This window comes from Aquamicrobium aerolatum DSM 21857, assembly GCF_900113935.1.
GTDB lineage: Bacteria > Pseudomonadota > Alphaproteobacteria > Rhizobiales > Rhizobiaceae > Aerobium > Aerobium aerolatum.
Map to the genome: position 1 here is coordinate 1 of NZ_FORF01000021.1, position 42,034 is coordinate 42,034.

General features: G+C 59.2%; 33 protein-coding genes and 2 tRNA genes. 18 read left to right on the top strand and 17 right to left on the bottom strand.

Annotation, left to right across the window (positions count from 1 at the left end; genetic code table 11):
- The coding region (locus BMZ42_RS15095; RefSeq protein WP_175556744.1) for an ATP-binding protein at window positions 1-193 on the top strand (193 nt) is incomplete at its 5' end.
- Between the two features lie 423 nt (window positions 194-616).
- Here BMZ42_RS15095 and BMZ42_RS15100 read toward each other — a convergent pair.
- The 7 genes from BMZ42_RS15100 to BMZ42_RS15130 all read right to left on the bottom strand — a co-directional run bounded on the left by BMZ42_RS15100 (window position 617) and on the right by BMZ42_RS15130 (window position 11,209).
- On the bottom strand, window positions 617-1,813 hold the full coding sequence (locus tag BMZ42_RS15100) for a nucleotidyltransferase domain-containing protein (protein WP_091524092.1): 1,197 nt from the start codon (window positions 1,811-1,813) through the stop codon (window positions 617-619).
- Window positions 1,814-2,023: 210 nt separating this feature from the next.
- Window positions 2,024-5,824 (bottom strand): vitamin B12-dependent ribonucleotide reductase, encoded by a 3,801-nt coding sequence (locus BMZ42_RS15105; RefSeq protein WP_091524094.1) that lies wholly within the window; start codon window positions 5,822-5,824, stop codon window positions 2,024-2,026.
- A gap of 597 nt (window positions 5,825-6,421) precedes the next feature.
- Window positions 6,422-7,975 (bottom strand): inorganic phosphate transporter, encoded by a 1,554-nt coding sequence (locus BMZ42_RS15110; protein WP_091524097.1) that lies wholly within the window; start codon window positions 7,973-7,975, stop codon window positions 6,422-6,424.
- An 81-nt stretch (window positions 7,976-8,056) separates the two neighbouring features.
- Window positions 8,057-8,551 (bottom strand): NUDIX hydrolase, encoded by a 495-nt coding sequence (locus BMZ42_RS15115; RefSeq protein ID WP_244523283.1) that lies wholly within the window; start codon window positions 8,549-8,551, stop codon window positions 8,057-8,059.
- A 179-nt stretch (window positions 8,552-8,730) separates the two neighbouring features.
- The gene (gpt, locus tag BMZ42_RS15120) at window positions 8,731-9,228 is read right to left on the bottom strand and encodes a xanthine phosphoribosyltransferase (protein WP_091524098.1); all 498 of its coding nucleotides are present in this window, start codon (window positions 9,226-9,228) and stop codon (window positions 8,731-8,733) included.
- Window positions 9,229-9,371: 143 nt separating this feature from the next.
- The gene (locus BMZ42_RS15125) at window positions 9,372-10,211 is read right to left on the bottom strand and encodes a universal stress protein (protein ID WP_091524101.1); all 840 of its coding nucleotides are present in this window, start codon (window positions 10,209-10,211) and stop codon (window positions 9,372-9,374) included.
- A gap of 254 nt (window positions 10,212-10,465) precedes the next feature.
- Entirely contained in the window at window positions 10,466-11,209 is a 744-nt protein-coding gene (locus BMZ42_RS15130; RefSeq protein WP_091524103.1) for a competence/damage-inducible protein A, read from the bottom strand.
- Window positions 11,210-11,329: 120 nt separating this feature from the next.
- Between BMZ42_RS15130 and BMZ42_RS15135 the strand changes: the two genes are divergently transcribed.
- The 3 genes from BMZ42_RS15135 to ade all read left to right on the top strand — a co-directional run bounded on the left by BMZ42_RS15135 (window position 11,330) and on the right by ade (window position 14,589).
- Window positions 11,330-12,313, top strand: a complete 984-nt coding sequence (locus BMZ42_RS15135; RefSeq protein WP_091524105.1) for an alpha/beta fold hydrolase — start codon at window positions 11,330-11,332, stop codon at window positions 12,311-12,313.
- Window positions 12,314-12,347: 34 nt separating this feature from the next.
- A tRNA-Leu gene (locus BMZ42_RS15140) sits at window positions 12,348-12,431 on the top strand.
- 307 nt (window positions 12,432-12,738) lie between these two features.
- A complete protein-coding gene (gene ade / locus BMZ42_RS15145) occupies window positions 12,739-14,589 on the top strand; it encodes an adenine deaminase (protein WP_091524161.1) in 1,851 nt (616 codons plus the stop codon).
- Here ade and BMZ42_RS15150 read toward each other — a convergent pair.
- The 4 genes from BMZ42_RS15150 to BMZ42_RS15165 all read right to left on the bottom strand — a co-directional run bounded on the left by BMZ42_RS15150 (window position 14,574) and on the right by BMZ42_RS15165 (window position 18,797).
- The gene (locus BMZ42_RS15150) at window positions 14,574-15,623 is read right to left on the bottom strand and encodes a histidine kinase dimerization/phosphoacceptor domain -containing protein (protein ID WP_091524108.1); all 1,050 of its coding nucleotides are present in this window, start codon (window positions 15,621-15,623) and stop codon (window positions 14,574-14,576) included. The genes ade and BMZ42_RS15150 overlap by 16 nt on opposite strands.
- A 1-nt stretch (window position 15,624) precedes the next feature.
- On the bottom strand, window positions 15,625-16,068 hold the full coding sequence (locus BMZ42_RS15155) for a response regulator (protein ID WP_175556745.1): 444 nt from the start codon (window positions 16,066-16,068) through the stop codon (window positions 15,625-15,627).
- Window positions 16,055-17,503 (bottom strand): sensor histidine kinase, encoded by a 1,449-nt coding sequence (locus BMZ42_RS15160; protein WP_244523284.1) that lies wholly within the window; start codon window positions 17,501-17,503, stop codon window positions 16,055-16,057. Before BMZ42_RS15160 ends, BMZ42_RS15155 begins: the two co-directional genes overlap by 14 nt.
- Before the next feature lie 136 nt (window positions 17,504-17,639).
- Window positions 17,640-18,797 carry an alpha/beta hydrolase gene (locus BMZ42_RS15165; RefSeq protein ID WP_244523285.1) on the bottom strand — a complete coding sequence of 386 codons (1,158 nt, stop codon included), beginning with the start codon at window positions 18,795-18,797 and terminating at the stop codon, window positions 17,640-17,642.
- A 125-nt stretch (window positions 18,798-18,922) separates the two neighbouring features.
- On the opposite strand from BMZ42_RS15165, the gene ilvA reads away from it, so the two are divergent.
- The 4 genes from ilvA to BMZ42_RS15185 all read left to right on the top strand — a co-directional run bounded on the left by ilvA (window position 18,923) and on the right by BMZ42_RS15185 (window position 23,722).
- A complete protein-coding gene (gene ilvA / locus BMZ42_RS15170) occupies window positions 18,923-20,179 on the top strand; it encodes a threonine ammonia-lyase IlvA (protein WP_091524118.1) in 1,257 nt (418 codons plus the stop codon).
- A 14-nt stretch (window positions 20,180-20,193) separates the two neighbouring features.
- Entirely contained in the window at window positions 20,194-20,718 is a 525-nt protein-coding gene (locus BMZ42_RS15175; protein WP_280139876.1) for a DUF1697 domain-containing protein, read from the top strand.
- Window positions 20,719-21,039: 321 nt separating this feature from the next.
- Window positions 21,040-22,416, top strand: a complete 1,377-nt coding sequence (locus tag BMZ42_RS15180) for a DEAD/DEAH box helicase (RefSeq protein ID WP_091524123.1) — start codon at window positions 21,040-21,042, stop codon at window positions 22,414-22,416.
- 103 nt (window positions 22,417-22,519) lie between these two features.
- Window positions 22,520-23,722 carry an MFS transporter gene (locus BMZ42_RS15185; protein ID WP_091524126.1) on the top strand — a complete coding sequence of 401 codons (1,203 nt, stop codon included), beginning with the start codon at window positions 22,520-22,522 and terminating at the stop codon, window positions 23,720-23,722.
- Between the two features lie 22 nt (window positions 23,723-23,744).
- Here BMZ42_RS15185 and BMZ42_RS15190 read toward each other — a convergent pair whose 3' ends face one another.
- Complete coding sequence (locus tag BMZ42_RS15190) at window positions 23,745-24,746, bottom strand: alpha/beta hydrolase (protein WP_244523287.1); 1,002 nt, start codon at window positions 24,744-24,746, stop codon at window positions 23,745-23,747.
- Between the two features lie 156 nt (window positions 24,747-24,902).
- On the opposite strand from BMZ42_RS15190, the gene BMZ42_RS15195 reads away from it, so the two are divergent.
- The 6 genes from BMZ42_RS15195 (at window position 24,903) to BMZ42_RS15220 (ending at window position 30,941) form a co-directional block, all read left to right on the top strand.
- Entirely contained in the window at window positions 24,903-25,934 is a 1,032-nt protein-coding gene (locus tag BMZ42_RS15195; RefSeq protein WP_091524166.1) for a cysteine synthase A, read from the top strand.
- Window positions 25,934-26,677 carry an alanyl-tRNA editing protein gene (locus BMZ42_RS15200; protein ID WP_091524129.1) on the top strand — a complete coding sequence of 248 codons (744 nt, stop codon included), beginning with the start codon at window positions 25,934-25,936 and terminating at the stop codon, window positions 26,675-26,677. Before BMZ42_RS15195 ends, BMZ42_RS15200 begins: the two co-directional genes overlap by 1 nt.
- A gap of 14 nt (window positions 26,678-26,691) precedes the next feature.
- Complete coding sequence (gene sseA / locus BMZ42_RS15205) at window positions 26,692-27,540, top strand: 3-mercaptopyruvate sulfurtransferase (protein ID WP_091524131.1); 849 nt, start codon at window positions 26,692-26,694, stop codon at window positions 27,538-27,540.
- 1 nt (window position 27,541) lies between these two features.
- Window positions 27,542-28,081, top strand: coding sequence for a GNAT family N-acetyltransferase (locus BMZ42_RS15210; protein ID WP_091524133.1), 540 nt, complete (start codon window positions 27,542-27,544; stop codon window positions 28,079-28,081).
- A gap of 118 nt (window positions 28,082-28,199) precedes the next feature.
- Window positions 28,200-28,766, top strand: coding sequence for an OmpA family protein (locus BMZ42_RS15215; protein ID WP_091524135.1), 567 nt, complete (start codon window positions 28,200-28,202; stop codon window positions 28,764-28,766).
- A gap of 198 nt (window positions 28,767-28,964) precedes the next feature.
- Complete coding sequence (locus BMZ42_RS15220) at window positions 28,965-30,941, top strand: bifunctional 2',3'-cyclic-nucleotide 2'-phosphodiesterase/3'-nucleotidase (RefSeq protein WP_091524137.1); 1,977 nt, start codon at window positions 28,965-28,967, stop codon at window positions 30,939-30,941.
- 42 nt (window positions 30,942-30,983) lie between these two features.
- On the opposite strand, the gene BMZ42_RS15225 is transcribed toward BMZ42_RS15220, so the two are convergent.
- Window positions 30,984-32,234 (bottom strand): SAM-dependent methyltransferase, encoded by a 1,251-nt coding sequence (locus BMZ42_RS15225; protein WP_091524139.1) that lies wholly within the window; start codon window positions 32,232-32,234, stop codon window positions 30,984-30,986.
- A 160-nt stretch (window positions 32,235-32,394) separates the two neighbouring features.
- Window positions 32,395-33,846 carry an NAD-dependent succinate-semialdehyde dehydrogenase gene (locus BMZ42_RS15230; RefSeq protein WP_091524141.1) on the bottom strand — a complete coding sequence of 484 codons (1,452 nt, stop codon included), beginning with the start codon at window positions 33,844-33,846 and terminating at the stop codon, window positions 32,395-32,397.
- Window positions 33,847-34,039: 193 nt separating this feature from the next.
- Here BMZ42_RS15230 and BMZ42_RS15235 point away from each other — a divergent pair, with 193 nt between their 5' ends.
- Window positions 34,040-36,523, top strand: coding sequence for a heavy metal translocating P-type ATPase (locus tag BMZ42_RS15235; RefSeq protein WP_091524142.1), 2,484 nt, complete (start codon window positions 34,040-34,042; stop codon window positions 36,521-36,523).
- A 38-nt stretch (window positions 36,524-36,561) separates the two neighbouring features.
- Here BMZ42_RS15235 and BMZ42_RS15240 read toward each other — a convergent pair whose 3' ends face one another.
- Window positions 36,562-38,187: an acyl-CoA dehydrogenase family protein gene (locus BMZ42_RS15240; RefSeq protein WP_091524144.1), complete on the bottom strand. Its 1,626-nt coding sequence runs from the start codon at window positions 38,185-38,187 to the stop codon at window positions 36,562-36,564.
- Between the two features lie 228 nt (window positions 38,188-38,415).
- On the opposite strand from BMZ42_RS15240, the gene BMZ42_RS15245 reads away from it, so the two are divergent.
- Window positions 38,416-38,751, top strand: a complete 336-nt coding sequence (locus BMZ42_RS15245) for a YbaN family protein (RefSeq protein ID WP_244523288.1) — start codon at window positions 38,416-38,418, stop codon at window positions 38,749-38,751.
- Here the strand turns inward: BMZ42_RS15245 and BMZ42_RS15250 are convergent.
- A complete protein-coding gene (locus BMZ42_RS15250; RefSeq protein WP_091524148.1) occupies window positions 38,748-39,188 on the bottom strand; it encodes a pseudoazurin in 441 nt (146 codons plus the stop codon). The genes BMZ42_RS15245 and BMZ42_RS15250 overlap by 4 nt on opposite strands.
- Window positions 39,189-39,431: 243 nt before the next feature.
- Between BMZ42_RS15250 and BMZ42_RS15260 the strand changes: the two genes are divergently transcribed.
- Both BMZ42_RS15260 and BMZ42_RS15265 read left to right on the top strand, forming a co-directional pair.
- Window positions 39,432-39,508, top strand: a tRNA-Met gene (locus tag BMZ42_RS15260).
- Between the two features lie 91 nt (window positions 39,509-39,599).
- Window positions 39,600-41,456 (top strand): site-specific integrase, encoded by a 1,857-nt coding sequence (locus tag BMZ42_RS15265; RefSeq protein ID WP_175556746.1) that lies wholly within the window; start codon window positions 39,600-39,602, stop codon window positions 41,454-41,456.
- 45 nt (window positions 41,457-41,501) lie between these two features.
- Here the strand turns inward: BMZ42_RS15265 and BMZ42_RS15270 are convergent, their stop codons facing one another.
- Window positions 41,502-41,837 carry a hypothetical protein gene (locus tag BMZ42_RS15270; protein WP_091524155.1) on the bottom strand — a complete coding sequence of 112 codons (336 nt, stop codon included), beginning with the start codon at window positions 41,835-41,837 and terminating at the stop codon, window positions 41,502-41,504.
- Window positions 41,838-42,034 lie beyond the last annotated feature (197 nt).

Sequence of the window (42,034 nt, forward strand, 5' to 3'; positions counted from 1 at the left end):
CTTCCACCTCGTCTCGAAGCTTTACGAGCGCACCAGCGTCATCATCACCACCAATCTCGCTTTCGCAGAATGGCCGAGCGTCTTCGGCGACGCCAAGATGACGACCGCACTGCTGGACAGGCTCACGCACCACTGCGAAATCGTCGAGACCGGAAACGAATCCTGGCGCTTCAAAAGCCGCTCTCAAAGCTAAAGCCGAAAAGCCAATCAGCCGCGCCCGATCAGGCTGTGCAACCCCGACCAGCTTCGCCTGATCGGGCGCTAACCGGCGTGCCCTTCACAAGCTCTAACCGGGGTCCCTTTTACACGAAAAGGCGGGGTCCCGTTTCCACGGTCATTGACATCAGCCTCTACATGCGGCCATGTCAGGTAGGGTGGTCGGTCAACCAAACGCACATGCGGAGGTTGAAACGGGAAGGCTGCCGATACCATTACGTCCACGCGTCTGACGCAGTCGGAGAACTCCAACGGAACGCGCCAGCCGGCCACAGGGCGATAGCGGACCCCCATCAGGTCAGCTTTGGTGAGCGATTCAACCGCGGACGAACTGGCGCGAAGCCAGTCGTCAACTTCGCGGACAGCGGCGGAGTGCTGCTCTGCGAGAACCATGATAGCCTCAGGCGTTTCGTCCGCCACCTTCAAGCCTCACAGCCGAACTCCGAGCGGATGCCTCGCTTCTTACGAGGCCTGCGGTAAGAACCGCCGGGGCAGCCAACCCTAGGCTGCGGACCTTTGCCTTGTCCGCGAGCGAGCGACCCACGCCGCGTGCGACTGCGTCGGAAATCTGCTGCCTCTCCGCAAGACGAGCCGCCTGCAAGAAGTCGGCACGAGCCTGTCCGAGCCATTCGTAGAAGGCCGCTCGACGCTCTGGGTGCTTGGGCCACTTGTCGGCGAAGTTCTCCAGAGGATCGGTTGGGTTGCGGATGAAGTCCTGGCCGTTGACCCTCTCGATGAAACGGTCCATCCCGGTCAGGATGGACAGGAGCGCCCTTCCGATCGTCAGGTCGCCTTGGTAGGCGTGAGCGGCCAAGGTGGTCAGTATCACCGAGATCGGGCGTTCCTCGCGGCGGTGTTCGAACATGTGGTCACGGTGCCGCTTCAGGATCATGATCGCTGACTGGAGGGGGGTTCGGATGCGGTAGGTGGGCATGCTCTCCACTTGGGCCCGCACACCGTCGACAACCCTCCGCTTCTCGACATCCACGACCTTGGACCGGAACCACTCCGAGTAGCCTTTGGGATTTGAGCGGGGCCACTCGTCACTGATGACTTCGTAGGCCGTATGATCCTTGTCGGTTATAGCAATGGCGGTTGATGCCCAGGTGGTGTCGAGCCCGTGCCGGCTGAGCAGCATTCTCTGTTCCGCCCCATTGGGGATCGCCGGGACGATGTCCATGTGGAACTGCGCGCCATCAGCATATTCGAGAATCCAGCACCGTCGACCTTCCTCCACGGGCTTCGTCATCCCGTGTTCTCGTGCGTAGGCCTTCACCTCGATTCCGAGGCGCTGCTTCAGGTCGAACTGGCTGAGCGATGCTTTCTGGAGGAGACGGAACTCGCACACGGAATCGACATCGTATTCCTCGGCGTCATTCAGAGGTTTGATGGCTGTGCCGAGGCGGAAAGAGCCTTGGACATACACTTGCGGATCGTACCGGAGGACGGTCGACTTTTCCCGATGGAGCCACTCGCCGAATGACAGATAGCTCCTGTCCGCTTGCTCGTATCTGCTTGGCGGGATTTCGAGCTCTTCTGCGAGGGCCTGGAGGTAGCGCTCAGCTTCATGGGTGATGACTGGAATTGCCAAGTTCATGTCAGGCTCCCTTGCCCACCGCCAACAACCCGGCGGTCCCGTTTTGTTCCTGGATCGATTTCCCGGGCGCTTGGGAGCGCCCGGGACTTTGTTGTGGAGGCTCATCGGACCCTTTCAGGCCGGGTGAGCAGACTTCGTGTGTCGAATGAGCAATCAACCTTGACGTTGAGCGAGATTCAGTGACGCGTCAGGTCAACAACGTTGCGTCGATCAGCTGCAGCCGCTTGTCGAGCCGCAGGTGTCGCACTTCTCGCAGGTGCCGTTGCGGACCATCGTGAAGTTCTGGCATTCCGAGCACGAGTTGCCGGTGTAGCCCTGCATCAGTGACTGCTGGCGACGCTCGGCTGCGAGCGCCTTGGCGTCAGCGGCCTCTTTTGCTGCAGCTTCGGTAAAGAGCGCATTGGCGGGCTGCTCATCTTCCTCGGCGATGTCCTTCAGGAACTCCTTCGCACGCTCCTCATAGTCGCGCTTGAAGGCGGTGGCGGGTTCCTGGAGCTCTGACGACAGCGGCTTCAGCGCGGTGACCGTTGCTCCCGTCGAGATAGAACGAACGTTAGACGTCGACGCTGCGGTCGGCGCGGTGCGGGTTGCCGCCGGGGTGTTGCCGGCAAAGCCCTTCGGCTCGTTGCTGGCCGAATCCACCACCTTGAGCGGGGATGCTCCACGCGTCAGGCCCTTGGAGAAGGGGATCGCCTTGCCTTCGTGGATGCCCTTGCCGAGTGCGGTGTTCGAGAAGTCCGACGTATCGACATGCGCCAGATCGGTGCGGCCGACATAGGACACCGCCAGTTCACGGAACACGTAGTCGAGGATCGACGTGGCGTTCTTGATCGCGTCATTGCCGATGACCATGCCGGCAGGCTCGAACTTGGTGAAGGTGAAGGCCTCCACAAACTCTTCCAGCGGCACGCCATATTGTAGGCCAAGCGAGATCGCGATGGCGAAGTTGTTCATCATTGCGCGGAAGGCAGCGCCTTCCTTGTGCATGTCGATGAAGATTTCGCCGAGGCGGCCATCGTCGAACTCACCGGTGCGCAGATAAACCTTGTGACCACCGATGACGGCCTTCTGGGTGTACCCCTTGCGGCGGTTCGGCAGACGCTCGCGGTCCCGCACAACCTTCTCGACGATGCGCTCCACGATCTTTTCGCTGACGCTGAGGGCTTTGACCGCTGCAGGCGCCGCGGCGAGTTCCTCGAGAACGTCGTCCACCTCGTCTTCGTCATCGGAAATCAGCGAGGCGTTGAGCGGCTGGCTGAGCTTGGAGCCGTCGCGATAAAGCGCGTTGGCTTTCAGCGCCAGCTTCCACGACAGCATGTAGGCGTCCTTGCAGTCCTCCACGGTCGCATCGTTGGGCATGTTGATCGTCTTGGAGATCGCGCCCGAGATGAACGGCTGGGCCGCAGCCATCATGCGGATGTGGCTTTCGACGGAGAGGTAGCGCTTGCCGATCTTGCCGCACGGATTGGCGCAATCGAAGACGGGCAGATGCTCGTCCTTGAGGAATGGTGTGCCTTCGAGCGTCATCGCGCCGCAGACGTGGATGTTCGCGGCCTCGATGTCCTTCTTCGAGAAGCCGAGGGCGGGTAGGATCTCGAACGAGAAGTCGTTGAGCTGCTCGTCGGTAAAGCCGAAGTTTTCCTTCAGCCAGTCGGCGCCAAGCGTCCACTGGTTGAACACGAACTTGATGTCGAAGGCCGAGCCCATCGCAGCGTTGAGTGCTTCGATCTTCTCGTCGGTGAAGCCCTTGGCCTTGAGCGAACCAGGGTTGACGCCTGGGGCCTGGTTGAGATTGCCGTGGCCAACAGCGTAGGCCTCGATCTCGGCAATCTGGCTTTCCGAATAGCCGAGCGTGCGCAGCGCTTCGGGAACGGCGCGGTTGATGATCTTGAAGTAGCCGCCGCCGGCAAGCTTCTTGAACTTCACCAGCGCGAAGTCTGGCTCGATGCCGGTGGTGTCGCAATCCATGACGAGGCCGATGGTGCCGGTCGGCGCGATAACGGTGGCCTGCGCATTGCGGTAGCCATATTCGGCGCCGAGATCGAGCGCCTTGTCCCAAGCTGCGCGAGCATGCTCGACCAGTTCCTTCTGGGCGACGTGCTCCTCGTTGAGCGGGACCGGGGCGACGGACAGCTTTTCGTAGCCGTCAGTCTCGCCATAGGCCGCACGACGATGATTGCGCATGACGCGCAGCATATGCAGTGCGTTTGCCGGGTACTCCGGGAACGCGCCAAGTTCGGATGCCATCTCTGCCGAAGTCGAATAGGCAACGCCGGTCATGATTGCGGTGAGAGCCGCACAGATGCCGCGGCCTTCGTCGGAGTCGTAGGGAATGCCGGAGGTCATCAGCAGGCCGCCAATATTGGCGAAGCCGAGGCCGAGGGTGCGGTACTCGTAGGACAGCTTGGCGATCTTCCACGACGGGAACTGCGCCATCATCACGGAAATCTCGAGCACGATGGTCCAGAGGCGGACAGTGTGCTCATAGGCTTCGATGTCGATGGTGCCGTCGGCGTTGCGGTAGGTCAACAGGTTGATCGACGCGAGGTTGCAGGCCGTGTCGTCAAGGAACATGTATTCCGAGCACGGGTTCGACGCGCGGATAGCGCCAGCGGACACGCAGGTGTGCCAGTCGTTCATCGTAGTGTTGAAATGCAGGCCCGGATCTGCGGACGCCCATGCAGCGTAGCCGATCTTCTCCCACAGATCGCGTGCCTTGAGCGTCTTGAGGACGGAGCCGTCCTTGCGCGCTGTCAGGTGCCAGTCGCCATCCTCTTCCACGGCGCGCAGGAAGTTGTCCTGCAACGAGACGGAGTTGTTGGAGTTCTGGCCCGAAACGGTGAGGTAGGCTTCTGAATCCCAGTCGGTGTCGTAGGTGTTGAACTCAAGGCTGGTGTAGCCCTGCTTGGCGAACTGGATGACGCGCTTGACGTAGTTCTCCGGAACCTGGTTCTTCTTGGCAGCGCGGATCTCGCGCTTCAGCGCCGGGTTCTTGGCAGGGTCGAAGCAGTCGTCATTGTCGGCTTCGCAGTTGATGCAGGCCTTCATGATGGCGCTGAGGTGCTGCTTGACGATCTTGGAGCCGGTCACGAGAGCGGCGACCTTCTGCTCCTCGTTCACCTTCCAGTCGATATAGGCCTCGATGTCCGGATGGTCGGCGTCGACCACGACCATCTTGGCGGCGCGGCGCGTGGTGCCGCCGGACTTGATCGCGCCCGCTGCACGGTCGCCGATCTTGAGGAAGCTCATCAGGCCCGACGACTTGCCGCCGCCCGAAAGCTTTTCGCCTTCGCCGCGCAAATGCGAGAAGTTGGAGCCGGTGCCCGAGCCATATTTGAACAGGCGCGCTTCACGCACCCACAAATCCATGATGCCGCCCTCGTTGACGAGGTCGTCGGCAACCGACTGGATGAAACAGGCGTGCGGCTGCGGATGTTCGTAGGCCGACGTGGACTTGGTCAGCTTGCCGGTGAACGGGTCAACGTAATAATGGCCCTGGCCGGGACCATCGATGCCATAGGCCCAGTGCAGGCCGGTGTTGAACCACTGCGGCGAATTTGGTGCGACGCGCTGGGTCGCGAGCATGTAGGCGAGTTCGTCGCGGAAGGTGAGGGCGTCTTCCTCGGAACCAAAATAACCGCCCTTCCAGCCCCAATAGGTCCAGGTGCCAGCGAGGCGATCGAAGACCTGACGCGCATCAGTCTCCGAACCATAACGCTCGTCTTCGGACAATTCTGAAAGCGCTGCCTCGTCGGCAACCGAACGCCAGAGGAACGAAGGGACATCGTTTTCCTCGACTTTCTTCAGACGGGCAGGGACGCCGGCCTTGCGGAAATATTTCTGCGCCAGAATGTCAGCCGCGACCTGGGAGAACTGTGCCGGGACGTCGATGTCGGCCAGACGGAACACGATAGAGCCGTCCGGATTCTTGATCTCGCTCGTTGCCTTGCGGAACGGAATCTCTGCGTAGGCGGATTGCCCCTGCTTGGTGAAACGACGTGAGATGCGCATCTTTTTTGTCCCTATAGTCCCTAAATATAGTGCCGATTGGCAGGAAACGCGCGGCGTTTCACAAAGCCTCCTGACAAATGGCCCTCAAACCGTCGCTTCCCTCGTGACACGACGTTTCCGGGCCGGTGTGATTTTTCCCCCGCAAAGCCCTCTCGAGCTGCGACGGGACGAAAAAAGCGAACGGATACGCCTTGATCGTGACTCTTTACCGGCAAACCATGTTGCGAATAATCATACTCTATATGGGGCCCATCTTCGTCGCAAACACTAAATGTTGTGTTAACGTGCGATTTACCCTGATTTTTCTCCGGGCTCTTGCCTGCAATGGTTTCAAGGCCAGACGCAATCAGTCACCGCTGCCGCAGCAGTCGGTACGACCCTCAAAACACAAACAACTGGAAAATCGGTCAGGTCAAACACCCGCCTGACACGCTCGAAGGCCGAGCGCATGGCTCATAAAAAACGACTCGACAGGTTGCGTCAAGACCTCGTTTGGCGAAGCTGCGGGACCCCAATATGTTGTGTGCAGCACTGTGGATATCGGGGAGAAGAAATTTTTCAGTGTAGGCCGGCCTGCCAGCGACAGGCCGGCAGATTTCAGGCCAGCGCGTCGAGGAGATAGAAAACCAGCGCGGCAAGGCCAGCTGATGCGGGAACCGTGATGACCCACGCAGTTCCGATGGTCGTTACGTGCGCGCGCCGCACCAGTTTGCGACGCGCGATTTCTTCGCGCGAAATCGGCGGCAGCTTTTCCTCGCCATCATCCTCGGCGACTATTTCGTCCTGCTCGGGCGCATTGACACGTTCAGCACGGGTCCGTTCGATCTTGCGCTCCAGATAGCTGCGGCGGCGCGACGAATTTGCCGTGTACCATTCGCGAAAGAAGCCAACGCCGAAGACTGCGCCGACGGCGATGTGAGTGGATGAAACCGGCAGACCAAACCATGAGGCTACAATGACGGTAATAGCCGCTGAGAGCGCCACGCAAAATGCGCGCATCGGGTTGAGTTTGGTGATCTGCTCGCCAACCATCCGGATCAGTTTGGGGCCAAACAGAACAAGGCCGACAGATATGCCTGCCGCTCCAATCACCATGACCCATAGCGGGATGCCGAAGCTACCATCGGCGCTGCCGCCGCCCGCTGCATTGACGATCGCGGCCAGGGGCCCAATCGCATTGGCAACATCGTTTGCGCCATGCGCAAAGGAGAGGAGCGCGGCTGAACAGATGAGGGGCAGGCGAAAGAGTTTGCGCAGGGACTGGTTACGGTTCTCAATCCCGATTGACTGGCGTTTGACGCTCGCTCTGGACCATAGCCAGACAACGACAAAAACCGTGATGCCGCATATGCCAATCTGAAGTCCACTGAGGTCGATGACGCGCGACAGGCCTTTTGTCGCCAGATAGGCGGTGAAGGCACCTGCCATAACGGCGACCAGGAAGGGCACCCAACGTCGGGCGGCGGCGATCTTGTCATCCTGATAGATGATTGCGGATTTGATGAACCATAGAAAGAGAGCCGCGACCAGGCCGCCCAGAACCGGCGAGATCACCCAGCTTGCCGCGATGTTCCCAAGCATGCTCCACTGCACGGCAGCCACACCCGCCGCAGCCGCCCCGGAGCCGACAACACCACCGACAACGGCATGAGTGGTAGAAACCGGCGCGCCGATCCATGTGGCAAGATTCACCCAAAGCGCAGAGGAGATGAGCGCCGCCAGCATCAAAGAGATGAATGCCCAACTGGTGTGGACAGCCGCCGGGTCCACGATGCCGCTGGCGACGGTCTCCATCACTTCGGCGCCAGCAATCAGCGCACCGGAGCTTTCGAAGACAGCGGCGATCGCCAATGCGCCGCCCATGGTCAGAGCCTTCGCACCAACCGCTGGCCCGACATTGTTGGCAACGTCATTGGCGCCGATGTTGAGAGCCATGTAGCCGCCGATGGCGGCCGCCGCGATGATGACGACGGAGCCGGGTTCGCCCATGACAAAGAACGAAGCGATGATGGCGGACAGCGCCAGAAACAACAGGCCCAGACCCGGCGCTACCAGAACGCGGGCAATGGAGCTTGTCGCTTCGCCGACCACGACAAATTTGCCGAGATCCTTGTCGAGCGTTTCCTTGAACTGTTTAGCGGTGTCGGTCATGAGCAGTCCCTGCTGCGGGCGTGTGCCCAATCCGGGCATCGCTTAGGGAATGCGCTAGGCGATCACAAGCTCGAAGGATGATTACAAGGCAAATTGTCGTGGATTGCCCACGAAGCCAGCGATGAGTTCGGCCAGATCCTTCTCGCGCACGAGTGCAGACGCCTCCTGCGGGCTGAACCACTGGCGTGTGCGCTTCTTGCGTTCGGGCCACTTATCGGCAACGTTCTCGACCTGCATGGGGAAGACATGCACCTCGCAGCGCCACTCCATGCCGGAACGAAAAATCTTGTTGTAGTAGAACCGCCCCAGATCGCGCTGCGAGATTGGTCCAGATATGCCGGCCTCTTCAGCTGCCTCGCGCGCCGCTGCTTCATAAGGCTGCTCGCGCTTTTCAGGCCATCCCTTCGGTACGACCCAGCGTCCGGTGCCCCGGCTGGTCACAAGCATGATTTCGTAGCTGCCGTCCTCGCGTACACGCCAGGGCAGGGCGGCGACCTGTACACGACAGGGCATGCCACCGAACAGGCGCCTGACACGCTCCATCCACTGCTTGCGTTTACGATAGGAAGGAAACATGAACCGAAAATCACCCTCTAATATTTTGCCGCCTTATCAATATTGGACCTTATAGCCATGAAATAAAGGAGAAAATGTGAAGGAAACGGGCTTTTGAAGCAAAAAGGCGGCCCCGAAGCGCCGCCTTTGCAAGTTTCGCACATGGTTCGCGCAGCTTTCGCAAGCGGCGCGGAAGTGTGTCAGCCCCGGTCAGCTTCGGAAATCGGCTTCTGATAGGTAAAGCCCATGTCCCACGGAAAATAGATCCAGGTGTCCTGTGAGACTTCCGTGATGTAGGTGTCGACCATTGGACGGCCCTTGGGCTTGGCATAGACCGCCGCAAAATGTGCTTTTGGCATCATGGCGCGGACGATCGCTGCGGTGCGACCGGTGTCGGTCAGGTCATCGACGATCAGAACCCCTGCGCCGCCATCTTCCAGCAGAGCGGGGGTGATGTCCTTCAAGACCTTCAGCTCACCCTGCTCCAGATAGTCGTGATAGGAGGCAACGCACACCGTTTCAATCATGCGAATGCCCAGTTCGCGTGAGATTACGGCTGCCGGAACCAGGCCGCCGCGGGTGATGCAGACAATGGCTTTCCAGTCGCCATTGACGCCGGCCAGACGCCAGGCGAGCGCACGGGCGTCTCGGTGGAACTGATCCCAGGAAACGGGAAACGCCTTTTCGGGAAGGGACATGCACGCACTCCGGCTGGCAATGATGGAATGCAGTCGGAATTAGCCTCTAAAGTGGCGTCGTGGCAAGGCCGATCACGCCGTGGCGTGAATGTTTTCAGCGTTTCGAGCCTTGCCGGTCCTGCGGTGGTCGCAACGGATGTCTTTTAGCGCGACATCAGGGTCGTAACGGACATCGATTTAAGTACCGTACGCGTTGCCCCTCCGAAGAAGAACTGCTTCAGCCAGGACTGGCTGTAGGCACCCATGACAAGCAGGTTGGCGCCAGTTTCGGCAATGTGATTTTCGATGGCTTCACCAGCGCCGATGCCGCCCGAGGTCTGGCTGACCACAACCACCTTTGCGCCATGGCGGGTCAAGGTAGCAGCAAGGTCAACGCCTGCCACGGCGGCGCTTTCGCGATCGTCATCCGGCGCGTCGAGGCTGAGAATGATCGTCTCTTCGGCTTTCAGGATAAAAGGCAAGGCGTCGAAAACAGCCCGAGCCGCCTGCTGCGTGCCGTTCCAGGCAATCAGAACCTTGTTGAACCCCGAGGGCTGCGGAATGGCGTAGGGCACAAAAAGAACCGGCCTGCCGCTTTCAAAAAGCAATGTCTCGACATTGGTCATCGAGGCCGGGTCGCCCTGAGGGTCCGATTGCTGAACCATGACGAGATCGCAAGTGCGGGCGACCGAGACAGCGCCAATGGCGGAATCGCCGGAAACGCTCTGCATCGCTTGCCACTCAAATGAAATGCCTTCGCGCTGGGCTCGGCTTTCGAAGATATTCTTGATCTCCGCAGTGCGCTGCTCATTGATCTGCGAACTGGTCGCGATAAAATCCGTATCGGGAAAGCCCATTGGTGAAACATACGGCATCGGGATGGCTTCGGAATGGACGCCGATGATGTGCGCGGAAAATTGCGTTGCAAGATGAAGCGCGCAATCGAGCACGCGTTCCGCGTCGGTCTTGCTCTGGAGGACGGCGAGAATGGTCTTGTAACTCATGACGATCTCCAACTTCGCGTTTGCGGGCGTCAGCGCCCCATCAACAACTTGCGGTAAAGATGCAGGTTCCGCGTTGATGAATATCAACCCGGTGCCGTGGAGTTCGGCGCGGTTGGATGCTCGGGCCGTACACCAGGGTCGATCATACGCGCAGCACGACGCTGGAGAAAGAGCGTGTCTACGACAATGCGAAACAGCAATGGCGAGATAAACCCCGCTTGACGCCGCGCTTCCGAACGCGGCGTGGGACGCGATCAGAGCTGTCTTGTTGCGAGCCCGTCGACCATTGCCTGGACACTTGCAGTGGCCTGCTCCAGCGTCTCTTGTGAGCGAGCGCGAACCACCAGCTCCGTCCAGAACGAGCCGTCGAGATATTTTGGATAAGACCCGATGATCGTGTCTGGATAGGACTTCTGAATCTCGGCGAGCGGGCCGCCAATGACGCCCTCGCCAAAGGGGCAGTGAACCGTAGCCGACAGCAGCTTCTGGCCGACTTTCAGGCTCGGTACGACATTGTCGAGCATGGCCTGAAAAATGGATGGCACACCCGCCATGACGTGAACGTTGCCGATACGAAATCCGGGCGCGACTGAGACGGGGTTGTCGATGTGGTCTGCGCCCCGTGGCAGGCGAGCCATGCGCTTTCGAGCTTCGGTGAACTCAAGGCCGCGCGCCGCGTAGTGTGCCTCCAGCATGCCATATGCGCGTTCGTCATATTCGCACGGTACGCCAAAAGCCTTCGATATCGACTCAGCCGTAATGTCGTCGTGGGTTGGCCCAATTCCGCCGGTTGTGAAGACGTAGGTATGGCGTGCGCGCAGGGCGTTCACGGCGTCGACGATAGCATCTTCCTCATCGCTGACGACACGTACTTCCTTCAGATCGACGCCGATCGCGGTCATCACGTCCGCGAGGTGGCCGATATTCTGGTCCTTGGTTCTGCCGGATAGAATTTCGTCGCCAATGACGATCATGGCAGCGGTGACGATGTCAGCCAATTAAGTGCTCCTGCAGCTGTGTTTCTTCGGCATAACGCCGCCTGATCCGGCGAGCAAGGTTGTCATCGTCAGGGCATGGTCTAAATTGCCAGCTCACTCTGCCAGCCGGAAGTTCAGATCATGCTCAATGTCATCGTCGGATTTGTGGTCGCCCTGGTGGTGGCGGGGGGCATGGTTGCGGCCTATCTTGCCTGGAAGACGCGTGCCCTGGCTCGCAAGGCGCAGCGCGCCGTGCCGCCGATCGGCAGCTTCATCACCGTCAACGGCAACCAGATCCACTATATAGATCGTGGCGAGGGGCCGCCAATTCTGATGGTGCATGGCCTGGGTGGCACGCTGCACCATTTGCGGCGCCCGCTGATGGACGACTTTGGGGACGGCTATCGCCTGATCGCGCTCGACCGTGCGGGTTCTGGATACTCAACCAGAACGAAGGACAGCACGGGCACGCTTAAGGAGCAGGCGTCAGAGCTTGCAGCCTTTATCGATGTCCTCAAACTCGAAAAGCCATTGCTGGTCGGGCATTCTCTGGGGGGTGCCATCGCTCTTGCCACCGCGCTTGACTACCCTGAGAAAGTTTCGGGTCTGGCGCTTCTGTCGCCACTGACACGATTCGATCCGAATCTGCCGCCGCAGTTCAAGGCTCTGGCGATCAATTCGCCCGTGAAGCGTCGTTTGATCGCCAACACTATTGCGGTGCCGATGTCGGTCAAGAACGCCCCGATTGTCCTTGATGCCGTGTTCGGACCCCAGCAGCCGCCCTCCGACTACGCTGTGGCAGGCGGAGCCATGATAGGCCTTCGCCCAGAGCACTTTTACGCAACGTCTCTGGATCTTGTGGGCAGTCGTCGTGATCTCGAAAGATACGAAGCACGCTACGAGGAACTCGATATTCCGGTTGGCATCTTGTTCGGCACCAGGGACCGCATCCTTGATTACGAGAAAAACGGGATTTCGACCGCGGAGCGCATCTCCGGTGTGGAGCTGGAACTCGTGGATGGCGTCGGCCACATGCCGCAATATGCGGAGACGGATCGGGTCGTTGCCTTTGTGCGACGTATCACAGAGCGTGCATTCACACTGGTTCGCAACAACGCCAGTTGACGAAGCTAGGTAAAGCATCGAAAAGCAGTGCCGTGCGGGCGTGGTGGAATGGTAGACACAAGGGACTTAAAATCCCTCGACCAAGGTCATGCGGGTTCGAGTCCCGCCGCCCGCACCATGGTAATTAAGTTGTTGATATTGTTTATAAAACTACCCCGTCATCATCCCCAACTTGCTCATTCAATGCAAGAAATTTGGGCGAGTTTGGGCACGGTTTCGCTACTTTGTGACCAAAACTGTGCCCAGATCGAGCAAAGGACTTAAGATCCCTGGACCAAGGTCATACGGGTTCGAGTCCTGCCACCGGCACCAAGCTTGGCTTGTCCTAAACTAGTTTCCGTGCCTTTCGAGAAATTGTCGACAGGCTTTGCCATTGCGTAGGCACGATGTCCGGTGGCACTGTTGGCGAAAAGGAGATTCCACCGATGTCCGTCAAGGTAAAGCCGACCTTCAAGCGTCCAGCTCCGTGGGATGAGGTTGCGCCGCAACTGGTTGATGTCGCGATGGGGCGCGCGCCAGCAGATCTCGTTGTGCGAAACGGGCGCTGGGTCAATGTGCATTCCGGCGAGATCATTCCAGGAACTGATATTGCGATCAGCAAGGGACGGTTTGCCTATTGCGGCCCGAACGCATCGCATGCAATCGGGCAGGGGACGAAGGTGGTGGACGCAGGCGGCCGTTACCTCGTGCCGGGATTGTGCGACGCCCATATGCATGTCGAAAGCGGCATGGTCACGGTGACGGAGTTTGTGCGTGCAGTCGTACCGCATGGTACGACCACCATGTTCATCGACCCGCATGAGATTGCCAACGTGCTTGGCCTTGAAGGGGTGCGGCTGATGCATGACGAGGCATTGGCGATGCCCGTCAACGTCCATGTCCAGATGCCATCTTGCGTGCCTTCCGCTCCGGGGCTGGAGAATGGAGGCGCTGTGTTGACGGCGGAAGACGTCAGGGAGGCGATGACATGGGAAAACATCGTCGGGCTCGGCGAGGTGATGAACTTCCCTGGCGTCGTGGCCAACGATCAGCTGATGGTTGCCGAAATCGCCGCGACGATGAAGGCCGGAAAAACGGTCGGGGGTCACTACGCCTCGCGGAATCTTGGTCTGCCTTTTCATGGTTATGTCGCAGCCGGACCGGAGGACGACCATGAAGGCACGGCGATGGAAGATGCGATTGCTCGCGTGCGTCAGGGCATGAAGGCGATGCTGCGCCTCGGGTCGGCCTGGTATGATGTTGCAAGTCAGATCAAGGCAGTGACCGAGCAGGGATTGGATCCGCGCAATTTCATCCTGTGCACGGATGACAGCCACTCTGGCACGCTTGTGGAAGACGGGCATATGGATCGCGTGGTGCGGCACGCCATTGCCCAGGGCTTGAAGCCTGTGACGGCCATCCAGATGGCGACGATCAACACGGCGCAGCATTTCAAGATGGAGCGCGAACTTGGTTCGATTGCTCCAGGTCGACTGGCGGATTTCCTGATCGTTTCGGATTTGGCGCAGCTGACTGTGGACGAAGTCTATGGTCGCGGGGTACGGCTGGCCAAGGCAGGCAAGCTGGAAGTCGACGTTCCGCCATATGATTACCCTGCCGCAGTCAAGAAGACAGTCAAGCTTGGCAAAAAACTCGGAGCGGAGGATTTTGACATTCCCGCGCCGGAAGGTGCCAACGAGGTACGGGTGCGTGTCATCGGGGTGATCGAGAATCAGGCTCCGACGCGTGCGCTTGAGGCGGATCTCGGCGTCGAAGATGGCCTCGTCGCCATGGATCGCGAAAATGATGTCTGCCAGATCGCGGTGGTGGAGCGCCATTGCGGGACCGGTGGCGTGACAAACTGCTTTGTGTCAGGCTTCGGCTACATGAAGGACTGTGCGCTGGCCTCGACTGTTGCGCATGATGCTCATCACATGATTGTCGTTGGAACCAACAAGCGCGACATGGCGCTCGCAGCCAACCGGCTCGGCGAGATCGGAGGTGGCGTTGTGCTATTTTCCGAAGGCAAGGAACTGGCTCTGGTTGAGCTTCCCGTCGCGGGCCTGATGTCAGACGAGCGCGCCGAGGTGGTGGCAGCTAAGGCGGCAAAGCTCGTGGGCGCAATGCAGGATATGGGCTGCACCCTCAACAACGCCTACATGCAGCACTCACTGCTGGCGCTTGTGGTCATCCCTGAACTGCGCATTTCCGATGTCGGCCTGATCGACGTGACAAAGTTCGAGAAAGTCGACCTGTTTGTCGCCGAAGAGGGCGAGGAAGCTCACGCATCTTCATAAATTTGCAGATCAAACATGGTGCGGGTTCCGCCCCGGCCATCGCCATAGGCGATTTCGGTGCCGAGCTGAATTGCCATGGCTGAAACGATACGTGTTCCAAGCCCGGTGCCCTGCGGGGTGCCGGTGCCGTCCCAGCCGATGCCATCATCCTCAACGATAAGCGTTGCGCGTCCGAGTTCCGCTTTGCGGATCATCACGCGCACTTCGCCGTCAACACCGTCAGGATAAGCGTATTTATAGGCATTCGTCAGCAATTCGGTGACGATCATACCAACTGACACCGCTTTGTCTGTCGGCAGTGTCACCGGAGCGAGATCGAGCTTTATCCGCGATGGATGTCCTGCGGCACGCATGGCGGTGTCGAGTTCCTGAACCAGCATCGAGAGATAGGAGTCGAGGGAAACTGACCGAACGTCGTCCGATGTGTAGAGGCGACGGTGCAATCCGGAGATAGCCGTGATGCGGGCCTGGGTCTCGTTCAGCGCGTTCTTGGCGATGGGGTCGCTGATCGCCGATGACTGCATGCGCACCAGCGCGGCGACGAGCGCAAGACTGTTGGCGACACGATGGTTGACTTCGGTAAGAAGGATTTCGGCGCGGTCTCGTGCGGCGCGAACTTCGCGTTCAGCTTGTTCCTTTTCGCGTTCGAGTTGCGCCTTCTTTATGGCCTGTTCAATCGCACTGACAAGCAGAAGCAGAAACTCTTCGCCAACCGTCTTCAGGACATAGTCAGCGGCGCCTGCCTTCAGCGCCTCGACGGCAACGGTAGGCTCCTGCGAGCCCGTCACATAGACGACGGGTGGGGCTTCTGATCCTTGTTTGAGTTGTGCCAGAACGCACAGGCCGGTGCCATTGTCGAGGAAGTGATCCAGCACGACTACGCTGATATCGCCTTCTGCAATGCGCTCCAAACCGGAAGGCCCATCGGTAGCATGCGCGTAGGCATACCCACGACGGGTGAGAGTTTTTTCGACAAGGCGGGCCAAAGCGACATCGTCGTCAATCTGAAGAACACGGATGACCCGGCTAGGCACGTTATTCTATCTCCGGAACCTGCATGACCGAAAAGAAAAGGCCAAGCTGACGAATGGCATTGGCAAAGCTGTCATAGTCTACAGGCTTGGTGATGTAGACGTTGGCGCCGAGGTCGTAGCAGCGCTGGATCTCCCGCTCATCGTCGGTCGTCGTCAGCACAACGACCGGCGAAAGCCGCGTGTGCGGATTGTTCTTCACTTTTTCCAGGATCGACGCGCCTGTCATGTCGGGCAGGTTCAAATCGAGAAGCACCAAAAGCTGGCGCCCCGCGCTGTCTTCGCCCGATCCATTCGCACCCAGCAAGAACTTGAGTGCATCCGTACCGTTCGTGAATGCGGCAATCTCATTGTTCACGCCGGCGCGGCGAATATTCTTTTCGATCAGCCGCGCGTGGCCCTCGTCGTCCTCGATCATCACGATCGTAACCGGTTTAGACTTGTTCATTATCCATGGTCCTCACGACTGTTCGCACATCAATAGGCAAAGTTATTGTAAAAGTCGTTCCTTCGCCTTCCGCTGACGAAAGGGTGATGTCGCCACCCAGGCTTCGGGTCAGTGTCCGTACATGCGCCAGACCGATTCCTTCGCCCTGCTGGTCTTGCTGACCCGAGCGCCGGAAAAGATCGAAAACGCGTTGATGGTCGGCTTCCGGGATGCCGCGCCCGTTGTCGGATACCGCGATGCGTATCTGCCGTCCCGGCGCGCGATCCGCTGTAATCTTGATCGCGATAGGACGGCTTGGCGACCTGTATTTGATCGCATTGTCGAGAAGATTGCCGAAGAACTGATCCAGCGACATCCGATCTGAAATGATGTCTGGCGCGTGGACATTCAACGTCGTCGTCCCATGGTTCTCGATGACCTGGTGCTGGATCGTTGCCAGGTTCGCTTCAAGCAGCGCTTCCAGATCGATGGTTTCCGGCTTGAGCGGGCGCTTGCCCTCTCGTGAAATCTTCAGGATCGCATTGATGAGGCTGTCCATCTTGCGGGTTGATTTGCGAATGAAGCCGATTGCCTCCGGCAGGTCTTCGGACGCGGCGGTTCGTGCTTCTGTAATCTGATGCTCGGTGAGCTGATCGCCATCCGCCAGGACATAGGCCTGTATCGACTTCATCGTTTCGTTGAGCTCACTGGTGAAGCCCATGATGTTGACAAGTGGCGCGCGCAAGTCGTGCGTCACGATATAGGCAAAGCGCTGGACTTCCTCATTCGCGCGGATCAGGTCATGCGTCCGTTTCGCCACCCGCTGCTCTAGCCCTTCATTCAGCGCTTCGACCTCCGAGCGCGCCGTCAGCAGGTCTCTTGTATATCTTAGTGCCATCCACACCGAGCCGCCGACGACGGCGATAATGATGACGCCACCGACTATCGCAATAAGATGCAGCATGCCGGCGCTTCGGCGTTGTTCCTCAACGCCCTCTGTGAGACCCTCATCGGAAGATCGCACGATTTCGCGCAGCAATGTGCGCGCCTGGTCCATGATCTCCTTGCCGTGATCCGTGGAAACGATCTGGATCGCCTCGTCCCGACGTCCGTCACGGACCAGATCGATGGTTCGTTGCATCTCTTCGATCTTTCTGGTCAGGTCAGCAGACAGTTCCTCCATTCGCGACCGGTATTCGGGGTGAATGCTGATGGATTCGAGAATTTGCGAGATGGCCGGGACAACGCGACCGTAGGCCTCATTGTAAGGCAGCAGATATGCCTCGTCCTCGGTAAGAAGAAAGCCGCGCTGACTCGACTCCAATTCGTGCAGGAGTATGCGCAGACCCGTCGTTGCTATCCGAAGATCTCGCTCCGCGATAATCACGTTGAAGTCACGCTGAGCTCGATCGACCAGCATGACGGTTGTGCCAACGATGCCCGTAAGCGCGATCAAGCCTATGACCATCAGAGCGGCACTTGCGCGTATGAAGCTAGATCGTTGTGTCTGCATCGTTATGCTCTATGCCCACAATGATCAGGTAATGCAGAGTTAATGCGTTCGGGTGCGGCAGAATTGCGACGCCAACAGATTATTGGCGTACCACTACGCTCATCACCTCGAATGGCGTGGTGATGATGATCTCCGCGGCGCTGCCGATGGTTTGGCCAATTCCACGCGTCAGGCCGCCAATTCGTTGCGAAATTATGTTCTCGTCGCCAAAATCATTGCCGTCATTCAGCCTTTGTCCAAGAAGCTGGATGAAAACCGGATTATCTGCAAAGCGAGCGTGGTTGAGACGGTCACCGCTGGAAAGACCAGAAATATCGACCACCGTCACTCCCAGTGCCGCCAGGTCGCCGTCCTTGTCATAGTCTCCGACCCGTGGCCGGTTGCCTGCGATGATTGATGAAACCTGGAGAGCACGATCGTCGCGCGACACCAGCACGACGAACTGATTGTTTTGCTTTCCAATCCGCTGAATTTGGCTCTTGAACACGTCGATGTCGACATCGGGCGAAGCCAGGATGACGTCACCCAGTTTCGACATCACCTCACGCCCGTCACCGATGGCGGTCTGGCGCAGTGCTTCCATCGTTAGCCAGTTGCCCATCGAATGGGCGATGATATCGATGCGGGTGGCGCCGTTTTCACGCAGCATGCGCAGCGTTTTCTCCAGCCCGTCGCGTGCGACCGTGGCAGAGTTGTTGTCGTAGATATAGTCGACTGTGCGCCCGGTCGAAGCCCAGGAAAACAGCACTGGCGTGCCAGTATAGCCAGAATCATGCACGATCTGAGCGGTTCGGTAGACGGATCCGTCGAAAGGCGTGCGGTAGCCGTGGACGAAGACAAGCGCCCGCCCGCCGGTACGCGCAATGCGTTCGCGCAGTGTCGTGGCGAAACCTTGCTGGCGCGGAAACAAAGCGATCTCAGAAGCCGCAAAATGCTGAGCTGCATCCCGCTTCTGTCCGCTACGCGGCTTTTCCAGCCGGCCCTTTTCGTGCACGGCGGGAACCGTGACGTCGACCCGCGCGAAGCTGAGGCCGTCACCCCGCGCACCGCTGAAAACTTCGCTGCGATCTGTGGCGGCTTCACGAGTCGTCACAACGAGTATGGAATGAGTTGCCGCTATTTCCTGGGGTTGGGCTTGGGCGATGCCGAGCATCTTGTGGCTCTCTCCACCGGCGCAACCCGCGATCAGGGCGAGCGGTAGAAGCAGCGCTGCAATACGAGGAACAGATAGCAGCAAAGAGGACGTCTCCGGCGGAAGGCGAAGTTGAGCGCCACGATAGGTTGAATGCGGGTCACTTGTCTACGGCGTGTGGTTTTATAGCCGAGATTGTGCGATAGCGACGTCAACAAGGAGACTCACTTATGACCGGCTTTCCCGCGGATGTCTCACGGGCTCAGGAAGCCCTCCGCGCGCTTTTTCCTGCCACGCCGTTGCAATTGAACGATTATCTGTCGCGCAAATACGGTGCCAGGATATTCCTCAAGCGCGAGGATCTTTCTCCGGTTCGATCCTACAAGATACGTGGCGCATTTAACTTCTTCCGCAAGACACTGGCCGCTGACGATAGTGCAAGCCTGTTCGTCTGCGCATCGGCTGGCAATCACGCGCAGGGCTTTGCCTGGGTGTGCCGCCATCTGGGCAAGCGCGGTGTGGTTTTCATGCCGGTGACGACGCCGCAGCAGAAAATCGACAAGACGCGGATGTTCGGCGGCGACATGGTGGAAATCCGCCTTGTCGGAGACTTTTTCGATGACTGCTATCGCGCAGCGCAGAATTTCGCGTTCGAAAGCAATGGGCTGATGGTGCCACCTTTTGATGACAAGGATATCATCGAAGGGCAGGCGACCGTGGCTGCCGAGATCGTCGCGCAGATGCCGCGCGGCCTGATGCCCGATCTGATGATCCTGCCGGTCGGGGGAGGGGGGCTGGCAGCCGGAATCACGCGTTATTTTGCAGAGACCAAGGCTGAGACGCAGTTCGTTTTTGCCGAGCCGGCAGGAGCTGCCAGCTTCAGTCGCAGTCTTGCTGCGGGCAAGCGGATCAAGCTGGATAATGTCGACAACTTCGTTGACGGCGCGGCAGTGGGCGAAATCGGCAAGGAGAATTTCCGTCTCCTCAAGCATTTCCGCGAAGATCAGGTGAAGTTGATCCCTGAAAACCGCCTCTGCGCCACGATGATCGAGTTGTTGAATGTCGAAGGTATCGTGCTGGAGCCGGCCGGTGCGCTGGCCATCGATACGCTCAAGGATTTTGCCCGGAAGGATCTGAAGGGCAAGACCATCGTGCTGGTTGTCACCGGCGGAAACTTCGACTTCGAGCGTCTGCCCGATGTCAAAGAGCGGGCGCTGCGTTATGATGGATTGAAGAAGTATTTTGTTTTCCGCTTTCCCCAGCGCCCTGGGGCATTGCGCGACTTTCTCGGACTGCTCGGGCCGGAGGATGACATCGCCCGCTTCGAATATCTGAAGAAATCGGCGCGAAATTTCGGTTCCGTCTTGATCGGGATCGAAACAAGGAATGCCAAGAATTTCGACGTTCTTCGTAAACGCTTCGCGGACGGCGGCTGGGCTTATCAGGATATTACAGACAATGAAGTGCTCGCAGGGCTGATCATCTGAGCAAGACGGTTTACATCCTCCTTTTTCGCGGTGTCGGCGGCAAGACGCAATTGCCGACAGGGCCTCTTCGCGAGAAGTTGGGTGAAGCTGGCTTTGCCAATGTCGCGACGTATATCAACAGCGGAAATGCGATTTTGAGCACCGCTCTTGCGCGTGCGACGATGCTTGAGCAAGTCGCTTCGATCTGCAGCACCGAGTTCGGGTTCGAGAAGGCGATCTACGCACGGACGCTTCCGGAATGGGATGCCCTGATCGCGGCGAATCCATTTGCTGACGCCGTTGAGCCCGGAAACCTGCTGCACGCGGCAGTGCTGGAGCGAGAGCCCGACGAAGGCGCAGTGGAGGCGCTGCGCACCTTCGCTGTCGATGGTGAGCGCATCGCTGTCGTGGGGCAGGTGGCCTATCTGCACACGCCGAACGGTTTCGGGCGATCGAAGCTGGCGGAAAAATTCGATAAGGGTTTGGGCGTTCCGAACACGGCGCGCAACTGGAATACCGTGCTGAAATTGCGGCAGCTGGCGGAACGAGCCAGCTTATAGTCTTGCTGCGCCGCACAAATAATCGTTTGCATCTGATCGCAAACTACCCCATATGGCTCGATACGAGACGCATGGGCCGGATTTGCCGGCTTTCCATTGATACGGACTGGTTGCGTCTAACTTTCCCGCGTGATCCTGCAAAAGGGTCCGGTGTGTGAAAGAGCCCCGCCGCGAACGGCGTGCGGGCACGACAGCGCAGCCGAGCGGACGAAAGTCCTCCGTCTTGTCGCCCATGAATGAACACGCTGCGGCAGCTTGCGCTCTGCCGTGCATTTTTATTGTGACCGCCCCTGATGGGCTGGTCGCGAAAGAGAAGACAATTTGACCAACGAAAATAACTCCGCTGCGGTTGACGCCAGCCTTGAGGGCTTCGCAGCACTCGGCATTTCTGGCCCCTTGCTCAAGGCAACCCATGCCATGGGCTACACATCGCCCAAGCCGATCCAGCAGCAGTCGATCCCGGCGCAGATGGAAGGCCGCGACATTCTCGGTATCGCCCAGACCGGTTCTGGCAAGACGGTGGCTTTCAGTCTGCCGATTCTTGCCAAGATCGTCGGCATCGGCACCAAGCGCGTCGCTCGCACCTGCCGTGCGCTGATCCTGGCGCCGACCCGTGAACTGGCAGTCCAGATCGAAGAAGAAATCCGCGCGATGTCGAAGGGCCTTCACATCTCGACTGCACTTGTACTGGGCGGCGTGTCGCGCTTTTCCCAGGTGAAAAAGATGGCCCCTGGCGTCGATGTGCTGATCGCTACGCCGGGTCGCTTGACCGACCTGGTGCGGGAAGGCGAAATCAGCCTGGCTGAAACCCGCTGGCTGGTGTTGGACGAAGCCGACCGCATGCTCGACATGGGCTTCATCCATGACGTGCGCCGCATCGCAAAGGCAACACACAAGGAGCGCCAGACAGCACTGTTTTCCGCGACCATGCCTGCCGAGATCGAAAAGCTGGCCGGTGATCTGTTGAAGTCGCCTGCGCGCGTCGAAGTTGCGCCACAGAGCACGACGGCCGGCGAGATCGTGCAGAGCGTGATCATGGCGCGCACCAAGCAGAAGCGGAAGCTGCTGTCGGAAATGCTGGCTGACAAGGCGATGTCCTCGGTCATCATCTTTGCGCGCACCAAGCACGGCGCAGACCGCGTCACCCGCGATCTGGAGCGTGATGGTTTTGAGGCTGCAGTCATCCACGGCAACAAGTCGCAGAACGCCCGTCAGAAGGCACTCAACGGGTTCCGGGACGGAACCGTGCGCATTCTGGTGGCAACCGACATCGCCGCACGCGGCATCGACGTTCCCGGCATCAGCCATGTCGTCAACTTCGACCTTCCGGACGAGGCCGAAAGCTATGTCCACCGGATCGGCCGTACCGGTCGCAACGGTGCAGACGGCATAGCCATCACGCTGTGCGACCCGGAAGAGGCAAGCAAGTTGCGCCAGGTGGAACGCGTGATCCGCATGAAGCTGCCTGTAACGGCATCTTATCTGGACCAGCCGGATCCAGCGCCGGTGAAGCGCGACCCCAACGAGCCGCGCAGTGTGGCCGCCAATGACGATCGCAACGACAACCGTCCGCGCCAGGGCAAGCCGAAGCGCTTTGGCGGCAAGCCCGGCGGCGATCGCCAGTTTGCTGGCAAACCCGCTGGCAAGAAGCCGTTCCACGGCCGCCGCAAGCCGCAAGGTGGCCGCAAGGCGGCGTAAACAATTGCCCCGCTGGCCCAATTGCATGGGCTGGCGGGATGCACTAAGGCGTTTCCTGTAGGGTGCGAGACTGGCCCAAGACTTATGAAACAGGAAACGCTTCATGGCCGGACTCGCAGCGCTTGCAATTGCCTATGTGCTTTCGCAATTCTACCGCTCTTTCATGGCGGTACTTACCCCGTTTCTGATTGACGAGCTCGGCGCGACGAAAGGAGACCTTTCGGCCGCATCCGGTGCGTATTTCATCGCGTTTGCCGTGTCGCAGTTCGCGATCGGTGTCTGTCTTGACCGCTATGGCCCCAAGCGCACGGCAGCCGTGCTGCTGGCACTTGGCGGTGGCGGCGGGGCACTCCTTTTTGCAGGCGCCACGCAGCCGTGGATGGTAATCGCGGCAATGACGCTGATCGGCATCGGTTGTGCGCCGGTTCTGATGGCCGCCGCCTTCATCTTCGCGCGCATGTATTCGCCTGCCAGACTCGCCATTCTCGTATCGTGGCTGGTGGGCTTTGGTTCGCTTGGCAATGTGATCGGTGCCTCGCCACTGGCAGCGGCTGCCGAGGCCTTTGGTTGGCGTGTCGTCATGCTGGCGTTAGGTGGCGTGACCGTGGTGACCGCGCTGGCTGTGCTGCTGCTGCTGCGTGATCCGGAACGACATGACAGCGATCAGCTGGACAGCGGATTTGGTGCCTATATCGAATTGTTCAAGTTGAAGGTGTTGTGGCCGATCTTGCCGATCATGGCGCTGCATTCCGTGGCTGCCGTCGGAATCCGCGGCTTGTGGGCTGGCCCATATCTGGCGGACGTCTATGGCGCGGATGCGTTGATGATCGGCCAGGTGACGCTTTTCATGGCGCTTGCAATGGTGGCGGGAGCTTTTATCTACGGCCCACTGGACGCGCTGTTCGGAACACGAAAGTGGGTGGCATTTTTCGGCAATCTGATCGGCCTCGTCGCAGTCGCGGTGCTGGCGTTCTATCCGCATACCGACGTCTTCACCACGACGGCGCTATTTGTCATCATCGGTGTGACGGGAGCAGGCTATGGCTTGTTGATGGCACACGGACGCGCCTATCTGCCGCCGCACCTGACCGGTCGCGGCATGACTTTGCTGAACTTCTTCTCTATTGGCGGTGTCGGAGTGATGCAATTCGCTACCGGTGGCGTGGTCACGGCAAGCACCGTGCCAGGCGATCCGGTCGTCGCCTATGAGGCGCTTTTCTGGTTCTACGTGATCATGCAGGGGCTGGGATTGATCATTTACCTGCTTGCCCGCGACGCCAAGCCCGAGAAAAGATCAAGCTCGTAAAGCCGGCACAATCGTCTGCAATCTATTTTTGCAGCGACTTGATCCACTCCATTATCCGGCCCGACACGAGCGCGTTCATTTCAGGCGAAAAGGCGTCGCCGGCAATGACGTGGTTGGAGCCGTCGCCCGAGCTTTCGACAACCATCATCTCGTGAGCGGCTTCCCACCGTTCCCAGACCTGGCGCGCAACCTCCGGTCGGACCACCTTGTCTGCATCGGAGAAAATGAAAAGCGCAGGCACAGTGATATTCTCGACAGCGGTGTTGCGTCCCAGTTCTGCAGCGGCCGCCATTGGAGGCAGCGCTGCGACCGGATATGTCGTCGTCCAGTATAGTGCGTGCATGTCATGGGCTGGCGTTACGCTGCGCTCTTTGCCTGTGATGAGTTCGGCAAGTTGGAGCCCCCAAGGCATTGTCAGCAGCCAGGAGCCGCTGGCCTGAATCGCGTAGTTGGGGGAGACGAAGACGACTCCGGCCACAGCTTCGGAAAGGGCAGGGTTTGTCAGTGCAAAGGTGACGAGCGGTGCGCCTGTCGACGTTGCGATCACCACGACCTTTTCGCCAATCGCTCGACCGATAGCCAAGGCCTCAGCAACATCATTGACCCAGTCTTTCAGCGTCGCCGTACCCATGGCTGCACTGTCCTGACCATGGCCAGTGAGGCGGGTGTAGAAGATATTTGCGCCAAAAGAGTTTGCAACCTCGTCTGGAACAGGCCGGATTTCACCTTTTGAGGCGGAAAAGCCGTGAACATATACAATGGACAATGGTGTGCGGGCTTTGGAACTGGGGAACGCCCAGAGGATTTCCTTGGCAAGTTCCGGGCGCAAGGCGGGAACCTGCGACTCGTTTGCGGCAAGCCAGTCTTGCGGGTTATCCCCGATAGCAGTTGCATCGAACGTAATCGTGGTGTCCGTACTGACACGCGGTCCGCTGACAAAAAGGACGCCAAGTGCAACCACAATTATAGAAACGACGATGATCGTTGTTCGCAGCATGGCCAGATCCCCCCAAAACTCCGTCATGTCGAGAATTTCTATTCCGCTTTCACCTGAATAGAAAGCTGGTTTGGCCTTGCGCCGCTTTGGGCACGCAAATATGCCCTTGGAGATGAAAGCTGTCTTGAAAGAGGCACAGTGCGTTTCTAGGCTTGTCGCCGATTGATGATGAAGGGCGTTTCCATGGCAGGTTCTGTTCTAGATGCAATTGGCAATACGCCGTTGATCCGTCTCAAGCGTGCTTCCGAAGAGACCGGATGCGAGATCCTCGGCAAGGCCGAGTTCATGAATCCGGGACAGTCGGTAAAGGATCGGGCGGGGCTGTACATCATCCGCGATGCGGAGAAGAGGGGCCTTCTGCGCCCCGGCGGCGTGATTGTCGAAGGCACGGCTGGGAACACCGGGATCGGCCTGACGCTGGTGGCGAAGGCGCTGGGCTATCGCACTGTCATCATTATCCCTGACACGCAAAGCCAGGAAAAGAAGGATGCCTTGCGGCTGCTGGGCGCAGAACTGATCGAAGTGCCGGCGGTGCCGTACAAGAACCCCAACAATTATGTGAAACTATCCGGAAGGCTTGCCGCGCAACTGGCAAAGACTGAGCCGAACGGCGCGATCTGGGCCAACCAGTTCGACAATGTTGCAAACCGCGATGGTCATGCGGTCAGCACTGCACAGGAAATCTGGAAGCAGACCGATGGCAAGGTGCATGGTTTCGTTGCGGCGGTTGGCAGCGGCGGAACGCTGGCGGGCGTTGCAGCAGGGCTGCGCGAGCACAGCAAGGATGTGAAGATCGCGCTGGCCGACCCGCTCGGTGCAGCGCTGCACAGCTTCTACACGACCGGCCATCTTGCCTCTGACGGTTCTTCGATCACGGAAGGCATCGGGCAGGGACGGATTACCGCCAATCTGGACGGGTTCACGCCCGATTTTTCCTATCAGGTTCCTGATGCTGAAGCATTGCCGATCCTGTTCGACCTCGTCCAGGAAGAGGGGTTGTGCCTTGGCGGTTCAACCGGCATCAACATTGCGGGTGCGATACGTCTGGCGAAGGATCTTGGTCCGGGCCACACGATCGTGACGATTCTTTGCGATTACGGCACCCGCTATCAGTCAAAGCTGTTCAATCCCAAATTCCTGCGCGAGAAGAGCTTGCCGGTTCCGGACTGGATGGAAAAGCAAGTCGATATCAATGTGCCGTACGAGGTGGTTTGATGAGCGCGAAAACCCTGCCCCTGTTTCGTGACGACGCCTATCTGACCTCGACCCCGGCAACGGTGATCGCGATCAATGATCGCGGCGGGATCATCCTCGACCGCACCGTGTTTTATGCCACTTCGGGCGGACAGCCTGGCGATACCGGGTTTCTCGAACGCGCTGACGGCACGAAGATTGCGATTGCAGCGACTGTGAATGGCGAGACCAAGGCAGATATCATTCATGTCCTGCAGGCGGACCAGCCTGTGCCGGAAGTTGGCGAGACTGTAACGGCGACCATTGATTGGGAACGTCGTCACAAGCTGATGCGGATGCACACGGCCTGCCACCTGTTGAGTGTGGTTTGCTCTTATCCCATCACCGGCGCCTCGGTGAGTGAGGATGACAGCCGCGTCGATTTCGACATTCCTGACGCCAGCGTTACCAAGGAAGACGTGACGGAGCGGATGATGGAACTGGTGCGAGCTGATCATCCGGTGTTCACGACATGGATCACCGATGAAGAGCTTGTTGCCAACCCCTCTCTGGTAAAATCGAAGAACGTGCGGCCGCCTGTCGGCGCTGGTCGCATTCAACTGGTCGGGATTGGGCAGGATAGCAGCATTGACAGCCAGCCATGCGGCGGCACGCATGTCCGCTCCACGGCGGAAATTGGTGAGATACACATCGGAAAGATCGAAAAGAAGGGTCGAGAAAATCGACGCTTCCGGCTGCGCTTCGGATCAATACCGGCAAACTGAAAGAGGACCGTCGCATGAGCAAAAGCCCGTTTGTCGTATCTGCGGAATGGCTGGAGGCGAAGCTTGATGAGCCGGGGCTGTCGATTGTTGACGGCTCCTGGTACCTGCCGGCCCACAAGCGGGATGCGCGTGCCGAGTATGAAGCCGGCCATATTCCTGGGGCGGTGTTTTTCGATCAGGATCTGGTGGTCGATCCTTCTGCTACCCTTCCGCATACACTTCCCCAGCCTCAGCAATTTGGCCAGTTTGTATCTTCGATGGGGATCAGCGCGGACGATACGATTGTTGTCTACGACGGTCCGGGCTTTTTTTCCGCTCCACGGGTCTGGTGGATGTTTCGTCTGATGGGGGCCAGCAATGTCTTCGTGCTGGACGGCGGCTTTGACGGATGGAAGGCCGAGGGGCGGCGGATAACCAACGAGCCGACACGTGTCGCGCCGAGCTATTTCGATGTGCTGAATGCAGCCGAGCTGGTCGCGACTTTTGACGATATGGTTCAGATCGTTGCCGATGGCTCCGCACAGATCGCTGATGCACGCTCACCGGGGCGTTTTACGGGCGAGGAAGCCGAGCCGCGACCGGGGATGCGCTCTGGCCACATGCCAGGCGCGCGCAATGTCCCTGCCAGCGCCTTGTCAAAGGACGGCGAGTTCTTGTCGGTCGATGAACTGCGTGCGGTGCTTGGACAGGCCGGCATCGATTTATCCCGACCGGTGGTGACATCCTGCGGTTCGGGTGTGACAGCCGCGGCTATTTCTCTGGCGCTCGCGTCTGTCGGGCATACGGACAACCGTCTTTACGATGGTTCCTGGACCGAATGGGGTGGTCGCAATGATACGCCGGTCGCCACTGGCAAGGATTGACATGACAGTTGACGGCACATCGCGAGCAACCCTGATCGCCCGGATCACACATCTGGAAATGAACTCAATTCCGCCGGTGCGGGTGCCAATTCCCCACGGCCCGCGGCTTGCCGTCATGCGTGCGCGAGAAGTGCCGCTGCATTTTTACCGGTATCTTTATGAACAGGTCGGCAAGCCACACCACTGGCTGGCACGCCGGAATTTGAGCGATGACGAGTTGGGCGCGATCCTGCATGCAGACCATACCGACCTTCATATCCTCTACGTTGACGGGGCACCGGCGGGCTTTTTCGAGCTGAACCATTCACAGGCACCGCGCGATGCCGAGATTGTCTATTTCGGGATAGTGCCAGACTTTCAGGGCAGGGGGCTGGCGCGATTTCTGCTTTCCGAGGCGATCTTTGCCGCGTGGAGTCGCGAACCGGAGCGTGTCGTCATCAGTACCAATACACTCGACAGCCCGCGTGCGTTGCAACTCTACCAACGTGCCGGTTTCTCGCCATATGCGTTTTCCGAGGAGGCGGTCCAGCCCTGGCTTTAGCCTGGGGCCGTCGTGTCGTTAACCAACATGAACGTAGAATAACATTGCGTTCAGGCAGACTTCAGGCCGTACGTCCCATAGTCGCCTATCAGATATCCCCCGTTGAAGGAGACACACCATGTTGCGTCGCAGCTTTATTGCCTTGACTATCGCTACCATCGCTCTGCCGGGCATTGCCACTGCGCAGCCACGTCAGGCGCCGGAAATGCCGTCAGCCGACCGCATCATGCGCCAGCTTGACCAGCAGCCGCGCATGCGCATGTCACCTGAGCGTCGCGTGACGGTTCAGGAGTTCAAGCGGCGGCCTGAGCTTCGTCGGGCTGCGCCGTCCATCGAAATCCAGTCGATCAACTTCGCAACCGCCTCGGCAGATATCTCACGTTCGCAGTTCCGCAATGTTGAGCAGATTGCAAGAGCAATGGAGCGTGTCCTGCGTCGGGACCGAGGAGCGCGTTTCCTGATCGAAGGACATACCGATGCAGTTGGCTCGGCAAGCTACAATCGTGCGCTCTCGGAGCGCCGTGCAGAATCGCTCAAGCGAGTTCTGGTGCGCGAGTTCCGTATTCCGACGCGGGCATTGGAGACGGTTGGCTATGGCGAAGACTACTTGCTCATAGATACGCCGTACGAGGCTTGGGAAAACCGTCGTGTCACATTGCGCCGCATCGATGGCTTTTTGCGCTGATCTAAAGCGCACGATCTGAAAACAGTTAAAGTCGCCGGTCCGCAAGGATCGGCGACTTTATTGTATTTACCCTGCGTTATCTGGGCCAATCACCTTCATGGTTGTGTCATGCAAAGCTGCTGGACTCCTCGGTGAGAGCGCGTAACACTTGTTGAGCAGTCTCAAAACCCATTTCAGCATCCCTTTTGGAGAGCCAGCATGACTATGATGACTTCAGCCTTTTCCAGACGCAGATTTCTAGCAGGTTCGGCTGCTGCATGTTCCGTTGTCCTGCTGCACCCGTTTTCGGCGCGCGCGCAGTCAAATCAGGCCCATCTGCGCATCATGGAGACCACGGACCTGCACGTTCACGTCTTCCCCTATGACTACTACGCAGACCGGGAGAACCACACGATGGGTCTTGCGCGGACTGCCACGATCATGGACGAAATTCGCTCTGAAGCGACCAATTCGATCCTCGTCGACAATGGCGACTTCCTTCAGGGCAACCCCATGGGCGACTACATCGCCTATGAGCGCGGGATGAAAGAAGGCGACATTCATCCGATCATCGCCGGGATGAACGTGCTCGGCTATGACGCCTCGACGCTTGGAAACCATGAATTCAACTACGGCCTCGATTTCCTCGACAAGACCTTGGCCGGTGCGAATTTCCCCGTCGTCTGCGCTAACGTCGCCAAGGGCAAGCTCGCGGGCAATGGGCGTGACGACACGATGCTTCTGAAGCCGTATACAATTCTCGACCGCAAGATCAAGGACGGCGCGGGAAATGAGCATCCGATCCGCATCGGGCTCATTGGTTTTGTGCCACCGCAGATCATGAACTGGGATTCTCGCCACCTCGTTGGCAACGTCGAAACCCGCGATATTCTCGACGCTGCAGCAGCATGGGTGCCGCAGATGAAGGAAGACGGGGCAGAAATCATCATTGCGCTATCCCACTCGGGGATGGGGCCCACCAAACAGGAGGACGGGCTTGAGAACGCTTCGATCCTTCTTGCCGGGATCGACGGCATTGACGCACTCGTGACAGGCCACAGCCACCTTGTCTTCCCCGGCCCGCAGTTTGAAGGGGTCGAAGGTTTGGATATTGCTGCCGGGACCATCAACGGAAAGCCGGGCGTTATGGGCGGCTTCTGGGGATCGCATCTCGGGTTGCTGGACCTGTTGCTCGAGCGCGACGGCAATGCGTGGAAAGTGGTGTCTTCGACATCCGAAGCCCGTCCGATTTCGCAGCGGGTTGATGGCAAGACGTCGGCGCTGGTCGAGAGCAAGACTGAGGTTGAGGACGCGGTGCGCGCTGATCACGAGGCGACCCTCGCTTATGTGCGGGCACCAGTCGGCAAGACATCGGCACCGCTCCATTCCTATTTTGCGCTGGTCGCAGACGATCCTTCGGTCCAGATCGTGAGCAATGCACAGGTGTGGTATATCACTGACATGCTCAAGGATACGGAGTATTCCGACCTGCCGGTTCTTTCAGCTGCAGCGCCGTTCAAGGCGGGCGGACGCGGCGGGCCGGACTATTATACCGACGTTCCAACCGGCGACATCGCGATCCGCAACGTGGCCGATCTCTATCTGTATCCGAACACCGTGCAGGCGGTTGTAATCAATGGCGCTCAGGTCAAGGGATGGCTTGAAATGTCCGTTGGCATCTTCAATCAGGTTCAGCCGGGTGGCAAAGATCAGCCCCTCGTGAACCCAGACTTCCCGTCCTATAATTATGACGTGATTGATGGCGTAAGCTACAAGGTCGACCTGTCTCAGCCAGCCAAATATTCTCCGAAAGGCGAACTTTTGAACGCTGATGCAAATCGTATCGTTGATCTCCAGTTCAATGGCCAGCCGATCGATCCTGACGCGCGTTTTGTGGTGGCAACCAATAATTACCGTGCAGGCGGCGGCGGAAACTTCCCGGAAATTGGTGCGGACAAGGTGATATTCCAGGCTCCCGATACCAATCGCGACGTTATCGTCCGCTACATTCTGGATCAGGGAACGATCAACCCATCGGCTGACGCGAACTGGAATTTTGCAGCTCTGCCCGACACGACCGTGCTTTTTGAGACCGGTCCGAAGGCTGCGGCTTTCATGGATAGTGTGGAAGGCGTGAAGATCGAGGCTGCCGGCGATGGCGAGGCGGGGTTCGCCAAGTATCGCATCACACTTTAGCCAAGAGCTGGCGCCGTCCGGGTTTATGCCGGATGGCGCCAGTCACGCTTTGTAGATGACCTGGCGAACATCGATATACTCAGCGCGGAATCCTGCCTCGCAATAGTAGAGATAAAATTCCCAGAGCTTCTTGAAGCGCTCGTCAAAACCAAGCGGCACAATCTTTTCCCAGGATTGCCAGAAGCGCTCGCGCCAATCGGCGAGTGTGCGCGCGTAATCCTGCGCAAAGATCCGTTCGCGCACATAGGTCAGGCCGTGGTCCGACCCTAAGCTTTTCAACAATGCTGGCGTCGGTAACATGCCGCCTGGAAACACATAGCGCTGAATGAAATCAGGCCGCGCACGGTAACGTTCGAACGCCGATTCCTTGATCGTGATGATCTGCATTCCGGCAGTCCCGTCTGGCCGAAGACAGTCTTTCACCTTGCCGAAAAAGGCCGGCCAGTATTTCTCGCCCACGGCCTCGAACATTTCGATGGAAGCGATGCGATCATATTTTCCGGTTTCGTCGCGGTAGTCCTGAAACTTGATGTCGACTTTGTCAGCCAGTCCCGCCCGGGCAATGCGCGCCTTTGCGAAATCATGCTGCTCGCGGCTGATGGTCAGGCCGGTGACCCTGCATCCAATTTCGCGGGCGGCAAACTCGGCAAAACCTCCCCAGCCGCAGCCGATTTCGAGAACGTGATCGTTGGGGCCGATCCCCGTGTCATGCGCGAGTGCGCGGAATTTTTCGATCTGAGCGCTCTCCAGATCGTTGGCGCCGGTCGAGTAGAGCGCTGATGAATAGGTCATCGATGGGTCGAGCCATTGCTCGTAGAAGCGATTGCCGAGATCGTAGTGCGCGGAGATGTTGCGTTGCGATCCGGTGCGGGTGTTTTCATTGAGCCAGTGACGGAACCGCTGGATCGCTGTGACAAACCAGTTTGCGCCGCCGGCGACCTGCTCTCCTGCATCTTCGTTGACCACGAACAGTTCGAGAAACGAAGTCACGTCAGGGCTTTCCCAGTCGCCGTCCATATAAGATTCAGCCACGCCGATGGTCGCGCCGGAAAAAGCCCTTCTAGGCAGTCTCCAGTTCCGCAGAACGATATGTGCTTCAGGGCCGGGCCCGTTGCCGCCGACTCTGAACAGATTCCCCTCGGGCGTCTGCACCGTGAGTGCACCACGCGGCAGGCCCATGGCGACATTGAGGACCATGCGTGCCCGTGCGGGCAGGTGGCGCGTGGCTTCTGAAAAGTTGGAGGGGGTCAGCCGGATTGCGGCTGAATTCTGCGTTGAGTTGGTATTGTACATCAGCGGACCCTCCCAATACGGTGAGGGCTCAGCCGACAGAGATTGCCGGTCCGGTCATCTCACTCTTTCGAGAGAATTTTCCACGCGATGCAGGGAACTGCAAGGGCATTGCCCGATATTGCTCCGCCGGTTTCACAAACGGCGGAGCAATGAGGTCAGATTAGGCAGGCATCTGGGTCACAAACTTGGTGATGAAGTAGGCGTTGATCGCCTCGGAGCCACCCTCGGTGCCGTGGCCCGAATCCTTGATGCCCCCGAACGGGACTTCCGGCAGCGCCAGACCGAGCTGGTTGATGGTCGTCATGCCAGCCTCGATCCGCTGGCCCAGCTGGTGCGCGGTTTCGGCAGAACCGGTGAAAGCGTAGGAAGCAAGGCCGAACGGCAGCCGGTTGGCTTCGTCGATCACCTCATCAAGCGTCGAGAACGGCGCAAATACCGCCACCGGGCCGAACGGTTCCTCGTTCATGATGCGCGCGCTCTTCGGCACGTTCGAAAGCACGGTGGGTTCGAAGAAGTTGCCCTCATTGCCGATGCGCCGGCCACCTGTCTTGAGTTCGCCACCGTTGGCGACCGCGTCGTTGACGAGTTCCTCAAGCGCAGGGATACGACGCTCATTGGCGAGCGGGCCCATCTGCACGCCGTCTTCAAAACCGTTGCCGACCTTGATGGCCTTGGCGGCAGTGGTAAAGGAGTCCACCACCCGGTCGTAGACTTCGTTCTGGACCAGGAAGCGGGTCGGCGAGACGCAGACCTGTCCAGCATTGCGGAATTTCGAGCCAGCCAGCAGCTTGACCGCCTTGTCGATATTGGCGTCGTTGAAGATGATCGCCGGCGCATGGCCGCCCAGTTCCATCGTCGCCAGCTTCATGTGGCTGGCAGCCAGTGCCGCGAGCTGCTTGCCGATCGGGGTCGAGCCGGTGAACGAAATCTTGCGGATCACCGGATGCGGGATCAGATATTCGGAGATTTCGGCAGGAATGCCGTAGACGAGATTGATGACGCCTGCCGGAATGCCGGCATCGACAAAGCAGCGGATCAGCTCGGCTGGCGAAGCCGGGGTCTCTTCAGGCGCCTTGACGATGATCGAGCAGCCGGCAGCGACGGCGCCGGAAAGCTTGCGGACCACCTGATTGATCGGAAAATTCCATGGCGTGAACGCGGCAACCGGGCCGACCGGAAGCTTGATCGCCATCTGCGTAACGCCCGGCACGCGCGACGGAATGATCTGGCCATAGGCACGACGGCCTTCCTCGGCAAACCAGTCGATGACGTCGGCACCGGCCAGAACTTCGCCCTTGGCTTCGTTGACGGGCTTGCCCTGCTCAAGCGTCATGATCTCGGCGATCATGCCGGCGCGTTCGCGCAGCAGTTCGGCTGCCTTGCGCATCAGCTTGTAACGATCAAACGCAGAAGTCGCACTCCAGACCTTGAAGCCGCGTTCAACCGACGCCAGTGCCGCGTCGAGATCGGCCTTGGTCGCATGCGCCACCGTGCCGATGACGGCACCGGTCGACGGATCGGTCACCGGGATCGTCTTGCCCTCGACGCCATTGCGCCATTCGCCGTCAATGAAAAGCTGGGTGTTCGGGTAGTTCGCGCGGTTCGTGGACATTGTGCGGTTTCCTCCTGGGTGGCACGGCTGTGGAATCGGCTGATGCAGTCGAAGTCGTTCGGTAGATAGAGGCTGGGACCTTGATTGTCACATGTTTCGCGTTGATCCAGAATTCGATTTTGCTGCTCTTGACCTTCCAGTAAGGGGAAACCTTATCTGAGAACCATTCGATGATTTTGTCTGGAACATTTCCATGAATGTACCCACTGAAGCCGCTACCGATACTGGCAAGACGATTACTTTTCCGATCGAGGGCATGACCTGCGCTTCCTGTGTCGGGCGGGTGGAGGCGGCGCTACGCAAGGTGGACGGTGTTGCAACGGCTTCCGTCAATCTGGCGACCGAGCGCGCCGACATTCGCGGTGACGGGTCTCTTGAGCGCGCAGCGCTGATCAAGGCCGTCGAGGCCGCAGGCTATGGTGTGCCCGCAACGACGACCGAGCTTTCGATTGAAGGCATGACTTGCGCATCTTGCGTCGGGCGCGTCGAGGCGGCGTTGAAGACGGTGCCGGGCGTTCGCGATGCTGTCGTCAATCTCGCCACCGAACGGGCGAGCGTGCACGGCGTTGCCGATACGCGAGCGCTGGTCGAGGCGGTGGCGCGAGTTGGTTACGCTGCAAGTCCGCTTGGGCAGAGTAATGCCGACGACGCCGAAATCGCAGCCAAGAAGGATGCGGAAGCCGCTCTTCTCAAGCGCGACCTGATCGTTGCCGCGGCGCTCACATTGCCGGTGTTCGTGCTGGAGATGGGATCGCATTTGATCCCGGCATTCCACCATTTTGTGGCAGAGACCATCGGCACGCAGCAAAGCTGGCTGATCCAGTTCGTGTTGACGACACTGGTGCTCTTCTTCCCTGGCCGTCGCTTCTATCAGAAGGGTTTTCCGGCGCTGGCGCGGCTGGCACCCGACATGAATTCGCTGGTTGCCGTCGGCACGCTGGCAGCGTTTTCCTATTCGCTTGTGGCAACGTTTGCGCCGTCGCTGCTGCCGGCGGGAACCGTCAACGTCTATTATGAAGCTGCGGCCGTCATCGTGACCCTGATCCTGCTTGGCCGCTATCTGGAGGCGCGCGCCAAGGGCCGCACTTCGCAGGCGATCCAGCGCCTGGTCGGACTGCAGGCCAAGACGGCGCGAGTGCGGCGCGACGGTACGGTCCTCGAGGTTGCGGTTGCTGACGTCGTTGCCGGTGACATCATCGAGGTGCGCCCCGGCGAGCGCATTCCGGTCGATGGCGACGTGGTCGATGGCTCAAGCTTCGTCGATGAATCGATGATTACAGGCGAGCCTATGCCGGTGGAAAAGACAGAAGGAGCGGGCGTCGTCGGCGGCACCATCAACCAGACCGGCGCTTTTGCGTTTCGCGCAACTGCGGTGGGTGGGGCGACCGTGCTGTCGCAGATCATCCGCATGGTGGAAGAGGCGCAGGGCTCCAAGCTGCCGATCCAGGCGATGGTCGACAAGGTGACGATGTGGTTCGTGCCCGCGGTGATGGGCGTTGCCGCTTTGACCTTTCTCGTCTGGTTGATTTTAGGGCCTGATCCGGCTCTGACCTTCGCATTGGTCAATGCGGTCGCGGTACTGATCATTGCCTGTCCGTGTGCGATGGGACTGGCGACGCCGACATCCATCATGGTCGGCACCGGGCGCGGGGCTGAACTCGGCGTATTGTTTCGTAAGGGCGATGCGTTGCAGGCGTTGAAGGATGCCAGCGTGGTTGCGGTCGACAAGACCGGCACTCTGACAGAAGGCAAGCCGACGCTGACCGACATCGAGATTGCTACCGGGCTTGAGCGGGCAGAGGTGCTGGCAAGGATCGCGGCAGTGGAAGCCAAGTCGGAGCATCCGATTGCGCGCGCCATCGTTGAGGCTGCTGAAGCTGAAGGCCTCACTGTGCCGGCTATCTCCAACTTCGAATCGATCACCGGTTATGGTGTGGCGGCGGATGTCGATGGCGTCCGTGTCGATGTCGGCGCGGATCGTTTCATGACCAAGCTGGGACTGGACGTATCCGTGTTTGCCGATACTGCCGCGCGTCTTGGCACTGAAGGCAAGACGCCACTCTATGCCGCAATCGGCGGCAGGCTGGCGGCGATTGTTGCGGTTGCTGACCCGATCAAGGAAACGACGCCAGTGGCAATTGCGGCACTGCACACCCTCGGCCTGAAAGTGGCGATGATTACTGGCGACAACCGCAGGACTGCCGAAGCCATCGCCAGACGGCTGGGGATCGATGAAGTCGTTGCTGAAGTTCTGCCGGAAGGCAAGGTCGCGGCGGTGCGCAAGCTCAAGGCCGAGCACGGCAAGCTGGCCTTTGTCGGTGATGGCATCAACGATGCACCCGCCCTGGCTGAAGCTGATGTCGGCATCGCGGTCGGCAACGGCACCGATATCGCCATCGAGGCCGCAGACGTCGTGCTGATGTCCGGGAACCTGAACGGCGTACCGAATGCGATTGCGCTGTCGCGGGCCACGATTGGCAATATCAGGCAGAATCTTTTCTGGGCATTTGCCTACAACACTGCCTTGATCCCGGTCGCAGCCGGGGTGCTCTATCCGATCTACGGCATCCTCTTGTCGCCGGTGTTTGCCGCAGGCGCGATGGCGTTCTCGAGCATCTTCGTACTCGGAAATGCGCTGCGGTTGCGCAGATTCCAGGCGCCGACGTGCGTGGCCTGATCGGCAGGGAGGCTTGTCGTGTCTCCCTGCCGCAAACGTCAGGCGGCTTTTGGCATCGCGCGTTCAAGAATGGCGCGCGTGTCGATTGTCGCTTCGAACGCACCATAGGCCATGCCGCGTTCTTTCAGGCGCAAGCTGCAGAAAGCGTCCGCCACGGGATTGTCCCAGTCCAGGAGGATTGCAGCTTGTGCGGCAAGAGCAAGCTTTTCCACCAGATGCCGGGCTGTCGCCTCGGTGACACCGCGCAGATTGATCGTGTCGATCCAGCCATCGTATGCGGTGTTGAGACCGCGCCGTGCTTCAATGAATTCCTGTAACGCCTCGACACCTTCTGGCTCCCGGGCCATCGCCCTTAGCACATCGAGCGCGATGACGTTCCCGGAGCCCTCCCAGATGGCGTTTAGCGGCGATTGACGGAACAGCCGTGCCATCGGGCCGCTTTCAATGAATCCCGCCCCGCCATGGCTCTCCATTGCCTCGTAGATCACCCCCGGAGTGCGTTTGCAGATCCAGTATTTTGCAATCGGGGTCAGCAGGCGGCTGAGCGGGTCATTGGCGTCGAATGCTTGCGCAAGGCGCAGCCCCATGGCGGTCGCTGCCTCGCTTTCGACGGCCAGGTCGGCGAGGAGTGCGGCCATCGCCGGTTGGTCGATGAGGCGCTTCTGGAATGCCGAACGGTGAGCCGTGTGCCACAAGGCGTGGGCCACGCCCGTGCGCATCTGCTGGGCCGAACCGACGACGCAGTCGAGACGAGTATGTTGCACCATCTGGATAATCGTCGCGACGCCGCGTCCTTCCGGGCCGATCCGCTGTGCCAAAGCGCCCTGATATTCGACTTCCGATGAAGCGTTGGAGCGATCGCCCATTTTGTCTTTGAGCTGCAACACGCGAAAACCGGCGTTGCGCTCGCCATCCGGCAGCCATCGCGGCAGCAGAAAGCATGTCAGGCCGCCTTCGGTATAGGCGAGTGTCAGGAAAGCATCGCACATGGGTGCGGAGCAAAACCATTTGTGCCCGGTGAGGCTGTACCAGCCTTCCTCACCTGTGGGCACGGCACGGGTCGTGTTGGCACGCACGTCTGAGCCGCCTTGCTTCTCGGTCATCGCCATGCCGATGGTGACACCAGCCTTTTCGGCAGCTGGCCGCACCGCAGGGTCATAGCGTCCTGCCTGAATGCGCGGCACCCAGACCTCGGCAACCTTCGGCTCCATACGCAGTGCTGGCACTGCCGCATAGGTCATCGTCATGGGGCAAACAGTGCCGCAATCTGCCTGACCGACAAGGAATTGAGCCGCTGAGTGGGCGACATGTCCTGCTTGCGCTTCGTTCCATGCAAGCGCTGCAAAGCCGTTGTCGAGCCCCTGTCGCATCAGCGCGTGATAGGCTGGGTGAAACCGCACTTCGTCAATGCGCCGTCCGTAACGGTCGAAATTCTCCAGAACGGGCGTGACGCGGTTGGCTTCAATACCCCATTCGAGAGACTCAGCTGAGCCAACCTGCGCTCCAAGATTTTTGAGATGCGCTTCATGGGCCGAACCACCAGCTTTGCCCACCGCATCGACCAGCGCTGTATCAGAGGAAAACAGGTTGATGTCTTCAAATGGCGGCGGCTGATTGAAGACGTCGTGGGTTTCAAACTGGGTGATCGGACGGATCGTGGTCATGCAGGCTTTTCCTCCCTGAAACGTCTGCGTGGTATGAACTAGTTATGTCGCACAACTTGCCAGCGAGGGGAAATGGCCAGGTCGTTGCCGCAGCTTGCCCGAGATGGCCATATTTGTCAGACAGGCGCGAGCGATCGTTGGCCGCGCTGAAGCGAAGGTAAATTTGTGAGATCTCGCTGGATGAGACTTGTCTGGATTGCCGCCGGGTGCACGTCGCTGGTCCTCGGAATGATCGGTGCCGCGTTGCCCGTGCTGCCGACCACTCCCTTCATCATCCTGGCGGCGTTCTGCTTCGCGCGAGGGTCGCAGCGGCTGAACGCATGGCTTCTGAATCATCCGCGGTTCGGGCCGATGATTGTTGCCTGGCAGACGCACGGCGCGATTCCCCGCAAGGGAAAACGCGCCGCGATCATAGGAATGGCTTTCGCGCTGCTGTTATCAGTCGCAATGGGCCTGTCGGGAATGTTGCTCGCCATTCAAATGCTGGCAATGGCAGGCGCTGCGACCTTCATTCTCACCAGACCGGAGCCACCCACGGAGCCGCCCACTGGGCCAAAAGACTAGCTGGCGGGAACCGCGTCGAGCAGCTCCTTGAAAACACCCTTGGCCTTGCCCGGATGCTTCACAGCCTTGGCCTCTTCAAGATTTACTGGCGCGCCAACTGAAATAAGCATCACCATGCCCATGCCGTAATGCGGCGTGCACTTCACACCGTAGACGCCTTCTTCGGTGACGGTGTAGACGACCTCTTCGTTGACCTTGCTGGTGAAGCCTTCGGCGCCGGCGGGAATCATGCCCTTGATGCTTTCGGCATTGTGGGACTTGTCGGTTGGCACGAAGCGGATCGTGTCGCCGGGTTCCGCCTTGACGAAGTCAGGCTCAAACACCATCGCACCTTTCTCACCCTTGTTGAGCATCTGGACTTCGTGCTCTGCCGCTTGTGCGGCACTGGCAAGAGCGGTTGCAGCGGCCAGTATTGCTATTGTGAGAAACCGTTTCATGGCTCGTTCCTTTCTTGGGGGAGGATCGGCTTTGATAACTCGGATCATGCGCTTTGCCTCACGCAGCTACATTGAGTTTGCGCAAATCGTCGAAATCTTTCCAGTAGGTGACGAATGGTTATCACAAATGAATGGGAATTCAGCCGGTAACGCGCTTGACAGGTCGGCCAAGCCTCTCGTATATCCGCGCCACCTCACGACGACATGCGGAGAGCGCTTCAGCGGTCTTCTTTTTGTCTACGGGGCGGAGTAGCTCAGTTGGTTAGAGCAGAGGAATCATAATCCTTGTGTCGGCGGTTCAAATCCGTCCTCCGCTACCATTGATCCCGAATAGGAAAATCAGCTAGTTAATGGAGCCAGGAGGTTCCAGAGACTGTGTGACATCTCACGCCAATGTACGCGGAGATGTTAATGGCACGGACTTCCTATCTCGCGCGGCGCGAGGGTCGCTATTTCATGCAGGCCCGTTTTGCCGTGCAATGTGCACCGCTTATCGGTAAACCGCTCTATCGTGCCTCCCTCGGAACAAGCGATTACCGCACGGCTCGAATGAGGCTCCTAGAATGCCTTGGCTGGTTTCACCGCATGAATGACAGCGTAGATTACACGTCCCTCTTCCAGAAGAACGTTGCCGAGCTCCGGGCATATCTTCAGGACTGCTGGCCCATCTCGGATGAACGTCTGTTCGCCCGCCGGAGCTACGAGGAGCTTCTCAAGAACCTGAACCGCAAGGCGCAGGCAGCAGGGTGCGGGCCTGACATGATCGAGCCCGAGTTTCCGTCGCTGTTCAGGACATTCGTTCAGCAGAACGTCGAGGCGGAAGCCTATCTGCGGAAGGCCGAGCGCGTCCGCAACTACGAACGAGGACGTGCGGACATGCAAGCAGCCGTCCAGTTCGGTGCGGTCCCTGATAGCTTTCAGCGGCCATTGTCGGCACCGCCTCACGCGCCGCGATCCTACCCCATCGCAGCGAGCCCGATGGTCGCAACGCGAGCAGAGCAAAGTTCGCACGCGCCGGAACGGACAGAAGAGACCGCGACCAAGCACGTCCCACCGTTCTCCGCTGCCCTTGCCGAATATCTAAAGGAGCGGCGGGAAGCGGGCGACAGTGCCGACGCGTTGCGCGAAGTGGAATTGATCATTCAGTTCTTGATCGACCAGTTCGCAGACGTGGACGTCGGTTCATTCGATGGCGGGCAAGCGCAGGAACTCGATACCATGCTTCCCGACATTCCGGACCGCAAGAACATTCCCCGCGAGCATTGCGTCTCGCTGGCCACGCGATATGCCTACGCCCAGAAACATGGCTGGACGGAACTGAAGCGTCTGACGGAGGCCCGCATCCGGAACGGCTATCACAACGCTCTGTCCAAGTTCTTTGGCTGGCTTATCACAAAGGGCTACTACCCGCACGCGAAGCCGATCTTCAAGGAGATCAGCGGCAAGAACCTCGTTTCCCTTCCGAGGGATTCGTTCGAAAGCGATGAGATCAAGCTCATGTTCTCGCAGCCGCTGTTCATAGGCTGCGAAGCGCCGAAACGCATCTGGAAACCGGGAACCGTCTTCATCCAGTCCCATCTCTACTGGGGCTATATCATCTTGGTGCTTCATGGCCTCCGGATCAGCGAACTTGGCCAGATCGAGATCGAGGACATCGTTCAGCGCAACAGCATTTACTATATCGACTTGCGTGGTTTCGATCCTAAAAAGGGGCGCGTTGCGATCGAGGATCAGAAGCGGTTCAAGACGGCCAGCTCGGAGCGTCTCGTACCGATGCATCCCCTCGTCATCGAACTCGGGCTGCTCGAACGCGTCAAAGAACTGAAGGAAAGAGGCTGTCCCGTTCTGTTTCCCGAATGGGAGCCCTATCCCAAGCCGAATGGCGAATTGCGGTGGGGGCAGCCGATCACAAAAAGCTGGCAATACCTGAAGACGAAAATCGGCATCACGCGCGCGGATGTGACCGCCTATTCGACCCGACACACCTACGCCGATTTCCTCGATTCCACAGGGGTCAGTCATCGCGGCCGAATGCGCGCCATGGGTCACTCGACCAAGGGCGACATTCCCGCTGGATACGGCTCCAAGAAACGCTTCACCGCGCGCGACCTTGATGAGATCCTGTCGATCGCCTCGCCGGAAATCCAGTTCATGAGTGAGACGCTGTTGAAGGCCAAGGCCGAAGCAGATGAGGGACGGCTGACCGTGGTGAAGCCATGGCTCCACCGTAGCAATTGGTCCAAACACTATAGGGAGAAATTCGGATAACCACTGCAAGGGCGCCTGCCACGGGATGCGGTTCTCTGTCAGCACTCAGGCGCCTCCCGGCGGTTTCGGCCCTGATGCTGTGGCGGTTTCCGCCCCGGCCAGTTCCTCGAGCAGTCGAGCGACTTCCAGCAGGCTACCCCTACTCAGCGACAGGGAGGCGACGCCCGCCTCTGCATCAGCAAGCGCGGCGTCGGCCTCGCCACGCCACGCGGCCATGATGGTTTCCTCCGAACGTCCCGGCCGTGTCCAGATCGACAAGCGGTTGATCTCGCCTTTAGCGATCTGTTCAGCGACCCACTGGCGGACTACAGGATCGGCAATGCGCGACATCAGCGCAACCGCGGCATCCTTGCGCGCGGCAGGACGGCGCAGGTCAGCCATTAGCTGCGTGAACGATGGCCGGGAGCGGGAGCGCCCCGCCCTAGAAGCGGCAGGCCGGGGCCCAAGAGGCATATCGCCGCCCATACCCCGCTCATAGTCCGTGATTGTCAATGACCGTGGAAACGGGACCCCGCCTTTTCGTGTAAAAGGGACCCCGGTTAGAGCTTGTGAAGGGCACGCCGGTTAGCGCCCGATCA

Excerpts from the sequence above, each read along its gene's own strand:
- BMZ42_RS15100 (WP_091524092.1), bottom strand. The coding sequence starts at position 1,813 with ATGAACTTGGCAATTCCAGTCATCACCCATGAAGCTGAGCGCTACCTC.
- BMZ42_RS15105 (WP_091524094.1), bottom strand. The coding sequence starts at position 5,824 with ATGCGCATCTCACGTCGTTTCACCAAGCAGGGGCAATCCGCCTACGCA.
- BMZ42_RS15110 (WP_091524097.1), bottom strand. The coding sequence starts at position 7,975 with ATGACCGACACCGCTAAACAGTTCAAGGAAACGCTCGACAAGGATCTC.
- BMZ42_RS15115 (WP_244523283.1), bottom strand. The coding sequence starts at position 8,551 with ATGTTTCCTTCCTATCGTAAACGCAAGCAGTGGATGGAGCGTGTCAGG.
- gpt (WP_091524098.1), bottom strand. The coding sequence starts at position 9,228 with ATGTCCCTTCCCGAAAAGGCGTTTCCCGTTTCCTGGGATCAGTTCCAC.
- BMZ42_RS15125 (WP_091524101.1), bottom strand. The coding sequence starts at position 10,211 with ATGAGTTACAAGACCATTCTCGCCGTCCTCCAGAGCAAGACCGACGCG.
- BMZ42_RS15135 (WP_091524105.1), top strand. The coding sequence starts at position 11,330 with ATGCTCAATGTCATCGTCGGATTTGTGGTCGCCCTGGTGGTGGCGGGG.
- ade (WP_091524161.1), top strand. The coding sequence starts at position 12,739 with ATGTCCGTCAAGGTAAAGCCGACCTTCAAGCGTCCAGCTCCGTGGGAT.
- BMZ42_RS15155 (WP_175556745.1), bottom strand. The coding sequence starts at position 16,068 with ATGAACAAGTCTAAACCGGTTACGATCGTGATGATCGAGGACGACGAG.
- ilvA (WP_091524118.1), top strand. The coding sequence starts at position 18,923 with ATGACCGGCTTTCCCGCGGATGTCTCACGGGCTCAGGAAGCCCTCCGC.
- BMZ42_RS15185 (WP_091524126.1), top strand. The coding sequence starts at position 22,520 with ATGGCCGGACTCGCAGCGCTTGCAATTGCCTATGTGCTTTCGCAATTC.
- BMZ42_RS15190 (WP_244523287.1), bottom strand. The coding sequence starts at position 24,746 with ATGACGGAGTTTTGGGGGGATCTGGCCATGCTGCGAACAACGATCATC.
- BMZ42_RS15195 (WP_091524166.1), top strand. The coding sequence starts at position 24,903 with ATGGCAGGTTCTGTTCTAGATGCAATTGGCAATACGCCGTTGATCCGT.
- BMZ42_RS15200 (WP_091524129.1), top strand. The coding sequence starts at position 25,934 with ATGAGCGCGAAAACCCTGCCCCTGTTTCGTGACGACGCCTATCTGACC.
- sseA (WP_091524131.1), top strand. The coding sequence starts at position 26,692 with ATGAGCAAAAGCCCGTTTGTCGTATCTGCGGAATGGCTGGAGGCGAAG.
- BMZ42_RS15210 (WP_091524133.1), top strand. The coding sequence starts at position 27,542 with ATGACAGTTGACGGCACATCGCGAGCAACCCTGATCGCCCGGATCACA.
- BMZ42_RS15215 (WP_091524135.1), top strand. The coding sequence starts at position 28,200 with ATGTTGCGTCGCAGCTTTATTGCCTTGACTATCGCTACCATCGCTCTG.
- BMZ42_RS15220 (WP_091524137.1), top strand. The coding sequence starts at position 28,965 with ATGACTATGATGACTTCAGCCTTTTCCAGACGCAGATTTCTAGCAGGT.
- BMZ42_RS15225 (WP_091524139.1), bottom strand. The coding sequence starts at position 32,234 with ATGTACAATACCAACTCAACGCAGAATTCAGCCGCAATCCGGCTGACC.
- BMZ42_RS15230 (WP_091524141.1), bottom strand. The coding sequence starts at position 33,846 with ATGTCCACGAACCGCGCGAACTACCCGAACACCCAGCTTTTCATTGAC.
- BMZ42_RS15235 (WP_091524142.1), top strand. The coding sequence starts at position 34,040 with ATGAATGTACCCACTGAAGCCGCTACCGATACTGGCAAGACGATTACT.
- BMZ42_RS15240 (WP_091524144.1), bottom strand. The coding sequence starts at position 38,187 with ATGACCACGATCCGTCCGATCACCCAGTTTGAAACCCACGACGTCTTC.
- BMZ42_RS15245 (WP_244523288.1), top strand. The coding sequence starts at position 38,416 with ATGATCGGTGCCGCGTTGCCCGTGCTGCCGACCACTCCCTTCATCATC.
- BMZ42_RS15250 (WP_091524148.1), bottom strand. The coding sequence starts at position 39,188 with ATGAAACGGTTTCTCACAATAGCAATACTGGCCGCTGCAACCGCTCTT.
- BMZ42_RS15265 (WP_175556746.1), top strand. The coding sequence starts at position 39,600 with ATGGCACGGACTTCCTATCTCGCGCGGCGCGAGGGTCGCTATTTCATG.
- BMZ42_RS15270 (WP_091524155.1), bottom strand. The coding sequence starts at position 41,837 with ATGGCTGACCTGCGCCGTCCTGCCGCGCGCAAGGATGCCGCGGTTGCG.